The sequence below is a fragment of the Planctomycetia bacterium genome (assembly GCA_016795155.1).
Lineage (GTDB): Bacteria > Planctomycetota > Planctomycetia > Gemmatales > HRBIN36 > JAEUIE01.
Window position 1 is genome coordinate 1 of record JAEUIE010000052.1, and the last position, 44,642, is coordinate 44,642.

The 44,642-nt window shown below is 51.0% G+C and carries 36 protein-coding genes; 18 read left to right on the forward strand and 18 right to left on the reverse strand.

Annotated features, from left to right (window positions below; translation table 11 throughout):
- Nucleotides 1-95, forward strand: a 95-nt coding sequence (locus tag JNJ77_17575) for a transposase (protein ID MBL8824401.1), incomplete at its 5' end; no start/stop codon positions are given.
- A gap of 32 nt (nt 96-127) precedes the next feature.
- On the opposite strand, the gene JNJ77_17580 is transcribed toward JNJ77_17575, so the two are convergent.
- The 3 genes from JNJ77_17580 to JNJ77_17590 are packed head-to-tail and all read right to left on the reverse strand — an operon-like array spanning nt 128 to nt 2,564.
- Nucleotides 128-526 carry a hypothetical protein gene (locus JNJ77_17580; protein MBL8824402.1) on the reverse strand — a complete coding sequence of 133 codons (399 nt, stop codon included), beginning with the start codon at nt 524-526 and terminating at the stop codon, nt 128-130.
- A 51-nt stretch (nt 527-577) separates the two neighbouring features.
- Nucleotides 578-1,702, reverse strand: coding sequence for a dehypoxanthine futalosine cyclase (gene mqnC, locus JNJ77_17585; GenBank protein ID MBL8824403.1), 1,125 nt, complete (start codon nt 1,700-1,702; stop codon nt 578-580).
- A 40-nt stretch (nt 1,703-1,742) separates the two neighbouring features.
- Nucleotides 1,743-2,564, reverse strand: a complete 822-nt coding sequence (locus JNJ77_17590; protein MBL8824404.1) for a menaquinone biosynthesis protein — start codon at nt 2,562-2,564, stop codon at nt 1,743-1,745.
- A 200-nt stretch (nt 2,565-2,764) separates the two neighbouring features.
- Between JNJ77_17590 and JNJ77_17595 the strand changes: the two genes are divergently transcribed.
- Both JNJ77_17595 and JNJ77_17600 read left to right on the forward strand, forming a co-directional pair.
- Entirely contained in the window at nt 2,765-3,844 is a 1,080-nt protein-coding gene (locus JNJ77_17595) for an RNA methyltransferase (GenBank protein ID MBL8824405.1), read from the forward strand.
- A 132-nt stretch (nt 3,845-3,976) separates the two neighbouring features.
- On the forward strand, nt 3,977-4,513 hold the full coding sequence (locus JNJ77_17600) for a hypothetical protein (protein ID MBL8824406.1): 537 nt from the start codon (nt 3,977-3,979) through the stop codon (nt 4,511-4,513).
- Between the two features lie 69 nt (nt 4,514-4,582).
- Here the strand turns inward: JNJ77_17600 and rpsR are convergent, their stop codons facing one another.
- On the reverse strand, nt 4,583-4,822 hold the full coding sequence (rpsR, locus tag JNJ77_17605) for a 30S ribosomal protein S18 (GenBank protein MBL8824407.1): 240 nt from the start codon (nt 4,820-4,822) through the stop codon (nt 4,583-4,585).
- A 185-nt stretch (nt 4,823-5,007) separates the two neighbouring features.
- On the opposite strand from rpsR, the gene JNJ77_17610 reads away from it, so the two are divergent.
- Nucleotides 5,008-6,519 carry an MFS transporter gene (locus tag JNJ77_17610; protein MBL8824408.1) on the forward strand — a complete coding sequence of 504 codons (1,512 nt, stop codon included), beginning with the start codon at nt 5,008-5,010 and terminating at the stop codon, nt 6,517-6,519.
- Nucleotides 6,520-6,592: 73 nt separating this feature from the next.
- Here JNJ77_17610 and JNJ77_17615 read toward each other — a convergent pair whose 3' ends face one another.
- Entirely contained in the window at nt 6,593-8,239 is a 1,647-nt protein-coding gene (locus JNJ77_17615) for a serine/threonine protein kinase (protein MBL8824409.1), read from the reverse strand.
- Nucleotides 8,240-8,396: 157 nt separating this feature from the next.
- Between JNJ77_17615 and JNJ77_17620 the strand changes: the two genes are divergently transcribed.
- Entirely contained in the window at nt 8,397-9,611 is a 1,215-nt protein-coding gene (locus JNJ77_17620; protein ID MBL8824410.1) for a tetratricopeptide repeat protein, read from the forward strand.
- Between the two features lie 141 nt (nt 9,612-9,752).
- The gene (gene fabG, locus JNJ77_17625; protein ID MBL8824411.1) at nt 9,753-10,514 is read left to right on the forward strand and encodes a 3-oxoacyl-ACP reductase FabG; all 762 of its coding nucleotides are present in this window, start codon (nt 9,753-9,755) and stop codon (nt 10,512-10,514) included.
- 96 nt (nt 10,515-10,610) lie between these two features.
- Here the strand turns inward: fabG and JNJ77_17630 are convergent, their stop codons facing one another.
- Both JNJ77_17630 and JNJ77_17635 read right to left on the reverse strand, forming a co-directional pair.
- Complete coding sequence (locus JNJ77_17630) at nt 10,611-10,859, reverse strand: NifU family protein (protein MBL8824412.1); 249 nt, start codon at nt 10,857-10,859, stop codon at nt 10,611-10,613.
- The gene (locus JNJ77_17635) at nt 10,853-11,806 is read right to left on the reverse strand and encodes a bifunctional riboflavin kinase/FAD synthetase (GenBank protein ID MBL8824413.1); all 954 of its coding nucleotides are present in this window, start codon (nt 11,804-11,806) and stop codon (nt 10,853-10,855) included. Before JNJ77_17635 ends, JNJ77_17630 begins: the two co-directional genes overlap by 7 nt.
- A gap of 229 nt (nt 11,807-12,035) precedes the next feature.
- On the opposite strand from JNJ77_17635, the gene JNJ77_17640 reads away from it, so the two are divergent.
- Nucleotides 12,036-12,728, forward strand: a complete 693-nt coding sequence (locus JNJ77_17640) for a hypothetical protein (protein MBL8824414.1) — start codon at nt 12,036-12,038, stop codon at nt 12,726-12,728.
- Between the two features lie 69 nt (nt 12,729-12,797).
- Complete coding sequence (locus JNJ77_17645; protein ID MBL8824415.1) at nt 12,798-14,177, forward strand: polysaccharide biosynthesis/export family protein; 1,380 nt, start codon at nt 12,798-12,800, stop codon at nt 14,175-14,177.
- 52 nt (nt 14,178-14,229) lie between these two features.
- On the opposite strand, the gene JNJ77_17650 is transcribed toward JNJ77_17645, so the two are convergent.
- The 6 genes from JNJ77_17650 to JNJ77_17675 all read right to left on the reverse strand — a co-directional run bounded on the left by JNJ77_17650 (nt 14,230) and on the right by JNJ77_17675 (nt 26,954).
- Complete coding sequence (locus JNJ77_17650; GenBank protein ID MBL8824416.1) at nt 14,230-15,027, reverse strand: protein tyrosine phosphatase; 798 nt, start codon at nt 15,025-15,027, stop codon at nt 14,230-14,232.
- A gap of 88 nt (nt 15,028-15,115) precedes the next feature.
- On the reverse strand, nt 15,116-17,557 hold the full coding sequence (locus JNJ77_17655) for a polysaccharide biosynthesis tyrosine autokinase (GenBank protein ID MBL8824417.1): 2,442 nt from the start codon (nt 17,555-17,557) through the stop codon (nt 15,116-15,118).
- A 44-nt stretch (nt 17,558-17,601) separates the two neighbouring features.
- The gene (locus JNJ77_17660) at nt 17,602-19,128 is read right to left on the reverse strand and encodes an undecaprenyl/decaprenyl-phosphate alpha-N-acetylglucosaminyl 1-phosphate transferase (protein MBL8824418.1); all 1,527 of its coding nucleotides are present in this window, start codon (nt 19,126-19,128) and stop codon (nt 17,602-17,604) included.
- A gap of 173 nt (nt 19,129-19,301) precedes the next feature.
- Nucleotides 19,302-22,109 carry a UvrD-helicase domain-containing protein gene (locus JNJ77_17665; protein ID MBL8824419.1) on the reverse strand — a complete coding sequence of 936 codons (2,808 nt, stop codon included), beginning with the start codon at nt 22,107-22,109 and terminating at the stop codon, nt 19,302-19,304.
- Nucleotides 22,106-25,102 carry a PD-(D/E)XK nuclease family protein gene (locus JNJ77_17670; GenBank protein MBL8824420.1) on the reverse strand — a complete coding sequence of 999 codons (2,997 nt, stop codon included), beginning with the start codon at nt 25,100-25,102 and terminating at the stop codon, nt 22,106-22,108. Before JNJ77_17670 ends, JNJ77_17665 begins: the two co-directional genes overlap by 4 nt.
- 109 nt (nt 25,103-25,211) lie before the next feature.
- The gene (locus tag JNJ77_17675; GenBank protein ID MBL8824421.1) at nt 25,212-26,954 is read right to left on the reverse strand and encodes a serine/threonine protein kinase; all 1,743 of its coding nucleotides are present in this window, start codon (nt 26,952-26,954) and stop codon (nt 25,212-25,214) included.
- A gap of 175 nt (nt 26,955-27,129) precedes the next feature.
- Here JNJ77_17675 and JNJ77_17680 point away from each other — a divergent pair, with 175 nt between their 5' ends.
- Complete coding sequence (locus tag JNJ77_17680; GenBank protein MBL8824422.1) at nt 27,130-28,071, forward strand: ATP-binding protein; 942 nt, start codon at nt 27,130-27,132, stop codon at nt 28,069-28,071.
- Nucleotides 28,072-28,099: 28 nt separating this feature from the next.
- On the forward strand, nt 28,100-28,621 hold the full coding sequence (pyrR, locus tag JNJ77_17685; GenBank protein MBL8824423.1) for a bifunctional pyr operon transcriptional regulator/uracil phosphoribosyltransferase PyrR: 522 nt from the start codon (nt 28,100-28,102) through the stop codon (nt 28,619-28,621).
- Here the strand turns inward: pyrR and JNJ77_17690 are convergent.
- Nucleotides 28,618-29,493, reverse strand: a complete 876-nt coding sequence (locus JNJ77_17690; GenBank protein MBL8824424.1) for a DUF2520 domain-containing protein — start codon at nt 29,491-29,493, stop codon at nt 28,618-28,620. The two genes, pyrR and JNJ77_17690, sit on opposite strands and share 4 nt — an antisense overlap.
- Before the next feature lie 182 nt (nt 29,494-29,675).
- On the opposite strand from JNJ77_17690, the gene JNJ77_17695 reads away from it, so the two are divergent.
- The 4 genes from JNJ77_17695 (at nt 29,676) to JNJ77_17710 (ending at nt 31,992) form a co-directional block, all read left to right on the forward strand.
- On the forward strand, nt 29,676-30,326 hold the full coding sequence (locus tag JNJ77_17695) for a hypothetical protein (GenBank protein MBL8824425.1): 651 nt from the start codon (nt 29,676-29,678) through the stop codon (nt 30,324-30,326).
- A 91-nt stretch (nt 30,327-30,417) separates the two neighbouring features.
- Nucleotides 30,418-30,651, forward strand: coding sequence for a helix-turn-helix transcriptional regulator (locus JNJ77_17700; GenBank protein ID MBL8824426.1), 234 nt, complete (start codon nt 30,418-30,420; stop codon nt 30,649-30,651).
- Nucleotides 30,638-31,402 (forward strand): hypothetical protein, encoded by a 765-nt coding sequence (locus JNJ77_17705; GenBank protein MBL8824427.1) that lies wholly within the window; start codon nt 30,638-30,640, stop codon nt 31,400-31,402. The genes JNJ77_17700 and JNJ77_17705 overlap by 14 nt, the downstream gene beginning before the upstream one ends.
- A gap of 50 nt (nt 31,403-31,452) precedes the next feature.
- Nucleotides 31,453-31,992, forward strand: coding sequence for a hypothetical protein (locus JNJ77_17710; protein MBL8824428.1), 540 nt, complete (start codon nt 31,453-31,455; stop codon nt 31,990-31,992).
- A gap of 126 nt (nt 31,993-32,118) precedes the next feature.
- On the opposite strand, the gene JNJ77_17715 is transcribed toward JNJ77_17710, so the two are convergent.
- Nucleotides 32,119-33,567, reverse strand: coding sequence for an adenylosuccinate lyase (locus JNJ77_17715; protein ID MBL8824429.1), 1,449 nt, complete (start codon nt 33,565-33,567; stop codon nt 32,119-32,121).
- A 255-nt stretch (nt 33,568-33,822) separates the two neighbouring features.
- On the opposite strand from JNJ77_17715, the gene JNJ77_17720 reads away from it, so the two are divergent.
- A complete protein-coding gene (locus JNJ77_17720) occupies nt 33,823-34,119 on the forward strand; it encodes a hypothetical protein (protein MBL8824430.1) in 297 nt (98 codons plus the stop codon).
- Between the two features lie 146 nt (nt 34,120-34,265).
- Here the strand turns inward: JNJ77_17720 and JNJ77_17725 are convergent, their stop codons facing one another.
- On the reverse strand, nt 34,266-35,171 hold the full coding sequence (locus tag JNJ77_17725; protein ID MBL8824431.1) for a glycerophosphodiester phosphodiesterase: 906 nt from the start codon (nt 35,169-35,171) through the stop codon (nt 34,266-34,268).
- A gap of 61 nt (nt 35,172-35,232) precedes the next feature.
- Here JNJ77_17725 and JNJ77_17730 point away from each other — a divergent pair, with 61 nt between their 5' ends.
- The gene (locus JNJ77_17730; protein ID MBL8824432.1) at nt 35,233-36,132 is read left to right on the forward strand and encodes an alpha/beta hydrolase; all 900 of its coding nucleotides are present in this window, start codon (nt 35,233-35,235) and stop codon (nt 36,130-36,132) included.
- A gap of 63 nt (nt 36,133-36,195) precedes the next feature.
- Here JNJ77_17730 and gcvPB read toward each other — a convergent pair whose 3' ends face one another.
- Complete coding sequence (gene gcvPB / locus JNJ77_17735) at nt 36,196-37,656, reverse strand: aminomethyl-transferring glycine dehydrogenase subunit GcvPB (GenBank protein MBL8824433.1); 1,461 nt, start codon at nt 37,654-37,656, stop codon at nt 36,196-36,198.
- Between the two features lie 288 nt (nt 37,657-37,944).
- Here gcvPB and JNJ77_17740 point away from each other — a divergent pair, with 288 nt between their 5' ends.
- Entirely contained in the window at nt 37,945-38,430 is a 486-nt protein-coding gene (locus JNJ77_17740; GenBank protein MBL8824434.1) for a DinB family protein, read from the forward strand.
- Here the strand turns inward: JNJ77_17740 and JNJ77_17745 are convergent.
- A complete protein-coding gene (locus JNJ77_17745) occupies nt 38,427-43,370 on the reverse strand; it encodes a protein kinase (GenBank protein ID MBL8824435.1) in 4,944 nt (1,647 codons plus the stop codon). The genes JNJ77_17740 and JNJ77_17745 overlap by 4 nt on opposite strands.
- 145 nt (nt 43,371-43,515) lie before the next feature.
- On the opposite strand from JNJ77_17745, the gene JNJ77_17750 reads away from it, so the two are divergent.
- Nucleotides 43,516-44,250, forward strand: coding sequence for a glucosamine-6-phosphate deaminase (locus JNJ77_17750; protein MBL8824436.1), 735 nt, complete (start codon nt 43,516-43,518; stop codon nt 44,248-44,250).
- Nucleotides 44,251-44,642 lie beyond the last annotated feature (392 nt).

Genomic DNA, 44,642 nt, shown 5'->3' on the forward strand with positions numbered 1-44,642 from the left:
AACAATGCCGACGAGTGGCGACCCGATACGAAAAGACGGCTCGAAACTTTCTCGGCATGATTCTCTTCGCTGCCATCACCATCTGGCTCAAATGATTCCCCAAGTTGCCCGGATTCAACAGCATGAATCAACACTGCCTAACAACTATTACTTCTCTACCATCCTCAAGTTTTGCAGTTATGGTAATCAATCCAGCTTTGCCGTTGTCTTTTAATAATCGCGCGATTTTTAATCGGGTGCCGATTGGCATTTCTTCAATAATTCGTTCTATTCTGGTTTGCGAAGTATAAGTAGGATGAGTTTTGTCATAGAAAACTGGAGGCAAGAGGCATAATCGACTATTTCCTTTGTAGTCCTTCATTTCCGCAACTGCAGTTTTTACTTTAGTTTTCCAGGAAGTCCCAGAAAACTGCCTAAAGTTGTATTCACTAGCATTGGAAATATCTGTCTCAGACTCAGACGCACATCCTGACAAGTGTAAGGCGAGCATAAGTATGATCATTGGCTGCTTGATGAAATTAAACATCGATGTTTTCCATCGGATTTGGTGCCACTGGCTACCACGGATAATCCAACCTCAATCTATCAACTGATAAAAAACATTCCGTTGTCTAGGCGCATAACCAGCTTCCCGAATCGCCTGCTTGATTTGTTCCAGCGTAAGATGATGCACGGTGCCTGCTGCGGAAACCACATTTTCTTCCAGCATCAGGCTGCCCATATCGTTGGCGCCATAGTAGAGAGCCAATTGGCCAATCTGCAAACCCTGCGTCACCCACGATGACTGGATGTTCGGAATGTTGTCCAGATAAAGCCTGGCCACTGCCTGCGTTTTCAGGTATTCAAACGCACCTGCAGGTTGAATGTGTGCCATCTCAGTATTCTCAGGCTGGAATGTCCAGCAGATGAATGCAGTAAACCCACCGGTCTCGTCCTGTAGCTGACGCAATACATCAAGATGTTCAATGCGCTCTTCCAGAGTTTCAATGTGCCCGAACATCATCGTGCAGGTTGATTTGCCACCAAGCTGATGCCACGTTCGGTGAACTTCCAGATACTCCTGCGTGAGAACCTTGTTCTTGGTCATCGCAAGGCGAACACGATCCACCAGAATTTCGCCACCACCTCCGGGCAGGCTGCCAAGCCCTGCTGCCTTCAGCCGTTCCAAAACAGTTTTCACAGGCAACTTGTTGAGCTTATGGAAGTGCCAGATTTCCGATGCACTGAACGCATGTAAATTCACTTGGGGAAAGCGTGATTTCAGATCTCGAAACAGATCTTCATACCATTCCAGTTTCAAAGAGGGATGATTGCCACCCTGCAGCAGAATCTGATCGCCACCCACTGCGATGGTTTCTTCGATCTTCTTGTAGAGTTCTTCCCTGCTGAGGATGTAGGCATCAGTGTCAGAAGTTTTGCGGTAAAACGCACAGAAATCACACACTGCTGCACAGACATTGGTGTAATTGATGTTGCGATCAATGTTGTACGTGCGATGTGTTTCCGGATGCAGCTTCTCACTGATGGCGAGGGCTGCTTTTCCGATCGATTGCAAATCGCTTGAACGCAGCAGTTGCACGCCTTCATCGCGAGAAAGGCGCTTACCATCCAGCACTTTTGCCAGCAACGGCTTGATATCAGTAGCAGGCCACGTTTGCTTCACGGGTGGCAACAGTTCAGGCCGTGCTTTGCCACGGACCATCGGAATAAAGGTGGACGGTGTGCTGCTGCAACTGCCACTTTCAGCGAGAGGCAACGAGTGTGTTGTTTTCACGGTAGTCGCCAAAATTCACCTCCGCAGGAGCCAGCCCCAGTTCAGCAGCCAACGTATGAAAACGTTTAATGCCTTCCCATTCGGGCTGTCCCAGGTCAAATCGTATGATGTTTGTCAGATACCGTCGGCAATACGCAGGATCGAGTTGCAGCCGTTGTGCTTCCTTCCAGGCAACTTCTGCAACCTGAGCAATGCCTTGCCGTTTGGATTCCAGGAGTGCAGTAGCAACCGTGCCTAGTTCTACACCCGAACGAACCGCCCAGACGGCAAACACAAAGGGTAAGCCAGTCCATTCGGTCCATTCTTGCCCAAGATCATAACTGTAGGGATACCCCGGCAACGCTGCTTTCATGGCACGGTCGCCAATGAGCAGAACCGCATCTGCATCACTTTCCTCAGCAGGCTGATCCATCAGAAACGGTCTGGTAGAAACCTTTCGCTGGTATTTTTTGTCGAGTATGACCTGAACCAGTGCAGCGCTGGTGCGGGAACCTTCATCAAGTGCCAGTGTTGTTATCTGTTGCCAGGGTACTTTGCTGAATACCGTTACGCTCAAGACAGGACCTTGCGATGCGATAGCAATGTTGGGAATGATGCGATAGCCTGATCCACGAAAAACTTCAACAATGGGAATCAAGGCGACATCGAGTATGCCTTGAGCCAGTTGATCCGCCAGGCGGCTGGGTAAATCCAGAATGAGATCAGCTTCAGGAGCTATTTGCTCAAGCTGATGAATAAGCGGTTTGGTGTTCAGATACGTCACAGCACCGATCTGTATGCGTCGTGACATGTTAGATATTCGCCTCGTAGCCTGGTTACGTATATTTTAAGATTCATCTCTCAAGTTTCAATATTTTCTGAAAGCTGGATAGGGTATGAAAGACACAGACTGTCTGTAAAATGCACTGTGTGCTTTCTCCCCTCTCCCCAGAGTGGAGAGGGAACATTGCTCAATTTGTGTCAGGCAGTCTTAGAAAAACAGAGTTTTCCATGCCGCGTGCTGAAAAAACAGTTCCAGCCTGTTTTGCACTTACCGTTCCTGGTTTGGAAGCAGTCACTGCGCGAGAGATTGAAGAAGATTTTGGCGGTATTGTCAAGAAAAAGATGAACGGTGTGGTCGTATTTCGGGTAGATCATCTCGATAAGAACATCTTGAAGCTGCGAACCGCGGAAGATGTTTTTCTGCTGGCCTGGGGTTCTGATGCCCTAACGTTCAAGGCCAAAGACCTCGAGATGATCCAGAAATGGACCGCTAAAGAACCCGACTGGCCGAGGTTGCTGGAATTTCACAAAGCCATTCGTCCGAAGCCGAAAGGCAGACCCAGTTTCAGGCTCATCACTCAAATGCTGGGCGAACATGGCTACAAACGCAGCGATGCCTTTGAAGCCCTCGATAAAGGGCTGCGTGGAAAAATTCCTGGCCACCTGATTCCAACTGCCGAAGATGCTACTTTGGAAATCTGGCTACGCATCATGGGCAAGCGTGCTTTGTGCGGTGTTAGAATTTCTGACAGCAAGCTACGCCACCGTACTTACAAATCAGAACATATTCAGGCATCGCTGCGACCCGTGGTAGCTGCTTCTATGGTGCGATTGGGAACTCAGGAAGGCTTGACCATCGACCCTTGCTGCGGAGCGGGGACTCTTCTTGCCGAGTCGTTCAGTGCCAATTGGAAAACAGTGATGCTGGGCGGCGATATCGACAAGAATGCATTGGTGGCAGCAGGCACTAATCTGAAACAATGGCGGGAACGCCCGCCACTGGTGCGCTGGGATGCACGCGAATTGCCACTCAGGCAGGGGAGTGTTGCAAAAATTCTCTGCAACCCACCCTTTGGCAGACAATTAAACAAGCCTGAAGAAATCTCTGCACTCTACGCCGACATGGTAGCAGAGTGGCAGAGAGTGCTTCAACCGGGTGGGCAGGCAGTCATCCTCGCCAGCGACATAGAAGCCTTGCAGGCTGCTGCCTGGGAACAAGGCTGGCAACAGGAAGGGTTGTATAGCATTCGGCTGCTGGGCTGGCCCGCCACCATTTCAGTTTGGCGCAGTGCGTATTCCAGTTATTAAGCCGCATCGGCGATATTGACCAAATTCCCGTTCTGAGTTATAGCCATGTCCCGATTTCCTGATGCACTGCTGCACCATGTGCCGATACTATGAATTGGAGCATTGTGTTTTTGGGAATCAAGGGGGATAACCATGACGATGCGATACTCCTGGCTGCTGTTGATGGTTCCGGTGATGGGTTGTGCAACCCATGAAGGTACCGGAGCAGCGGTAGGTGGCTTGCTCGGAGCGGGAACTGGTGCGATCATTGGTAAAGCTGCAGGCAATACCGGGGCAGGTGCTTTGCTTGGCGCCGGCGTGGGTGCATTAACCGGTGCTGCGGTGGGAAATGCGGAAGATCGTAAGGAACATCGCGAAGCCATGCAGGCCGCTGCAACCTCACAAGGCCCCATGTCCATCCAGGATGTGGTATACCTGACACAATCCAACGTGCATGAATCAACCATCATCAAGCAGATTCAGACATCACGAACCGTATTCCAGCTTGGTTCCGGCGACGTCGTGCAACTGAAGAATCAGGGCGTGAGCGACAACGTCATCAATGCCATGCTTGACAGTGGAAGAAAACCAGTACGGCGTGTGGTTTATGAACAGCCCCCACCCGTGGTGATTTACGAACGGTATCCGCCACCCCCAGTTTCTATGGGGTTCCACTATCGAATTCGATAATACGAAAACACATCAAAACCGAAGCCCACGGTCTACAGGCCGTGGGCTTCTCTTATGAATGACCGAAATCTATTCGCCAACGTAGGGCAGCAAGGCCATCACTCGGGCACGCTTGATGGCCTGGCTTACTGCTCGCTGGAAAGTAGCGCAGATACCACTACGCTTGCGGCCAAACATGCGGCCTTGAGCGGTGCAAAGCTTCTTAAGACCTGAGATATCTTTGTAATCGACAAATGCAGGGCGGGGACAACCTTGTGGTGTACAAAATCGGCACTTCTGCTTCGGCAATGGCATTCGTTTCTTAGCCATGGGTTCCTTCATCTCCAGACTTTTTGGGAACAGGAAGTATAGGAACGCAGTATCAACTGGCAAGTCAGAGTAGACATCAAATTTCAGCAAAATACGGGCGGAACTGATGAAACTGCCATGACAATGGGTTTTAGATTCCAATCGGATTACTAACTTAGATGCATATCGTTTTCTGGAAGCCCGTAATGTCTAACGAACCCATGCCCCGTTTTTCCCGTACCCAATGGCTGATTGTCATCATTGCAGCCATCGGGTTTGCCTTTGATATCTACGAATTACTGGTTTGGCCCTTGGTGGGGCGTCCCGCACTGGAACAACTGCTCGGAGTTGATCAGTTTACCGCTTCAGGTAACGATGCAATTCTGAAGTGGTTCAGCTACACCATGTACGCCAGCGCCATTTGTGGCGGCATCTTTGGCCTGCTGGGCGGATATCTGACCGACTGGTTTGGCCGCCGCCGAGTCCTCACCTACAGCATTCTTCTCTACGCTTTCTCGGCATTGGCCTCCGGCTTTGCAACAACTCCCGAAATGCTGCTCGTCTTCCGTTGCCTGACTTTTATCGGTGTCTGTGTTGAATTTGTCGCTGCCACCGCCTGGCTGGCTGAACTGTTCACGCATCCCAAACAGCGTGAAGCAGTGCTGGGTTACACCCAGGCCTTTTCCTCGCTGGGTGGATTGATGGTGACCGGTGCTTATTGGTTCTGCAATCACTATGCCGAGAGCTTTCCAGCCATCTTTGACAAGCACGAGGCCTGGCGATATACTCTGATCTCGGGTGTTCTTCCAGCTATTCCCTTGATCCTCATTCGCCCTTTCCTGCCTGAATCGCCTGCCTGGGAAGCGAAACGGAAGGCTGGCACCCTGACTCGACCCAGTTTTGGTTCGCTGTTTTCTCCTGAGCTGCGTCAGGTCACACTTGTTTCGACAATCCTCATGATGTGTGTGTATGGTGTTGCATTTGGCGCGATTCAGTTGTTGCCACAGATTGTGCCTGGGCTGGTTCCTGGGGCAGGGCAGATCACACCACTGCGTGCAGCCTATGAGGCAGCCAGCAAACCTGATGCTGATGCGAGAGCAACGCAAGAATCTCTGAAAAAATTCAAGGTTGAGAGTGTTGAAGGGCTCAGAAAGAAAGCGATTGAAGTCAACAAAAACACTCAAGCCACCGTTTCCAAAGTGCAACTGTGGCAGGAACTGGGTGGCCTCGTAGGTCGTTTTGCATTGGCTTACCTGGCCATTGTCATCGTGAGTCGCCGCACGTTGCTGCGGATATTCCAGCTACCAGCGCTCATCATCACGCCGTTCGTGTTCTGGTACTGTGCTACAGGACGTGCCGGCGAGGACAGTCTGCTCTATCTCCAGATCGGTATATTCCTGGCAGCGTTCTTTATCGTGGGGCAATTCAGTTTCTGGGGTAATTACCTTCCGCTGGTCTACCCGGTGAAGTTGCGTGGCACAGGGGAAAGTTTTGCAGCCAACGTTGGCGGTCGAATGCTGGGTACCGGAGGCAACCCACTCGCTACGTTATTTATACTTCCTGTGATTTTGCCCATGGTGGGAATCGTCAAGGAAAACTTTACGCCACCACTTCTAACCGCTCACGCTGCTGCCATCACTGCGGGTTTCTTCTGCGTGCTGGCTGTAGTAGTGAGTTTCTTCCTGCCCGAACCAAAGCACGGTGCGGAGCATGAGTAAAAGATCTTCATCTTCTCCCCTCTCCCCTGGCGGGAGAGGGGTTGGGGGTGAGGGGGTTTTGTTTTAGACAGTATCAGTTTGATTTACCCAACTGCTCTTCAATTGCTTTCAGTGCCTGGTTTCGCCACGCGCTATCTGGCAAGGTCTGATAAAGCTTCTTGAGTTCCTGCAGCCGTGTTTTATAACCCGCTGCATCATTCTCTTTCAAGTTCGCCAGCAGCTTCTCGATGGAAGGCAACATACTTCCTTCACTCTGCTTGATAGCTTCTTCAGCCAATCGTACCCAGGCTGAGTCTGCAGAGGTATCCTTGAATGCGGTAATCAGCTGAGTCCAGGTAGAACGGGCTTCATCTACCTGGCCTGAGTAATAAGCCAGCACGCCACGTCGATAGAACCGTTCAGCTTCACTGCCCGGCGGCGCAAAGGTGTAGGGGCCTGATATGACCTTGGCCTGCACATACGTCTTCATGCTCGTGATGCGTCTTTGCAATTCGTCCCGTTGTTCTGGGGGAACATTGGCAGCATGATGCTTGTTCAGCAGATCCAGCCGTGCCTGGGCAGCGTTCCAGTCGTTTTGCTGCAGATATTGCTGAATCTGATTCGTCAGTGTTTCTGATGAGGCGGGCTGTCTGAGCCAGAACCATGCTGCAACGACACCAGCCAACGCCACGAGCAGGATGCCTGCCTGCAGTGCTGGAAACGCAGGCCGTTGCTGTCGCATTTTACTGCGAAGCTGCGACAACTCATCTTCCTCTGATTTCTCCAGTTCCATCACTTTGGTCGCAGCAGCACCGGGCTTGGGTGTGTATTGCTTCTTCCGGTCATATTTCTTCTGCAGCTTCTTCAGTGCATCTTCCACGGCTAATGCATTGGCAGGCCGCTTGTCCGGATCTTTATCCAGCATAGATTCAATCAGCTTGTCCAGATCATGCGGGATATCTTCTACCAGTCTCGAAGGTAATTCAAATTGGGCGTAACGATGTTTATGCAGCAACTCTGCAGCACTGTCTGCTTCAAATGGCAATCGACTCGTTAACAACTCGTAAAGAATGATGCCCAGCGAATAGATGTCGCTTTTGCGAGTAGCTGGTTTTCCTGCCGCCTGTTCAGGAGAAACATAACTCGCCGTTCCGACAACTGCATTCTCCTTGGTAATGCGATCATCGTGTAAAAGCCTGGCAATGCCGAAATCGGTGAGCTTCACATGCCGATCCCAGTTGGCCAGTAGATTGGCAGGCTTCAGGTCACGATGAATCACTTCCTGCCGATGAGCAAATCGCAAGGCACTGGCCACCATCTGACCGATGACAACTACTTCTTCCCAGTTCAGTTTGCCTCGTTGCTCGAGGACTCGATCCAGCGAAAGACCTTCTACATACTCCATGATGAGGTAAGGTCTGCCACGGAATTCACCGCTTTCATAAAGCTCAACAATGTTTTCATGTTTCAAAGCACGGAGGATATCTGCCTCGCGATGAAATCGATCAAGCACCCGGTCGCAATTCTCCAGATCATCCAGCCGCAGAAGCTTGATGGCTGCCTTGCCAGGGGCCCCTCGCATGGGGTCTTTCGCCTCAGCCAGATAAACATCAGCCATGCCGCCCTGGCTGATTTTGCGGGTAATGGTCCATGGGCCGATTTGTTCGCCAATCATGCATTCCTCAGTTGAGTCGCCGACATTACCAACATACTCTGCCTGCAAGTCTATCACAAGATTCATGTATCTTTCATGGGTGAATTAATTTCAAATTGGCTGACGATGATGGCGAGTTGAGGTTGGCATTTTCCACGTATTCAGCATACGATAAGTAAAGACAGGATGTATTTAACTCAATTGTCGGAGCTTGTCTCGACTTGAGTTTTGAACAGGAGTTACCATGATCAGGAAAAGTATCACACTCATTGCACTTCTGTCTTTGCTGGGCATCTGCCGGATGCCTCTCATTGCTCAGGATAAGTCAGCCGATGACATGCAGAAGGAATTGCAGGCGCTGAATACGCTACGCAGCGAAGAATCCATCAACAAGAAACTGAAAGAAATTGCAGATGACAAGAAGTATGCGAAAGCCCTGGTGAAAGCCGGTGCTGCCCTGTTGCCCAAGAAGGAAGATAACACCTTCACCTATAGCAGCGCTCATATTCTTGGCATGGCAGCACTGGAAGTGCGTGAAAATAAAACCGCCATCGAGTTTCTGCTGATTGCCATTGATAAAGCCAATAAGGTTAAAAGCGTTCGCAAGCTTTCCAACAATCGCGTCTATCTGATGGAGGCTTACCTGGCCGATAATCGCCCCGCGGAAGCCGAGAAAATTGCCCGAAAGATCATTGCTACTCAAATCAATGCAGACGATGAAGAAGATCTCAATGTTCTTGCGACTACCCGATTTTATGCGGAACTGGATCTGGTTCGCGCCGTCATGCAACAAGGCAAATTCGAAGATGCTCAGAAACTGATGGACAATCTCCAAAAGAAAGCTGATGCAGATGCCTTTACTGGCCCAGCGAAAAATCTGATCTATGGCACGAAGGCTCAATTCCTGACCTACAAAGGCGACCTGGGCGATGCTATCAAGGTCTACGAACGCATGATTGAAGACTCAGACAACGATGAACGCAAGGACCGGTATCGCGAAGTGATTGGCAACCTCTATGCTGATTCAGGCAATGTAGATAAAGCCTACGACATACTCAGCGAGATTCTCAAGAAAAAACCTGACCAGGCTGGCTTGAATAATGATCTGGGTTACATCCTCGCTTCACATGATCGCAAGTTGGATGAAGCGGAGAAAATGATCAAAAAGGCTGTCGAAGCTGAACCTGAAAATCCTTCCTTCCTCGACAGCATGGCCTGGGTGCTTTTCAAACAGAAGAAGTACAAGGAAGCCAAGGAGTACATGCTCAAAGCCATCACCCATGAACGTGGCCGCAATACCGAACTCATGGAACACCTCGGTGATATCCAGATGGCTTTGAACGAAAAGGACGAAGCGAAGAAGTCCTACGAAGCCGCCCTGGCTGCAGTGACCTTCAACTACAAGGACCAGGCCAGAAAACCTGAGGTTGAAAAGAAACTGAAAGAGCTGACGAAGTAATCTGGCCTGACTCAATACGAGTCGTCATGTCATCAGTGCACGAGTTGCCTGATGACATGCTTTTTTCCCGAAACCCGTGCCACACTCCGGCGGGGTGTGGTTGCTGAATGGAAACAATCAATGCAACCTGGGACAAGTGAAATGTCCAAGCTGTTTGATCTATCAGGAAAAATTGCGTTGGTAACCGGTGGAAGCAAAGGGCTGGGCAAAGCCATGGCTCGCGGCCTGGCTGAAGCTGGTGCTGACATTGCCATCAGCAGCAGAAATCAGTCAGAACTCGACGAAGCAATGAAAGAAATACTGGCAGGCACCAAGAGGAAAGGTAAGTCGTTCGTCGCCGATCTGAGCCAACGTGAAGAATCGAAACGATTGGCAGACGCTGTCATCAAAGAGTTTGGACGGATTGATATTCTCGTCAACAATGCCGGTTCCAACATCGTTTCGGCTATTGATGCCATCAAGGATCAGGATTGGGACTACATTCTGGAACTCAATCTATCTTCAGCGATGGCGCTGACTCGTGCCGTGGTGCCAGGCATGAAAGAACGCAAATGGGGTCGCATCATCCACATTTCATCCACCTTCGGATTTGTCTCCAAGGAAAAACGCAATGCTTATTCTGCAACCAAATCAGGTTTGCTGGGAATGACGCGAGCCAGTTCGATGGATGTTGGGCCTTATGGCATCACGGTAAACTGTATCGCCCCAGGGCCATTTCTGACCGATTTGCCTATGAGTTTGCTCAATGAAACAGAAAAGAAAGCATTCAGTGACCACACTTCACTGGGACGATGGGGGCAACCTGATGAACTCCAGGGCCCGATAGTGTTTCTCGCCAGCGATGCTGCAGCTTATGTCACAGGCACATGCCTGGTGGTTGATGGCGGATATCTGACTAAATAGCTTCTGATGTCGTGGGTCACGATTGTATCGTGACAGTGTTAAGCGACGTCTTAGCGTATAATCCCCCTGATGACACGTTTTAAACGTGTCCCACATTCATCGCTCTGGCGTTATCTCGATATAGTTCACTTCTGGCACCAGTTCCTGGAGTCGCCTCTCAATCCCCATGATCAGCGACATCGCGGTGCTGGGGCACGATTGGCAGGCGCCCTGCAGATGCACTTGCACCACACCATCGCTGTCCACGCCGGCCAGTTTCAATTCCAACCCGGATGCCTGCAGTGCAGGTACCAGTGAAGTGCGAAAAGCTTCTTCTACACGCTGTGATAACTCATTGGTCAGCATGATGATACCGTTCCTGTAGACCTTTTCACTATTTTATCCACCTGCTGAATGTCCCGTTGTAACTGCGATTGCAAAGCCTGAAGAGATGCAAAGGGCTGTGTATCGCGCAGACGGGCGATGAATTGTAACGTTATCGTTTTGCCGTACAGGTCGCCCTGAAAACCGAGCAGGTGGGCTTCTACTTTCCGGTGCATCACACCAAACGTAGGGTTAGGCCCGATATTGACTGCAGCCGGCCAGGCGTTGCCTTCACATTGTGCCAGGCAGGCATAGACGCCATCGCGAGGAATCAGCGTCTGGATGTTGGCAAGGTTACCGGTAGGAAAGCCAATCTTACTGCCTCGATGATCTCCGTGAACTACCGTGCCATACAGAGAATAGGTGCGTGCCAGTGCTTGATTAGCGACTGGTATATTTCCCTGCTTCAGCGCCTGCCGGATCACGGAACTCGATATTTTGGTTCCATCCTGATAGATGTCATCCACGATATCCAAAGGCACTTTTATATTGTTGCACCATTTTTCAAGGTGCTCAACGGCGCCCTGTCGATCTTTCCCGAAACAGAAATTCCGACCTTCCACCATGCCACGAATCTGCAGTTGCAAAACCAGTAACTCGTTCCAGAAACCCCAGGCGGAGAGTTCAAGCAGGTGCGGGGAGGTCTTAAGAACCAGAATCGACTCGATGTTAAATTGCCTTATTAACTGGATGCGTTCATCGAGTGTAGTTAGTTGTTCCAGTGAATAATCAGGCTTCAGTACTTTGATAGGCGGCGGATCAAACGTTATCACCATGCCAGGCAACTGCATCAACTTCTGCCGATCATTCAATCGACGCAAGAGTGCAGCATGCCCTTGATGTACTCCATCAAAATTCCCAATGGTAACTACGTGATTCTGGATAGTTTGTGGGGCAGGGCTTAAGCCATCCCAATGAATGACATTCATGCCATCATTCTAGGAAACCAGTCAGAGAATTGTTTTTCATTTTCGACTTGAATGCAAGTTGAAAGTAATTCCCGCTAATTTGCCTGTCTTGCCACGATAGGTCTATTTAAGCGTACTTTCGGTAGAATCGTTAATCTCGTTACGTCCAGCCATCCGATCAAATGACAGAGTGCCTCGCGCCGGCAGCGTTCCTGCCGTGGCAACGGTACGCGGTGCAAGGATGCCAACCATGCGGGTGAAGCCCTCACGATACCTACTTGGAGCCATCGTGCTTGCCAGCCTGCTTCAAAGTGGGTGTGGTCTGTACAAACAGCTAGGCAGCAACCTCATTGCCGATCCGCTGCATTGGGATCGCTTCTCCGACGCATGCGGCAGGCATCTGCGTGATAAACACCTGGCTGATGAAGCCTGGGATGAAATCTGCTCCCGTGATGGTGATGTCTACTCCCGTCATTACCGACGAGGCTTTTATGACGGCTTCCGCGACTACATGGACATGGGCGGAACAGGTGATCCACCAACGACTCCACCACGAACTTACTGGCGGTTGTATTACCAGAATCCCGAAGGACATGAAGCCATCCAGGACTGGTTTGCAGGGTTTAAACACGGTTCCAGTGTTGCCCAGGCCAGCGGTTTGCGCGATTATGTAACGGTACCGGTTTCGTCAGTGCCACCACGTGAAATTTTGACGGATATTGCACCACCGGGCGAACCAGAGGCGATTACCAAACCTGCGACACCACCGGCCAAGTCACAGGACAAAGTACCCGGCACCGACAAGGAAGGGCCTGTCAAGCCTCCGGTCACACCACCGAAAACTGCACAAGGAAAACCCATGCCACCACCTGCACCACCCATTATTCAGGTGGAACGCATGATTGCACCTCCTGTTCCCAACCGATCGAACCCACCGCGCTAGGGAAGTTCAGTCAGCAGGAACAGACGGTGGAGTCTGCAGATGGAGAGTACCAAAATGGCTGAGTCAATCATGAAATGGCGCCTTGGAAAGAAGACAGCTATGTTCAACGGAATGAAAATCCTGTCAGCCTGGGCTGTAGTCATGCTGATATCTGGCGGGCTGTCCGGCTGTGCATCGTTGTCCAATCCAACTGCTAATGCGATTCCCGTAAATCGTCTTCCCCGGGAAATGCTGGGTGAGTCACGGGAAATTGAACAGACCATCCCGGAAAAATTCCTGAAAGCACCCAAGCAGGATCCTTATATACTCCAGCCGAATGATGTGCTCGGTGTTTACATTAGAAACGTCACTGGTGATGAGAAATCCATACCACCGGTCGTGCAATTACCTGATACTCGATTGCCCCCGTCTATCGGGTTTCCATTCGTCATCCGGGATGATGGAACAGTATCATTGCCATTGTCGCCAGAACCCATTAAAGTGGCTGGCTTGAGCATTGTGGAAGCGGAAAAAGAGATCAAAAGACACTACATTGAAGTCTGGCAGATTCTGAAACCGGAAAACGCCAGCGTTTCCGTGACCATACAGAAACAACGCACCAATGCAGTATATGTGCTCAGGCAGGATTCCGGTTCGGTGACGTTTGGTCAAGGTGGATTAAACAACACCAAGCGTGGTACCGGCATCGTGCTTGATCTGCAATTCAATGAAAGCGACGTCGCAACTGCCTTGTCTCGAACCGGTGGATTGCCGGGCCTCGATGCCAAGAACGAAGTGCTGATCTTCCGCGGAGCTTATCGTCCCGGGAAGGATGGTCAACTGGTCATGCCCGATCTTAAGAAGATCAAGACAGGCAAAACCGTGCTGACCAAGGATGCTGAAGGCAACACCGGGCTGGAAGTAGTTCGCATTCCGCTGCGATTGAAGCCAGGTGCCGTTGTGCCATATTTGCCAGAAGATGTACGACTGGGTGATGGCGATGCGGTCTTCATCGAAACCCGTGAAACAGAACTCTACTACACTGGCGGGTTGTTGCCTCCTGGTGAATTTACTCTCCCGCGAGATTACGACCTTGATGTTCTGGAAGCGGTGGGACAGGCACACGGTCCGCTGTTCAACGGTGCTCAGTCCGCGACTAACTTTGGCGGTACGTTCGTCGGTGGCGGTCTGGGCAGCCCCAATCCCACCTGCTTGACCATTGTTCGACAGTGGCATGAAGGCAAGAGTGTAATCATTCGCGTCGATCTCGCCAAAGCGCTGGTTGACCCCCGTGAACGCATACTTGTCAAGCCAGGCGATTTTCTGATCCTGCAGGAATCCTTTGGCGAAAGCTTTGCACGTTACATTACCCAAACCTTCAACTTCAATTACTTCAGTAGCATCCTCAATACAACTAACAGTACAGGTGGCATCAATACTTCGATTAGCTTTTCTGGTCGATCACCATAATCATTTTGAACGATCAATCGCACAGCAGGTGGCCTAGAGCTTCCTGCTGTGTTTATTTGCGCAGCTTGCTCCACCACTGGGAAACAAACCAGAACAAGTTGCGTGGGGCCTGGGGGGGATCAATCCGCAGTGGCAATCCTTGCAGAATGGCCATGCCGTTCAGTCCGCATATGCGATTTGCCCGCAGTGAATCAGTCCACTTGTAGATGATCTGAGCAGCTTCCGCCATGAGCGGCGGTCGGCGGCCCGGACTGTGACCATCCGAACCGATCACATGTACAAACCCGCGCTGCACCCACGATTTGATCGCCTGCCCGTGTCGTTTCGTCATCGGCATGGTGACATTGCCCGTCGAAAGCTGAAACAGACAGCCCAGACGAATTAGTTCTTCCGCGGTGGAATCTGAAAAAAGCAGTTCCTGAACCTGTTCCGGGTGAGCCAGAATGGGTCGTATTCCACGCTGCATCAGCCCTGCAACAATGGGTCGTAAATCGATAAAGACCGCGTGGGGTAGTTCGATCAGCATGAATTGCCCACGGTCTGCAATCGATAGATATTGCTTCTCATCGACACTCTGCAAGGTGCGTGGATGCACCATCACTTCGGCGCCAGGCATGACAGCAAGGGGCAATTTATTCTCGCGTACGGTGTCTTGCAGGAGTTTGATATGCTGACGTATCAGGTCAGGAGTCACAGCAGGATATTGTTCATTCTGATGTGCCAGCGCATGCACCGCTCCCACGCCTTGTCGGGCGAGCATTCTGCACATCTCAATGGCATCTGCCACTTGCCTGGGTCCATCATCCAGTCCAGCCAGCAGATGACAGTGCATATCGACTATCGGAATCATCAAGGCTTTCCTGTCCCGGTCCCGTTTAAACTACAAAAAAACAGCCCGTGTTGTTGAACACGGGCTGCTGGTACTGCCATGTGAGATGCTATTTCGGCTGATCGGCAGGCGATTCCATCGGCAGTCGATTGGCTGGCGTGGAATCGGAGTGAGGCATCGGAGGTGTGATTTCCGTTGCATCGCGATCCTGATAATATCCTTCGTCGCCATAACCGGCATAGTAGCGGTCGGAGTAATCGTACTTGTACTGGTAAGCCTGGGCGTAATCGTATTGACCGTAGCCATAACCATAACCATAGCCGTAGCCATAGCCATAACCGGTTGGGCCTTGCATGGATACGCCATTGACGATGATGCCGAGCGGCTTGGCGCCGAGTGACATCAGGATGTCGCGGGCACGTTCTGCAATGGGTCGGCCATTCTTGGTGACACGCATCGTCATCAATACTCCATCTACACGAGGAGCCACGACGCATGGGTCGGTAACGACCAGCAGCGGAGGCGTATCGACGATCACGTAATCATACTGTTCACGGAGTTCATCCAGCAGTTCCTTGAATCGTGGAGAGGTCAACAGTTCAGCAGGATTAGGTGGAATCGGTCCGCAAGGCAGCAAGGAAAGGCCGGGAATGACAGTAGGCTGAATGGCATCGCGGAGATCGCATTGCCCCATGATGGCTGCTGCAAATCCCTTTTCAGAAGGTACTGCAAAAACCTTGTGCAATCGCGGCCTGCGGAAGTCAGCATCGATCAGAATGGTCGATTTGCCTGACTGTGCAATTGACACTGACAAATTGCTGGAGAGCGTCGTCTTGCCATCACCCATGTTCGGACTGGTGATCTGGATAACCTTGTGCCCTTCGCCACCCGTGCTGAAGTAGAGAGCGGTACGGATGCCACGGAATACTTCTGACTTGCGTGACTTGGGACGATAGTAGGTAACCAGTGTAGGGTCGGGGCCATTGATGGCGCCTTCCAGCTTGGCTGCTTCCTCTTCGGAGATAAGAATCGGAATATGACCAACCACGGGGATGTTGAGCCTGCGGCGGATTTCTTCTGGGCTGCGGAAGCTCTTGTCCGTGAGGTCTGCCAGATAGGCCAACCCGAATCCACCTAGCAGGCCGAAAATGGAGGAAAGCACCATGATGACAAAAAGTCGAGGCTCCACCTTGGTGGCCATCGAGGGATCAGCAATGGTTTCTGCAGCGTAGTTGACTTCATCCTTGGAAACCTTGATGCTGCTCATTTGCTCGGTCAGCGTGGTGATCAACTTCAGCGTTGCTTTCTTCTTCTCTTCATAATCGTTGCTGACCACCACCAGTTTGCCGAGATCTTTGACGGCGTCACGTTCCTTGGCAATTTCGGTATCCAGGATTTTCAGAATATTGTCGTAGCGGATCAGTTCGAGTTTGAATGCATTGACCATCGATTGAATAGGAGTCTCTCGATTCTTGGACATTTCATCCTTGATGACTTCATCTTTGATCTGGTTCAGTTCCTTGGTTTGTTCGGTCAGGTGCGATTGCAATGCAGCAATCTGCAGTCTGACGTCTTTCAACTCTGGATGATTCTTCCCATATTTCGATTCGTACATTTTTTCCAGCAGATCGAGTTGAACGAGTCGGTCACTGGTATTGGTGACTGGCACGGCATGGGTATTTTCCTGACCAGGTCGCACCAGTGAACTGCCCTGGAACTGTGATAAGAGTGAACGGTTATACCCTAATTCCAATCCCTTGCTGATCGCATCCAGTCGAGATTGGACTTCGAGTTTGCGTTCCATGGTTATGACACGGGTGTTTTCCAGCATATCCAATCGGGCGTACATCGGATTCTTACCGGAGGTGGTAGTTGGAATGGCCGGGTTCTGCTCCATGAATGCAATATGATCCTTGCGGAGCTTTTCGTAATCCTGTTGAATGGTGTTTTCAGCTTTTTTAATGACGGAGATCAAATCGCTGGTCTGGTTCTGGTTATTCTCTTTGAGGTATTCTTTATAGTGCTTAATGACTGCTAGAATAATAGTCTGACAATCGTTGGCGATTGGACCTTTGAAAGAAATCTGAAGGACCGGGCTGCGTCCATTGGGATCGCGGTTATCGCGAACGACCAGTAGCCCTGACATGAGAATGTTCAGCATGTCGGAAGGACTTTTCCCCAGAAACGTTTCCAACTTCTTGATGTCAGCATCCTGAATGACATTTTTCAAGATGATCGGGGTGCGTAACAATGTAGCGTGGTAAGTCAGATAATCATCGTTCATGGAATAAGCAGCACGAGGATCATTGGCCATCAGAGGTGGCAGCTTTCGCTGCACGGACAGCAAGGCCTGTGATTGAAATACCGGATCTTTCTGGGTGTAATACAAAGCGCCAATGACCAGCGAGAGAATCAAGCCAAGAATCAGCAGCGACTTGCGCTGCCAGGCTATGCGGTAGATATTGGACTGTGAGACAGCTTCCTGCTGTTGCAACATCATGTCATGCGTCGCTTGAACAGGCGTTCCTTCCAGCAATTCAGGACGAGTCATCGTTGTCTCCTTACAGACAGACTAATTCGCTCATTCCACAGCCATCATACATTTTCTAAATGCAAATCAGAAAGAACAGGTACTTTCTGCGGTTTGACGCCAGAATGAGTCGGGACTCGTTCTGCCATCTCGGTCAACACCTGTTCCACATCTAGAATCATGGCACTGATTTGAGCCAATACCTCAGCATAAGGCCTGTGAATGGAACCTTCCAGTTCCATTCTTCCCACTACAGTCGCTTTGATGCATAAAGGCAGAGAAAATTGCCAAACTTCGTTGGATTGAATGTCCAGATCGTGAAGTTGCCAATGGCCGTGATATCCTTCGTGCCAGGCCGGGGCATTCACGTCCAGGCGTAATCCGATCAGCTTATGTTCGTAGGCCCAGGCTGTCAAACGGTTCCACAAATCCTGCCAATTCGTTGAGCCTTGCAGTTGAATGCTCATTTCCCGCACCTGGCCAGGCGTTCTGCCATTTAGCATGTTGGAAAACGTATTAGCCAGGCGTTTGCGAATGAGTGTCAATTCAACACTGCCAAACATCTTGGTGGCAATCAGTATCGCTACCACCATGCCTGCTGAAATCAGGGCATACATGCCATTTCGCAGGTAAGAAGCCAGCAATGCACCTAGCGTCGTTATAAGGCACATGGCAGCGACCATGCCCAGAATGCTGATGTTGGAAAAGCCTGAACTTGACATACGGTGGTGCAGGTGCCCGCGATCAACATCGTAGATGCTTCGACCAGTCAGTTTGCGTCGGACAATCGCTGCCAGGGTGTCGAAAATCGGGAGAATCAGGAGTGCGAGCGGAGCTGCAAGGCTTACGGTGGCTAGCTCTTTCATGGAGCTTTGAATACCGAGAATTCCAATGGTCAGACCAATGAGCATACTACCTGAATCACCCAGGAATATCTTGGCAGGTGGGAAGTTGAATCGGAGAAAACCCAACAGAGTACCGCCTAAACCAGCAGCAACACAGGCTGTGGCCCACACTTCATTGAGATATGCCACTCCCATAAAGGCAAGACTGGTGACCAAGCCGATGGTGGAAAGCAACCCATCCATGCCATCGAGCAGGTTGAGTGAATTGATAGCGCCCAGTAGCCAGAATGCAGTGAAAATGACCCCGAAGTAACCCAGTTCGATGGTCATCCCATCATATAGCGTGATACGATCCACTTTGGTTCCACTGGCAATCACGAGTGCAACAATCATTATCTGGCCAAGAAGTTTGAATCGTCCACGCAACCGGCCAAAATCATCCAGGACACCTAGTGCGCAGATTAAGCCACCGGCAATGAGAATGCCCAAATGCATGGCAAATTGTTCAGGCAGAATCTCGCCCGTGGTGCCACCCAGGAACCAGCCAACCATGATGGCTGAAAAGGTACCAAAGAGAATAATCGGGCCGCCTGCTACCGGAGTTGGCTTGGCGTGAAGTTTCCGTGTGCCATCCGGATGGTCGAGCAACCCGATACGTGTTGCAAGGCGCATTACCACCGGCGTCATGCCGATTGCAAAGAGCAATCCCACGGTGAAAAGAATCAAAAGCTGCAAGGCGAAATGCATCTAACTCCTACCCTGACAAAGGCTTACTGCGGCAATGTGTAAGCCTTCCAGTGTGTGCCTCCTCATACAGGCCTCATTTTATCCTTAAACCGCATCCCAGCCAAAGGAAATGCACATCTTTTCCTGTTCTTCACTGCACGCAGCGAAGCAGGATGTTCAGCATCGTAGTGAGGTTACGACATACTAGATTGCCACATTCTGGCCCAGGATAAAGAATCTGGGCTGCAAAAGCATTCAGGTTTCTTACGGACAGATTGCTGTGGAGTCAAACAGGCAAGCCAGGCAGTATCAAACGATAGTGCCGGTTGCTTGGATTGGTCAAACTGTGCCTGACTGTGTGTCGTCTCAGGTGGCTGTCTCGACACGTCTGGCTCAATTCTGCTTGCACCACCGAGAAACGGTATGAGTTCCTGCCAGGGGTTTCGCTGGTTGGCTGAACCGTTATTGGCCGAGGTACGATAGCAAACGACGAGTAAATCTTTAGCCCGCGTAGCTGCTACATAGAGCAATCGTTGCTTCTCTGCTGCAATGCGCGTTTGTTCCTCGCTCGCAAACAGCTGCCAATCGGAAGGATAAGCAAGCGAGGTCTTGGAATAGAGGCCAACTGTCTTCATGACATGCAGATAACCTGCAGGCTCAGCCTGTTCACGGCTCACATGCAGTTCCGGCTCACGCTCTTTGGAGTACCCGCCTTGGCTATCAACCAGAATGACAACTCGAGCTTCCAGCCCCTTGGCTTTATGCAGGTTCATGATGCGAACACCGACACCAGCCTGGCTGGGAATGAACATGCCATCCCGTCGAGGCTTGCGTTCCATCAATCGTTCCAGAGAACGCAGTACCCCCTCTACAGTTTGGTCCTCCGAGTTTTCCTGTTGAATGCAAATCAGTGCTTTAGCCAGGCAGCCAGTACCAGCTTCCTGGCTGATTAATCTTGCCCAGAGCGGGAACCCTAACTTCTGCACAGCCCGCTCTAATGCAGCAGATACAGGCATGATGCTCAAGTGCTGAGACATTTCCTGGAGTAATTGAAAGACAGGCTGGATCAAACCTGCAAATGAATGTTGTGGTTCGGGAGTGATAGACCAGCGAAACTTACCTCCACTTTGCTGAAAAGCATACAGTTGTGCATCGCTGATGCCACACAGTTCGCTGCGCAAGAGGCCAACCAATGATGCTGAATCATCAGGATCGCTGACGCTCTTCAGCAGCAGATAGAGCAATCGCAAACCGGAGAAATGATTGAGTTGCGAACCTCCAGTCACCTGGTGAGGTATTTTCCACTGCCCGAGCATATCGCCATAAACCTGCAGGCGTTCTCGTGCCATGCTCAGGATCATGAAGTCATCAGGCACAGCCTGGCTGGTCAGTCCCCGCTTGAGTTCCGATTCTGAACGCTCCAGGTGCAGATTGCCTGCACAAGCTTCCTGAATGAATCGGCAGATGGCATCCGCTTCGGCTTGAGCTACACCTTCTGTCCTGGTGCCTGCAGATTCTTCCGAAATCTCCAGGTATCGCAGGCATTGACTGAGCGGATGTGGTGATTGAATGCCAGGCAGCATTGATGAGTAATTTGCCTGCGTTCCAGGCTGGGCCTGAGAAAAAACCGTTTCAAAGGTGGAGTTGAACCACTCGACAAGAGCAGGCTGCGAGCGAAAGTTGGAAGTAAGCTCTACCGCTTCACCACCAGCAGCAAGTAACCTGTTTTTCACCTGGTCATAGACTTGCAAATCAGCCCGGCGAAAACGGTAGATAGATTGCTTCGGATCACCGACCAGCAGTAAACTGCCCGGTCTTGGTTGAACCTTTAGCCAGTGACTGACATTGCGTTGCGCTGTCAGCCAGAAAATCAATTCTGCCTGAAGCGGATCGGTATCCTGAAATTCATCAACCAGCAGGCGTTTCCATTGCTGTGCAATCTGCTTGCGTACTTGCGGATATAGGCGAACCAGTTCCACGGTGCGCAACAGCAATTCATGGAAGTTGATCAAGCCAAGCCGGCGTCGCTCTTCGCGGAAATACAGTTCTGATTGTTGAAGAAATCGGATAACAATGGGATAGCGATACGTGCGCCATTGATTGAGTAACGGGGTAATCACCTGCTCGCAAAAGAGATTCCATCGATCCCATTCCTGATCACACTGCTTGACGCCGCCCGGCCATCGACGCTTGGTCAGGCTGGCACCAGAATTAATGGGTGTAAACTCTTCCAGGTGTTTTATCACCTGGGCGGCTTCATTCCAGTTGATATTCTCAACCAGCCTGGGCAGCCTGCGATACTTCTGCATCAGTTTATCAGCAGCGTCAGCAGGCAAATTAGGCGAAAGCGACGCCATGTGTTGGTAATAACTTTCCAACTGTGTGCGAATGTTACGGATATCTGGAGGCTGTGTCTCTGCTGCCGGCCAGATTGGAATGTCACTGTATTTTTCAAACAAGAACAAACATTCTTTCAAATCCAAAGGTGCAAGACCGGCAGCCTGCAGTTCCAGCAAAATGGGGTCATTGCCGTTCAGCAACTCGTTTTCCCAGGCGAGCCACAATTCTTCCTGAATATCGCTGTCAGCATCTTCATCCAGTTCGGTGAACCCTGCAGGCAATCCAGCTTCTGCACTATACTCGCGAAGCAGCCGGGCACAGAAGCCATGAATGGTGCCGATGTAACACTGATGGATTTGTTCTAGTGCCTGTGTCAGCCTTTTTTTGATGCGCGAGTCTTCGGCTGCCTGGCAGGAAGCTTCCAACCTGATGAAGAACCGTGAACGCATTTCGCCCGCAGCTTTGCGGGTAAACGTCAAAGCGGCAATTTCATTTACTTTCGCTACACCCTGAGCCAGCATCTGCACCAATCGCTCTACTAATACCGTTGTCTTGCCTGAACCTGCAGAGGCTTCCACCAGATAATTGCGATCAAAGCTGCTGATCAACCTGTCCCGTACAGGTTGGTCTTCGGGAACCATATGCTGTGCACGTTGACTCATGATGACTTTCGGAGCACCCGTAATGGAGTTAGTATCGGGTTCTGTTGGTGTCCCTGTTTTCGGTGTGCCTGGTCGTTCACTTCGCCAACCGCACATGTTGTCTTAAATTCGCAAAGCCTGCAGGTTTCCTGCTGATCGGTAGCAAGAAAAATACCCGCCTGCATCAGTTCCAGTTCTGCATCAATTAAGGATGTGTGTTTGCGAAGTTCCGTTGCAGGCCACTGGATGCGATCTCCTTGCCCACCGTGATGGCCGGGGAAAAAGTAGCCTGCTCCCGTCACCGTTGCTTCGTTGCCAATGATTTGCCGCAACCGTTTTTCCGCTATCTCCACATAGAGCAAAGGCTGAAGCATCTGCCCACCTTTACGCAATGCTGTTCCCTGAAACTCTGCAATACGGCCTGATTTGTAATCCCAGATGTAATACTCACTCGATGGCGATGCGTTCAACAAAACGGTATCAATGCGATCAATCCGCCCCTGTATTTGAATGGTCTTGCCGGAAGGCAGCCGAAGCGAAACAGGTTCATCAGTGTCCAGTTCCGATAAGCCTGGCGGATGTTTCATGCCAATGGTGGTTTCGAAATACCGCGGAGTATATTGATCAGCCAATTGTGCTTCACCCAGCAGGAAAAAGTGAAGCGATTCGTGAAGCTGGCTGATTTCCTGGTTGCGAATGTGAGCCGAAGTCTCCGGCAGTACTTCGGCTCGACGCTGCAATGTCTTCTGGAGCAGTTGCTGAAGTAAGATTGCATCCTTCAGTCGATCAGGCTTGCGGCGTTCCTGCAGCAATTGCACATGATACTGATGGAAAACATCGTGAAGAATTTCACCACGAAGCAGTGCCGTTAACCATTGTCCAGGCTGGATGTTCGTGTACTCTGGTGCTTGAAGACGAAGCACATCATGAAAGAAAAATTTCAGCGGACACTGGTGATAACGCTGAAGCGAATGTGCTGAGAAGCTGCGCTTACTCCGCATCGGATCAAACTCACCACCAGCTTCGGGTACATATCCATCGAATTCTGTGAATTGATAGGATTTACGTTTCTTCGCTGCATGTGCTCCACGCCAGAGCATGGGGAAATCACTACGAAAAAGTGCATTGGTAAAGGGCTGTTCCGGAAAATGATCAAGCCAGCTTTCCGTCGGCGTCAGATGGCAAAGCGATGTATCCGGCCCCAGGGGAGCAGGCAGCCAGCTTTCCAGTTCGTGCAGATCACCTTCTGGCAAACCAGTCTGCAATCGAAATATCCGCAGAAACAACTGGCTCGGAAACAGTTCGCGATCTTCCATTTGATTTGCACTGGGATAAGTGAACATCACCTGGCCGTCATACTCCTGCAAGGAGCGGATAAAACGGTTATCCTGCTGACGCAGCAATTCACGCGTCGTTTGTTGCTGCAATTCAGGCGAAAGCACCCGCCGCTCGCGATCCGTCAGCAGCGATTCGTGACGGGGTATGGACGGATAATGATCTTCTGACATTCCAATACAGAACAGCCACTTTTTTCGAGGCGATTCCTGCAGGCTGATGGGAGTCAACAGCAGGGAGCCGGGCTTCTCCATTTCATCTGGCAAAGTGGAGTTTTCCAGCCGGGCCGACAATCGTTGCCAGACATGCAGCGTACTTTGAAATGATTCCTGACAGAAGACGCTCAGCATCTCTTCTAAAAACTTTGTTGCCTGAAGATCCCATGAATCATCACAAACGGATTGATTGAGTAGTTTTTCTGCCGCTCTCCAGGCTTGCTCGATGTTCTCGTTACTTTCGGGAACTGGCTCCAGAATATCCTGAAACAGGTTTCTTAACGCATTAGCTTCAGGATGATCAATATGAAGTTGAAGCTGTCTGAGCCAACTTGATTTGCTGGTGCATGGAGGAATGGAACGGATCAGGTTGAGCAGTGTTTCCTCGTGATCCTTCGGCAGAATCAGCAATCTCTGGAGCAGCAGTTCGATCAGCGGCTCACGTCGGAAAGATGATTGAATCCAGCGTAGCCAGAATTGCAGAGCTCTGCCAGGTCTGGTCCAGATCAGTGGGATGCCACCACGAAAACAGAGTGGGACTTTCTTTTCGGATGTATGGCGAAGCCCGTTGACCAGAGAATAAAACAACCCAGGGTAGATGCTCTCGTCTGTGTAGAACACTTCCACTTCATCAAATGGAATCTGGTTTCTGATCAGCGTTCCCAGAACAGCGCGAACTTCATATTCCGGGCTGAGTGCCCGATGCATTATCAAGCTGCCATCATTGAGAGGCACGGGAGCCTGCTGCGGTTTATTCAACCAAGCCAAACGTTGCGAGTCCCGGTACGCACGGCGATTAGGGGCTGGTCTCTTGGTGGATAATGGAACCACATCATCCATGGGCAGATGATCCAATATCGATTGAAACAGGCCCTTGGCAGTTATTTCCTCTGCAAGAATTATTTTGCAGCTTGGTATTCCGCCCTCCGCTAACAGGCGATCACGAGCAAGAACCAGCACTCGTGCCGGATCAGCCAAGGCTCCGTTATTGAGTAGTTGCTCGTACTGTTGAAGCACCGCTTTCAGAAGCACTCCCTTATCAGGATTGGGAAATGCTTCGGTATCGATATCCGCAGATTCCATTCCCACCATACGCATCTCATGAATGGTGGAACGAAGGCTCGGAATAATCTGCGAGTGATTCTGGAAAGCCTCAACTACTTTCACCGGCAGTTCCGATTTGGCTTGATGCCAGGCCGTAGCGACGAGTGATTCCTGTTGTAGCGGCGTCAATAGTTTGAGCTTGAAAAACGAAACGGACGGCGAAGCCAACTCTGCAGCAAGCTCCCAAAGTGAGCAGGGATATATTCGAAGGGATTGTGGGTAAGCCTGATGAAAGAGTTCGGCCAGGTTTTGTGCAGAGGCCAGTGTTGAACTGAGTAGTAATATTTTTACTGGTGCTTCGGACAGATTCTTGGCTATCTCAGCCAGTTCATCAAGACGTGGATCGTTCCCTGATACCATACAACATCCTGCTGCATTTTCTCCTCTCTCCGCACTGGGGAGAGGGGTTTATTAATTACGCTTTCCTCTATCAGCATGTTAGCAGGTAGTGAAGAGGCTGCACAACGATTTATTTGTTGGTCTTTAGCTTGTCTGGTTGATTATTGCGTTCAAATCGTGCCATTTCTTCCTTCAGCGCGGCCAGTGATGCTGGCAGTGGCATAGCTGCTTCATTCATCTTGAGCGTCATCTGTATTAGTTCAGCGATGTCGCGATTTCTCAACATCTGGTTCTGGAGAATTCGTTTAGGGTTTGCACTATTACGTTGCGTCAGTGCCTGTTCCAGTGCATCGTTGGATGCTTTGGTCTTGCCTTCGGTAGCCAGTAGCACTGCCATACCTATGTACCCGATGGCTCGATACGGTTCAGGCGCCTGTACAGCACGAGCTTCTTTGTCTGCAAATTGACGGGCTCGATCGTGTGTATCATCAAGGTTCAGAACATAAAACTTCATCAGTTCTGCTCGAACACGCAGACCCTGCTGCATCTTTTCGAGCGGAAATTCCAGCGGATTATCTGGATTACGCTGATATTTTGTTTCCTCAACACGTTTCAACAGCTTCTGCTCAAGTTCCAGCAGTGATGCATTCAGAATTTTCTTGGGATCGCTCACTGCAGTCGAAGCAGCAGTGGAAGCCTTGGTTGCAACGGCATTATCTGATCGCAGCACAAAACCGATGATCGCACCGCCAATGATCGCCAGCATGACCGAGCCACCAACGACAGGCATAAGCCAGCGTAATTTGCCTCTGTTAACAGAGGCAAGTCTGCTGCTGGAAGACCCCGTGAAGGCGGATACTGCGGCAGGGTCAGGTAGTGTTTCTACTTCAGCCTGGTAAGTATCCGACTCCGCAGCAGTGTTGCCAGCCAGCTTGTCCTGAATGCGTCGTAACTCACGCAATACTTCACGTGCACTTTGCGGGCGATCTTCCGGTTGCTTGGCGAGCAGGCGATGCACCAGGCTGCACAATTCAGCAGGAAGATCAGGCCGAAGTTCCTGTATTGGTTGCGCGGCATCCGTCAGATGCCTGACACCCACTGCCATCGCAGATTCTGCAAGGAAAGGCGGTTGCCCGGTCAGCAGATGATAGCAGGTTGTCCCCAATGAATAGAGGTCGGTTCGCGTATCAACGGGTTTGCCAAGAATTTGTTCCGGGCTCATGTACAGCGGTGTACCCATGGTGGTGCCCGACTGGGTCAGATGTACCTCATCGCCCACCATGCGGGAAAGACCAAAATCCGCAACCTTCACTTCCACCTTGCGGGTAATCAGAATATTTTCCGGCTTGATGTCGCGATGGATAATCCCCAACTCCGCAGCTTTCACCAAAGCAGAGGTGATCTGCCTCATGATTGCCAGGGCAATGGTAATTTCCGGAGGCCCCTTTCGATTCAGGTAATCTTTAAGGTTGGTCCCTTCTACATATTCCAGGGCCATGTAGCGGGTGCCTTGTTCACTTCCTACCGAATAGACTTGCACAATGTTGGGATGAGTTAGCTGCGCGATAGCCTTCGCTTCTGCTTCAAAGCGTTTCAGAAAAGTCTCGTTCTCGGCATGATCACGACGAAGGAATTTGATTGCCACGCGACGCTGCAGGGAGAGTTGGTCTGCAAGGAAAACCTGCCCCATGCCTCCCTGGCCCAAACAGCGCACCAGGCGAAAGTCTCCAAACTGCTGGCCCGGCAGGTAAGTCTCGATGGAATGGCTCGAACCGGCAATATGGTTGGCATTGCCAGATGGTTGATTTACAGTAACAGCCGTGGGGGGCGGTGTTGTAGAGTCTTCGCTGGAAACCGGGACTGCAGGCTTCATAGAGTTCTCATCGTACGCATGGCAATATCCCCCACATCCCTAACATGCCATATACCCCGTCAGAGTACAAGGGTTTCGCAACAGGTAATTCTTCGTCCCATCACAATTGAGCCTCGCATTAAGCTGGGTTTGTATATAATTGCGTAGGTAACCCCTCTATTAGCCGGAGTTTCTAGTGGCGGTTTTCTCCGAAAACCAGACTATCCCAGAAATGGATCGCCATTCGGTTTTGGTCTTTGCCGTTGAACCTGATGAGCAACAGCAGGTGTGCGATGCACTTTGTTGCCATGATGACTGGGCCGTTCGTTTTGTCACTTCCGAAAAACAAGCTCTGGCAGAAATTTCCAAGAACCCGCCGGCGCTGATGCTGGTCGATATGCAGGATCTCGTCAAGCACGGCATTGACTTTGTAGATACCTTGCGTCGAAAGCATCCTCTGGTGCCAGTAGTTCTGCTGACCCGAAGAGACGATGAACCCGTCTTTCAGGCTTTGCGGCATGGTGCAGTAAACTATGTACCCTGGAAATTGATTGATACCGGTCTGGTTGAAGTAGCAGAAAGTGTTTTGCTCGCTTCTGAGGTGCGCAAGTGCCGCAATCGTCTTCTTTCCTACACCGTGAAACAGGAACATCACTTTTCACTGGGTAACGATACTTCGCTGGTACCTGCACTGATCGGGTTGTTCCAGGAATCTTTACTGGGCATGGGTATCTGTGATCAGGCAGAAAGCATTCGCGTCAACATGGCAATGGAAGAAGCACTGCTCAATGCCATTTACCATGGCAACCTGGAAGTCAGTTCCAAGCTTCGAAACGATCCGGAACGTGGCGATGAACCTTATCGTGAAGAGATTGAAAAACGCCGCAAGTTGTCTCCGTACAAAGATCGAAAGATTACAGTACACGCCAGGCTGACCACCACGGAGGCGCATTTTGTCATCAGCGATGAAGGGCCTGGATTTGATCCCGGCGCTCTGCCAGATCCAACCGATCCAGATAATATTGAACTGGCCAGCGGTCGTGGTCTGCTACTGATTCGCACCTTCATGGATGAAGTGCATCATAATGAGCAGGGAAATACCATCACGATGATCAAACGACGTCAAAACGGCAAGTAGTTGATATTCATTATCGCAGGATAGCCATATGCAACTGCTTCTCGATACGGAAAAATTGCAGCAGGCGTTGGTCAATCTTGCACAACAGCTTGCACACGAGATGACGCCAGAGGCACAAACCGTTCTGGTCGGTATTCGCTCACGGGGCGTACCCCTGGCTCATCGCCTGGCTGGGTTATTGCAAGCAACTTCCGCACAGAAAATACCCGTTGGTTCGCTCGATATCACCCTTTACCGGGATGATCTGCATCAACGCCGACGTTGGCCCGTGGTGAAGGGCACCGACATACCATTCTCACTCGAGGATACTCGCGTCATCCTTGTGGATGATGTGCTTTTCACTGGCCGAACCGTGATGGCTGCTTTAACCGCTTTGGCAGATCTGGGCAGGCCGGCATTAGTCAGACTGGTGACTCTTATTGATCGTGGTCACCGCGAGTTTCCCATTCAAGCCGATTATGCAGCGTTGACTCTCGACACTGCACCAGGTGATCGCATCAACGTCCGGCTACAGGAAACAGATGGTATTGATGAAGTGGTTCTGCTTTAGCGAAGCAATTCGTGAATCGTGTTGAGCGTATCCTGGTTGGCATTTTCCTGTTTGCGTGCCAGATCAACAATCAACTGTCCCAGCAGTCGGTAAGCGTGCACCACGACTGGCTTGTTTCCTTCCAGTGCAGCCAGGTGTCGTGCCACCGTTCCAACTTCACCGCGGCTGATCGGGCCGGTGAGTGCTTGCACCGTCCCCAGTTTGATGACGTTCTGAATGCTTCCAGTCATCAGAGGTCCGAGCAGTTGCATCGCTTGTTCACGTTGAAAGCCCGCCTGCTCAATACATTGCACTGCCACTTCGGTCAACGCTACCAGGCAGTTGCTGGCAAGTGTTGTTCCAGCATGATACACCGCCTTGTCGCGGTTGCTCATCTTGACCTCAATCGGTATGCCACCAATGGCACGACACGCTTCGGATAACAGCAAGCAGGCTTCCGTTCCGCCTTCGATGACGCAAGGTGTACCGGCAAAGGTCTCTGCTGCAAGTGCTGGATCAGCAAAACTCTTGGCTGCATGAAAGCTGGCAACTTCAGCACCAGCTTCCTGCAAGGGTTTCAGCACGCTCGAAGGAATGGCCCCGCTGGCATGCCAGCAAATGGCCCCTTCCATGATCATTCCGGTTTGTGCCAGTTCTCGTGCAACACCTGACAGTGCATCATCAGGTACTGCGAGAAAAAACGCATCGGCAGGCTCGATGGAACTGAATTCACAAATAGGAATGCCTGACCCTAAAAATGACACGGCTTCCTGGGCACTTTCAAGATGACGTGTCAATACCTGACCGATCGAGAAGACTTTGGCTTGTGCCCATCGTCGTCCCAACGCACGTCCAACTTTGCCGCATCCCAGGAATGTAAGAGTCTGCATCATTTTTAAGTTACAAAGCAAATGCTTCAGATGCCAGCATTCTTTAGAATCATTTTTCTAACCTGTTGTGCTGCATGATCTTCGTCTTACTTCTGTCCCCAGCACCCTCACCCCTCATCCCTCCCATTGCTACAATGGATTTCAACTTCAGCATGATTTACGCTGTGAAATGAGGGCCTGCGAGCATGGCAACACTCAAAGAAGCAATACTGGTTCACCCGGGTGGACGCTATTGCATACTGCTCCTGATAGGGTTGATTTACGGTTTGGTGCTTCCTGGAACTCTGGCAGTTCGACCCTGGTGGGCCTATTTCACTCTGGCTGTGATTGCCCTCGTGCCTCTGGGACTCTTTATCAACAACCGCAGAACGGTGCATCTCTTTGGTCTGCTCGTCATCGCTGCATTAATGGCTGGAGTCTACTTGGCCGACAACATGCAGGAATCTGCCAGCGAGCAGGTGATCCGCATATCGAATGAATTAACCCAGGCAGTTTCGAAGGCTGATTATGCTACAATCGAAAAGCACTTGGCCAGCGATTACAAATGGCACAACCTCAACAAAGCCGGCATGATGAACCGCGTGAAAACATCTCTGCTGCCAAGCGAATCACGATCCTGTTCCATTTCGTCTGCCAAGGTAAAGGAGCCGGAAGGATCACCGAAACTGACTGTGGAAGGCAACTTATCCGCCAATGGTCGATACGGCAGTGAAGAAGGATTCTTTACGGGCACCATTGAGCTTAAATATCAACAGCAATCAGATGGAACCTACAAACTAGTTGGTACTCGTGTAGCCTGGTTCAACGGCAATGAGGTCTCGATCCCAACACGTTAGTTCACGTATTCACGGAATGTGTGAGTAAATAATAACATACAAAATGTAAAATAAACTTGACATAATGTAATGTTAAGCGTACTATGATTTCATGAAACCACAGTATGAGATAGTCAGCCTGCTACGAAAGTATCGGCGGCTGGCTGACATCACCCAGGAAGAACTTGCTGAACGAATCGGAGTTACGCGTCAAACGATCCTTTCGATTGAGAAGGGAAATTACACTCCCTCGGTGGCGCTGGCTCTCCAACTTGCCCATGTGCTGGGGGTTCGCGTGGAAGATTTGTTCCTGCTCACGAAGGTGCAAAACCATGAACAAACTTAAGCCACTCGAGTTCTGGTGTGAAAAACGAATCACCATTATTGCTATTCTGTTCGTGATAGCCGGACTGCTCCTATCCAACCTTTCCTGGTGGTTCCTCTTGCTGAGTGCCGCCGGTGCAGTGGGGCCGGGCATCCTTCGAGAACTGGGCTGGTTGACTGATAAAGACGAATTTCAACTTCATGCCAACTACCGTGCAGGCTATCATGCCTACCTTACACTGGGGCTCCTGGCCTTTGTCCTCGTCGCCTATTTTCGATCAGCTGAAAGACACATTCAGCAGCCAGAGGAACTGGCAACACTCTTTCTTGTCACACTCTGGTTCACCTGGTTTCTCAGCTCTTTGATCAGTTTCTGGGGAGCGAGGAAAGCTGCTGTTCGTCTGCTCGTTATCTTTGGCTGTGCCTGGCTTGCATTTGTCATCGCTGCCAACACCGGCAATGAATGGACGGGCTGGACTTCACTGTTCATGCATACACTCCTGATAATCCCGTTCTTCGGCCTTGCCTGGATGGCACATCGCTGGCCACGCCTGGCTGGCCTGCTTCTTCTCATCGTAGCTGGTTTTCTAACCTATTTCCTTGGTTTCTTCCGGAGTGACCATTTAGCCATCATCAACCAGGCTGTGACCCTGGTACTCTTGATCGGCCCGATTCTTGCCAGTGGTATTGCCCTGTTGGCAATGCGAAAACACCATCAAACCTCGGTGGAAGAGGATGATTCTTCTTCCTCATCGACAGACCACGAATCCTGATACCCTGCTGGTTTCGATGAAATCAGTACTCTCTTGAAAGGAGGGAAGACATGTCCTCTGCTTCCGTTCTGCGAGCCTGTGCTTTTGCATTGCTGATATGCCTGTTCACTAGTTTCGGCACATCAGCCCATATGCCCCTCTTGACACCAGAAGATAAGAAAGTTCGTGTGGGAGTATTTGATTCACGAGCCATCGCGGTTGCCTACTATCGTTCTTCTGATTTCAACACGATCATGAAGCAGTTGCACGCTGAACACAAAAAAGCCAAGGCATCTGGTGATAATAAACTGGCCAAAGAGTACGAGAAACGTGGCAAAGCACTGAATGATCTGGCACATCAACAGGGTTTTGGAACTGGTTCAGTTGATACGATCCTGAAAAAGGTAAAAGAGCATCTGCCCGCCATCGCCAAAGCGACTAACGTTCAAGTGATTGTGTCGCGCTGGAATCTTACCTACCAGGAAAAGGACACGGAGTTTGTCGATGTAACTGATCAACTGGTCATGTTATTTAACCCGGACGAAACCACGTTGAAGATGATCAATGATCTTCGGAAGAAGGCACCCATCGAGAACAGTAAAGATCATTAAACACCATGTTAGCATCTATGGTTTGCTAATGCTCAGCAAACCATACGTAACGATCATCCTTAGGTGAGTGGTACATCCTCTCTCAGTTTGAAAGTCGCAACCCAGGCAAATGACGACTCACCCTGGTTAAACATGAATATCCGAGGACATTTCCGAATCTAAGGCGTGTCGATTAAGTACAGGATTTACCATTTCTTTCAGATATTCTTCTACCTGTTCCTTCGATCTGCCGGTGAATCGTTCAGCCTGTATCAACTCCTGAATGTTCAGTTGCGAGAAATGGCTGTCAGCTGCCAATCGCTCAAGCAGATCATTTCTCCCGCCGGATTTCACCGAGTCCATCGCGGCATGGCTGTGCTGGCGAATCGCTTCATGAATCACCTGTCGATCGCCTCCAGCCTGCGTTGCTTTCATCATGATTTCTTCCGTTGCCATGAAGGGCAGTTGTTGCATGACGTTCAGCTGTATCACGTCCGGATAAACCTGCAGGCCTCGCGAGATGTTAAGCAGCAACCGCAAAATCGCATCGACGCCGAGGAATGCCTGGGGTAACGTCAATCTGCGGTTTACACTGTCATCCAGGGTACGCTCAAGCCACTGCGTCGCCGTGGTTTGTGAAGTATTGTTAGTCAGGCTGATGACAAAGCGGGCCAGCCCACACATTCTTTCTGCCCGCATGGGGTTGCGCTTGTAAGCCATGGCAGACGACCCGATTTGATCCGTTTCAAAAGGCTCTTCCAGCTCATGGTGATGCTGCAGCAGTCGGAGATCGTTGCCGATTTTATGGGTCGATTCAGCAATGCCTGAAAGCGTTTGCACAATCTGGCTGTCAATTTTGCGAGTGTACGTTTGCCCGGTTACTTCATGAACGTGTTCAAAGCCCATCTTGCTGGCCACCAGGCGGTCCAGTTGACGGACTTTTTCATGATCGCCCTGGAACAATGTTAAGAAGCTGGCTTGTGTACCTGTCGTCCCCTTGGCGCCGCGGAATCGCAGTGTCGCCAGGCGATGTTCGATCTCTTCCAGATCGAGTATGAGGTCGTGCATCCACAATGTTGCCCGCTTGCCAACCGTGGTCAGTTGCGCTGGTTGAAAATGGGTGTAGCCCAGCGTTGGCAACGCTTTCCATTTGTCAGCAAAGGCGGACAACGCTCTCAGGGCTGCAACGATCTGCGACCTGATAAGTTGCAACCCTTCTTTCATTAGCAGCAAGTCGCCATTATCGGTGACGTAGCAACTGGTGGCACCGAGGTGAATGATGCCACGAGCCGTCGGGCAGCAGTCGCCATAGGTGTGCACATGAGCCATCACATCATGTCGAAACTGCTTTTCGTAGCGGGCAGCCTTTTCAAAATCGATGTCATCCAGATGGCTTTTCATTTCCAGAATTTGACTAGGGGCAATGCGAAGTGAACCATCGTCGGCAGGCAGCCCCAGTTCGGCCTGTGCTTCGGCGAGCGCCAACCACAACCGCCTCCACAAGCCGATGCGACGCTGGGAACTCCAGAGAGCGAGCATCTCTTCACTGCAATACCGGGTGAGAAACGGGTTTTCCCAGGAGGTTGTGGAAGGCATAGAGGCGATTCTTGAGTGAAAATGATGTTTCTATTGCTGATTTATGGGTTTGGCGGAAGTCTGTCCGGCACATTAACCAAAACAGTCTCGTTCGATAAGAGGCGAATAACCTGCAGGAAATCTGCAAAGAACTTGATCAAACTCGTTCGACTACTGCGTTTCGCAGGTTTATTTTTGCCGAATCAATGGTGGTAAGGCTGAGCGAGCCACGACAAGGTTGTGCGTGGATGCGCTGTACTTCATGGAGGATGAAACATGTTCGCTCGCGGCATGACGCTGCTTCTGGCCGGCATATTGGGCCTGGGGATGTTCTTCGGTGGGGCTGATACCGCCAAGGCTGATGATATCAACCGCATGTATCACTACCCCTACTACTACTACCCACACAGCTACTATCCGAATTATCAGCGCTGGCCTCAGCCACGCGGCCATTTCCAGCCAGCCCCCAACTGGATGGCCTATCCTCCTTACCTCGATCAGAACTTCCACTACCCACTGTTTGAACAAAAACGCTACTACCGAGGCAACCACTTCTTCCTCGATCAGTTCTAAGCGTATTGGAGTGTAGTCCTCACTCTCTGAGTGAGGACTGCAATGATTAGCGTTAGTTTTGCTTTCAAAATACGTTTGCCGAGGAGCAGAGAGCCCGGAACACAAGACGTGTTCCGTGTCCTCAGCACCTCGGCAATGATAGTTTATTAGCGTGGGAATTGATCTGGATTGTCAGTAAAGATGGCATCAACGCCCAGTTTCAGATAGTACTTCATTTCCGCTTTCACATCTGCAAATTTCCCAGTCTGTTTGGATCTGCAAGTATAAATGGTTACCGAAAGCCCAACTTCGTGACTGTCCTTGATCAGGTTTGGAAACTGATCAACCAGCAGCTTGGATGGCCCCACACCTTCCACCAGATTCTTCAATTCACGCAGATTTTCCGGCGAGAAGGTATCTCGAGTAGCTCGCTCGTACAGAAGCAGTAATGGCAGCTTGCAGCTATACTCGGCACGCAACTTCTTCAAGCTCGCCTGGCTGAAGGACTGAATGACCACTGGTGTTGCAGGATCTGCACCAGGTTGATCAAGCTTGTTGGTCTTGAGAAACTCCATAACCAGCTTCTCCATCGATATGCCTTGTGATTCATAACTCTCCGGCGACTTGGTTTCAGGAATGATGCCTGCTTTGCCCCGCACCAGGTCGAGCATTTCCTGAAAAGTCGGCACTTTTTCTCCTGCGAATTTCGCATTAAACCAACTGCCTGCATCCAGCGATTTGATTTCTGCAAGAGTAAAATCAGCAACCAGCCAACGCTCTTTGCCTTTCACATTTCTGCTGCGGTCCGGAAACACGGTCTTCACATTGGTTGTTCGGTCCAGCGTTTCATCATGCATGCAGATGAGCACGCCATCTTTGGTGATCTGCAGATCGGGTTCAACAAAGTCGGCTTTCATTTCGAGTGCCAGCCGATATGCCGCCAGAGTATGCTCCGGGGCATAGGCAGAAGCGCCACGATGGGCAATGTTGATGGGAGTCTTGGGGTACATCTTGAGTGAAGGTTCATGCATGTGATGAGCCATGATAACACTTGTCATGATGATGAAGTGCATGATGATTCCTCAAACAGGAAATGCAGTTGTATGTGTGAAATTGCCATGCTCTAATGTCTGCATGATCTGGTGGATTGTTTTTCTAATACTGGCTGTACTTCGCTGGTACATCTATCGTCAGGATATTAAACGATTAGGGGAGACGCAGGCCCGCCGCAGGGTAGTTCAAGGAATCTTCATCTTGCTCACTGTTTATCTGGGGATACTGGCATTGCTCCTGGGTTTCGAAAGCAAACTGGTCTATCATCCTTTGTCGCCCAGAGAATACTGGTTGCCGCCACCTGGTGTAAATCATCAGGAAGTAAAACTGAAAAGCTCCACAGGTGATGAGATTCATGCCTGGTGGTGTGAACAGGCGAATGCAAAGTTCACCATCCTCTTCAGTCACGGCAATGCAGGCAATCTGAGCAACCATGCCTGGATCATTCCTGAGCTGCGCAAGGCATTTCCCTGCAATGTGCTCATCTATGACTATCCCGGATTTGGATACAGCACCGGCAAACCCGGCGAAGCAGCCTGTTATGCCAGTGCCGAAGCAGCATACACGTGGCTATTGCAGGAAAAGAAAGTGCCTGCAACTCAACTGATATTGATGGGGCAATCTTTAGGTTGTGCCATGGCGTGTGAACTAGCTTCGCATCACGATCACCAAGCTCTGGTATTGTTAAGCCCATTTACCACGATTCGCGACCTGGGACAGGAACTGATGCCCATCTTCCCGGTCCGCTGGCTCATGGGTCATCGCTACGACAACCGCAGCAAACTGGAAAAGCTCAACAAGCCACTGCTCATTGGACATGGCACTGCGGATGAAGTCATTCCTTTTCATCACGGACAGAAACTGTTTGATGCATCCGCCAGTAAAAGCAAAAAGTTCCACACCATCAAGGGTGGAACGCATAATGAATTCTCACCAGATTATTTCGTGGCAGTGAAACAGTTTCTTGATGAGCTTCCATAACAGAAAAATTGTGGCAGGGGCAGGCATGAATACATGTTTGCCTCTGCCACGGCAATCTGGCTGCTACAGGCTGCCAACCCATTTGAGTATCGGTTCTCTCGCAGCCTTGGCTTCATCCGGCCGGCAGATCGTAAGTGTCTGCGGAGCCGATTGCAGCAGCGCTGGATCTTCGGATTTCATTTTGATCAGCGTGTCGGCGAATGCATCGAGCGTTTCCTTGCTTTCCGTTTCTGTAGGCTCAATCATGAGCGCTTCCGGGATGATGAGCGGGAAGTACACCGTCGGGGCATGGAAGCCATAATCGAGCAGCCGCTTGGCGATATCCATGGCGGAAACTCGTCGTTCGCGGCGATCCTTCCTGGCGCTCGCGACAAACTCGTGCATACACCGGTCGCCATGCGGAACTTCATAATGATCTTTCAGTCGAGCCAATAGGTAGTTGGCATTGAGCACAGCTTGCTCGCTGATTTCCCTAAGGCCCTCTGGCCCTAGCGTGCGGATATAGATGTACCCACGTACCAGGATGCCAATGTTGCCATTAAAGCTGCGCACTCTGCCGATAGATTTTGGTCGTTTATCATCGAGATAGAAACTGCCATCCGCTTTTTTGGCAACAATGGGTGTGGGCAGGAAAGGAGCGAGGAAATCACGCACCGCAATTGGGCCTGCACCCGGGCCACCAGCGCCATGCGGGCCAGTGAAGGTCTTGTGCACGTTGTAATGCATCATGTCGGCGCCAAAATCGCCTGGCCGGGTTCTACCCAGGATGGCATTCATGTTGGCGCCATCGAGATAGACCAGTCCGCCCACTGCATGAACAGCTTTGGTGATTTCCAGAATCTTGGTCTCGAATAATCCGCAGGTGTTCGGATTGGTAATCATGAACACAGCAACATCGTTGTTCAACTTGGCCTTGAGATCATCAAAGTTTACCAAGCCATGTTCGTCACTTTTGACTGTAACAACTTCGAAACCTGCAATGACTGCACTGGCAGGGTTAGTGCCATGTGCTGAATCAGGCACCAGGACCTTATGCCGCTTCTCATTCTTGTCTTTGAAGTAGGCTGCAGCTACCAGCAACGCAGCCAACTCGCCCTGGGCGCCAGCAGAGGGCTGCAGCGATACCGCGGGCAAGCCTGCAATTTCTCCCAGGCATTGCTGCATACCGTAAAGGAGTTCCAGCATGCCTTGCGAAGAGGCATCGCTCTGGAGTGGATGCAGATCAACGATTCCCGACATGCTTGCGAGCCGTTCGTGCCGCTTGGGGTTGTACTTCATGGTACATGACCCCAGCGGGTAGAAATTCGTATCGACCGACATGTTCTGCGTGGAAAGGTTGACGTAATGCCGAAGCACATCGCTCTCTGCAACTTCAGGCAAAGGCAGTGGCCGATCCGCCAGGTACTGCTTGGGAATAAGTTTTTCCACACTCAAAGCAGGCACATCGCATTCAGGCAGTCGATGACAGCGACGGCCAGCTTTGTGCAATTCAAAAAGTAACTGTGTTGACTGTCGCTTATCCATACTGGTTCGGGCCTTGTGCAAAGTGCTCTCGCATCAAAGTCATGCGGGTCGGGTGCCACGGTTTGCGTGTACTCACGCTAACCGTGCCAGTTCACCGCATGGTTCATCTTGCGGGCTGACTAAGGATGAAGGTTATGACTTCGGAATTCTATGAAACTCTGGTGAGTTAGGCTTGCACAACGCAGGCTACAGACAATTTCTACTTTGATCGCCAAGCAGCGCTGATAAGATGTGCCTTGCTGAGAATGCTCTTCGTAGCATAATCGAATCCTGAATCAGGAGAACAGCATGTTCGAACGTGAACTTACCATCTACCGTTTTCTTACCGGTTACGAAAAGATCGTTCTGGCTGATTTGCCGGATGAGCAGTTCAACCAGCCGCCGTTTCCTGGGGGAAATCCCCCATCATGGATTGTAGGACACCTGGCCCTTTCATCCGATTTCGTATTGATGGTGCTGGATAAACCCAGGCTTTGTCCCAAAAGCTGGAACGTACTCTTTGGTCCCGGTTCCGATCCCAGAAAGCATCTCGATAAGCATCCACGAAAAGAGGAACTGGTGGCGGCACTGGGGATAGGTAAAGAAGCTGTTTTCAGAGAAGTGCCTGGAGCCAGTCCCGACCTGTTGACCAAAGTGAATCCTTTTGAACCACTACGACAATATTTACCTACCGCGGGAGACTTGATCACGCACCTGCTGACTTCCCATGAGAGTTTTCATCTCAGCCAGTTGTCGGCATGCAGAAGATCAGCAGGGTTTACACCAGTCTTTTAACGCAGCCTGCTCTGAATGTCGTTGCGTAGCCTGCGAAGTGGATCGCGCTGGTCCTGCGGTGCCTGTACCAATGCGACATCGAGAGCTTCTATGGCTTCCTGACGCAGGGCTTTGGCTTGCTCTTCCCCTGCATCAATCGCATCCTGATCCAGGAAACGAGCCTGGTAACTGGCCAGTTCCCACGAGCCATTCGTCACTTGTTTGGTCTTGAGCAATGCTCGAATGTCATTCATCGTTGCTTTGCGATAATCGGCCTTGCCCTGGTCGGCGCCAGCACGGGCAAACAGCACGAGGTTGGCAGTGGCAGATGCTTCCAGTGCGTCAGCCTGCATCTTGACCTGCTGTGCTGGTAAAAGTCGTAGCGCGGTTTGCGCATCCAGGCGGCTGTTCTGCAGTTGCTTCTGCACTTCTTCCCACGGAGTTGCCTGCGAGATGCTGCGCCGGATCAGATTGCTGCGAACAATCAACGGCGATGCGTGAGACAAGTTACATTGTGCACGATCTGCAGGAATATAGCGATTGAGCAATGGCACCAGAACGAGCGGTTGATCCTGCAGCAACGAAATAGCCTGGCTAAGGAGGTTGCTTCCCAGGCTGGCATGTTGCGTTGCCTGATAAAACGCATCCACTGCGCGCCCCGCATCATTTTTGATCAGGTAGTATCTACCGAGCCAGAATTGTGCCTCTGCCAGATCAGGGTCAAGTTTGATTGCCTTTTGCAACGCCCTGAAGGATTGCTCCAGCCGGGCTGCATCGTTTTTATCGTTCAATGCCCAGCGTAACAGACAGCGACCCAGGTAGGCATGCCCGGTTGCCATCGAGGGGCGTGCTTCGAGTTGCTGACGATATGCACTGGTCGCGGATTCAAAAATAGTCTGTGCAGCAGCGCCACCCAATAGTATTGCGAGGCGTTCACGTGCCTGCCCCAGCGATTCCCATGCAGCTTCGTAATTCTTATCCAGTTGCGTAGCCTGCAGGGCGTCGTTGATGGCATCCTGGTACATCTGCTGCCGCTGATTTTCCGCAATGGGTGTGTAATCACCCAGCATCGATTTGGCCAGGCTGCGATTGCTGCGAAAGATGGCAAGTACACGATCGCGCGGGTTCACGGATTCAGCAATCTGAATGGCCTTGTCGTACGCAGCGATGGAGTCATTCAGGGTTTGCCGCAATTCGGTTTCGTTGTTCCCTTGTGCCAGTTGGTAATACCTGGCAATGCCCATGAGATTCCACCCGCCAGCAAAGGTGGGGTCTGCTTGTGTTGCTGCATTTGCATTCGTGGTAATGGCTGCAATATCCGCTGCCGAAAGGCTCCATAGTCTGTTCAGGCACTGCCCCTGACCAGTCAGATACTCAGCCCTGGTACGCCCAGAACCCGGATACAGTTTGAGGGCTTGTCCGTAGGCATCAGCAGCAACACGCAGCGCCGGCTTATTGCCTAGCTCAGGCCAGTTTTCATAGGGCGTATCAAAAATCAATTCGCCCTGGGCGGCATAGATCGTTGCGAGTTGGGCATGCTGCCCGGACTTCAGCTTGGTAGTTGCTGCCAACTGCTGTGCAGGCCTGAGAATGCGTTCATACAGTGTCAGCGGGCTGGTGGCTTCAAACATGGTTCGATGAGCTTTAATGAACTGCCATGTCTGTGCGTAGTAATCGATTGCCTGATCATTCAGCTTGGACCTTTGAGCAGATTCTGCCTGTTTCAGCTTGAGGCTGGTTAACAGCACCGGCCCCTGGGGCATCTTGAGTATTTCATCCTGCCAGGGCGACGTGAGCAGAGGTTGCAACTCATCTGGATGCTTGGGAATCGGGTTTTGGATTGCAGCCAACAGGCTTAACATCAGGTGTGATGTGTTTTTACCAATAAATCGTTCTGCGGTGGGCAGCCAGGCCGGTATTGGAGCCGCTACTTGCGCACTCAGTGCCTGCACATCGGTGACGTAATTCACCCGCTCAGCAGCTTTCTCGAAAATGGTCAAAGCCCGGTCACGACGAAAACCGGTGAGCGAGATGTCTCGTTTCAGTGATTCTTCCAATGCAGTAACCGCACGCTTGGGATCATTCATTTCCTGCCAGAAGCGTGCCTGCACGTAATGAGTGTATGCCGTCGGTGCATTCAAGGTGTTCATCTGCTTAAGCCAGTGATCGGCCTGCTGCAGATTTTTGTTTTCACCTTCCATCATGCATTCGGCACGAAATGCAAACAGCTTGCTTGAATAGGCACTGGCTGGCACCTGTTCGAGTTCGCGGTAATTCTTACTGAAGATAACCGGTTGATTGGCATTGGCTATCACACTGTCTAAGCGAGCCTGAAGGAAACTGGGGAACCCCGGCTCCTGGATATTCTTGCCCAGCACAAAAACAGGTGTTGGAACCGGAATGGGTTTCGTTGCGACCGGAGGCGGGGCAAGCAATTCCGGTGGCTTGGTTATGGGCGGTGCGGGCTGTTGATTGTTCGTTGCAATGATGTCAGGAGTCTTGTTCGTCGTAACATTGGTAGTGGGCTCAATTTTCTCTTCTACGTACAGTGGCCCGACAAACTCGCCCGTTCTGTTGCGGTCTATCACATTGGTTGCAAGTGCAGGCTGAGTAGCCTGAGCAATGGAACTTTCGGGAGATTTGTCCAGTAGCTGATTAACCAGCAATGCCATGCCGATGCCAACAGCAAAAACGCCAGCCAGTGGAATCAGGATTTTCCGCAGTGGACCCTTCTCATTGACTGTCTGTACGGTTTCCTTCTCCGTGGCACCCTGGATTACAGGACGTATTTCCGGCTGCGTATCGAGGTTGGCGTCCACTTCGGAAGGCGTCTTCAGAGGTGCAGGGTACACTTCATGCGGTTGCAGCATGACTGGCATCGTCGTATGCTCATCACGCGTTTTCACAGCAGGCCGTGCAGGTTCTTTCTGGACAGGTTCAGCCTTTCGCGCTGGTGGGGCAGGTGGCGGAGCATCATCGAGATCGAAACCATCCTCTTCTACTGAGTGCATTAATTCGCCATTGGCGGGCACTGCTTTCACCAGTGCATTGATAAACGCCTGGCATGATTCAAACCGTTCTTCAGGAAGTACGCTGGTGGCTCGTGCAATCACCATGCGCTCAGCTTTCAACAATCGTTCCAGATCGAGTTGGCCTTCCAGTTGCCTCATCATCTGATCGTACGCTGAGCAATCAGGCCCGTAAGGCAACTGACCGGTTCGCAACTGATAGTAAGTGATGGCCATCGAGTACTGATCAGACCATCGAGTGACTTTGCCTCGAAGCACTTCTGGCGCAGCATAGTGGAAGGTGAACCCGACAGAATCCTGCTTGATCTCGGCAACAATGTTTTCAGTTTCCAGCACTTTCGCCAGGCCGAAATCGGTCAGCTTGACAACATCATTGGCCAGCATGATGTTGTCAGGCTTCACATCACGATGTTGGATGGAAACCAGTCGATCACCCAGTTTATGTCGGGGCTGATTGAGGTAATCCAGCGCCTGGGCCACTTGCTTCATGTAACCCAGCAATTCCTGGGCAGGTATGCCAGGCTTGCCTTCTTCCTGGTACTTTTCCATCACCTGCGTCAGGTTGCGATCTGCCAATCTGGTTGCAATCACCAGCGTGGCTGGCGTCGGCGAACCCGCATGGCCTCGCAACTCGTCCGGTATCGGCTGGCCATGCCGATCCAGCAACCAGTAGGCTCGCAGTTCCATCAGACTGTTGTGATGGATGTGCTGAATAATCTCGAGTGCGCGATATTCCTGTTTGCCTCGGCCGCCAACACGATCAAGATCCTTGATGATCTTGAGTGCAATGGGAACACGGCCTGGCGCCTGTGCTTCCCAGACTTCGCCATACGCGCCACGACCCAGCAGCGATACCAGCTTGTGCCCTGGCACAATTTCGCGGTTGGGTTCGATCACCAGGTTATCCTGCTGAACCGATCCAGCCCGTTCGATCGCCCTGCGGAGTTCGCGTGCCAGATCCTGACAGTTGGCAAACCGGGCTTCAGGTCTTCGACTGGCTGCCCTGCGAATCACCTGTTGTTCTGCCGTGCTCAGTTGCGAGAGATCCAGCCTGCCTTCGAGTGCCTCAGTCAGAATGACATTGGTTTCATTCATCGAAAAGGGCAGGGTGCCTGTGCGCAGGAAATAATAGGTAATCGCCAATGAATATTGATCGCTGTAAGGACTGGGCACGCCGGTTTCCAGCATTTCCGGCGATGTGAACCCAATGGACACTCCCGGATGCGAAGAGTTTCGAAGTTCTCCCAGTACATGTGACAGCCCATAGTCACATACCTGTACCGCACCTCCGACGATAAGAATGTTCTGGGGCTTGATGTCGCAATGCGGAAGCGACCTGAGACCTTTGCCCAGATCATGTTTAGCAGCATTCAAATGATCAATCGCTCGCGAAGCATCTTCAAAGTAGCTGATCAACTCCACACTTGGTATGCCCGTTTCCCCCTGTGCTTGGCACTCCTTCAATTGGTCAAGCAGGCTACGCTCACCCAGGCCCATGGCAACATAAAGGGCTTCGGGTTGTTCCGATTTGATGTCCAGAGAGAAGTCACCCAGCGTGTGGGTACTATCACTGGGGCTAAATGGATTCTTTGAAGGTCTTTCCTTCTTGCGGGCATCGTTCGCCGAGACGTAGCCTTCATCATCCCGAATCCACATGGCGAGAATCGGGCACAGATTTGGATGGCGGATTTTCTTGATCAGTTCCACCGAACGCAGATCGGTGAAGCCGGGTTTGTCTTTGAGCTTGATGATTTTGAATGCGACTTCAGTGCCACCAGGCCCGCTGGCCTGCCAGACATCTCCGTACCCGCCTTTGCCAAGAAACTTGACCAGGCGGTACCCTCGAACAGGCTCGTCACCTTGTTGAAATGCTCGGGGCATAACATCCACACTATCAGGGCGATACGTAGCAAAGTATAGCTTGTGCATCATGCACATGCATCACTACGCGTTAATTTTCCTCTTGTACCCTAGTTTGCCCAGTTTGTGGAGAGGAATTGTCTGGAATGTCCCCATATAAAGTCATGCAGGTCGGGTGGTACGGTTTGCGTGCTCAGAACTCTTGAAGAATCCATCCATGAAAACCATCATCTGTGAATCAGCATTGGATCTAGGACAGCACGCTGCACACGAAGGTGCCGCCATCCTGCGAAAAGTTCTAACTGAACGTGACCATGCCCGCATCATTCTCGCCACCGGTGCTTCCCAGTTCACCATGCTTGATGCGCTCTTGAATGAACCCGATATCGCCTGGCATCGGATTACGATGTTTCATCTCGATGAATATCTGGGCCTGCCTCCAACCCATCCTGCATCATTCCGCAAATATCTCTGGGAACGCTTTGTCAGCAAGTTGCCTGTACCACTGCAAGCAGCGCACTGGATTGATGGCGAAGCCAATATTGAACTGGAATGCCATCGACTTGGTAAGTTGATTTCCCACTTTCCCATCGATCTCGCGTTCATTGGGATTGGCGAGAATGGCCACCTTGCCTTCAACGATCCACCTGCCGACTTCGAAACGGAAAAGCCTTTCATTCCAGTTCAGCTCGATGAAGCATGTCGACAACAACAATTGGGCGAAGGCTGGTTTGCTACCTTCAATGACGTTCCCGATCAGGCAATCTCAATGTCCATTCAGCAAATCATGAAGAGCAAGGCAATCATCTGCAGCGTTCCCGACAGCCGCAAGGCACGAGCAGTGGAAAATGCAGTGAAAGGCCCTGTCACCCCGGCAGTCCCCGCCTCGATCCTGCAAAATCATCGGAATTGCAGGCTCTTTCTCGATACCCACAGCGCAGCACTTCTGTGAAATTGCGTGCTTTACGCTGAATGGCAGTAACTGATCTGGATTTTCCATCTTCATGACCTGTCAATACTTACATCGAGCATCCGAATTTATTCAATGACACCAGCGTGGTTTTTCGATAATATACACCTTGCCTCCGTTTTTGCGGAGGTATTTTGTTCTTTGACAATTTGGTGAGAGAGGAGCCAAGGGGAGGCTGTGATCATCGGGCAACTGATGGTTACGAGCTGAACCTTAGTCTTGAGTATCTGAGCCACGACCGCAAGGGAGTGGTTTGGAGGGCTCAAGACCCTTAATAAGTTTCAACGAGTAATTCAGTTGAGTCGGTGATACATACAGATTGAACTATCCAGTTCAAATTGCTTCTTTTGAAATGAACGCTTTGGTGAGCCGGG

Excerpts from the sequence above, each read along its gene's own strand:
- JNJ77_17690 (MBL8824424.1), bottom strand. The coding sequence starts at position 29,493 with ATGATGCAGACTCTTACATTCCTGGGATGCGGCAAAGTTGGACGTGCG.
- gcvPB (MBL8824433.1), bottom strand. The coding sequence starts at position 37,656 with ATGGATAAGCGACAGTCAACACAGTTACTTTTTGAATTGCACAAAGCT.
- fabG (MBL8824411.1), top strand. The coding sequence starts at position 9,753 with ATGTCCAAGCTGTTTGATCTATCAGGAAAAATTGCGTTGGTAACCGGT.
- JNJ77_17615 (MBL8824409.1), bottom strand. The coding sequence starts at position 8,239 with ATGAATCTTGTGATAGACTTGCAGGCAGAGTATGTTGGTAATGTCGGC.
- JNJ77_17750 (MBL8824436.1), top strand. The coding sequence starts at position 43,516 with ATGAAAACCATCATCTGTGAATCAGCATTGGATCTAGGACAGCACGCT.
- JNJ77_17730 (MBL8824432.1), top strand. The coding sequence starts at position 35,233 with ATGATCTGGTGGATTGTTTTTCTAATACTGGCTGTACTTCGCTGGTAC.
- mqnC (MBL8824403.1), bottom strand. The coding sequence starts at position 1,702 with ATGGTCCGTGGCAAAGCACGGCCTGAACTGTTGCCACCCGTGAAGCAA.
- JNJ77_17700 (MBL8824426.1), top strand. The coding sequence starts at position 30,418 with ATGAAACCACAGTATGAGATAGTCAGCCTGCTACGAAAGTATCGGCGG.
- JNJ77_17640 (MBL8824414.1), top strand. The coding sequence starts at position 12,036 with ATGCGGGTGAAGCCCTCACGATACCTACTTGGAGCCATCGTGCTTGCC.
- JNJ77_17745 (MBL8824435.1), bottom strand. The coding sequence starts at position 43,370 with ATGATGCACAAGCTATACTTTGCTACGTATCGCCCTGATAGTGTGGAT.
- JNJ77_17710 (MBL8824428.1), top strand. The coding sequence starts at position 31,453 with ATGTCCTCTGCTTCCGTTCTGCGAGCCTGTGCTTTTGCATTGCTGATA.
- JNJ77_17610 (MBL8824408.1), top strand. The coding sequence starts at position 5,008 with ATGTCTAACGAACCCATGCCCCGTTTTTCCCGTACCCAATGGCTGATT.
- JNJ77_17725 (MBL8824431.1), bottom strand. The coding sequence starts at position 35,171 with ATGCACTTCATCATCATGACAAGTGTTATCATGGCTCATCACATGCAT.
- JNJ77_17695 (MBL8824425.1), top strand. The coding sequence starts at position 29,676 with ATGGCAACACTCAAAGAAGCAATACTGGTTCACCCGGGTGGACGCTAT.
- JNJ77_17715 (MBL8824429.1), bottom strand. The coding sequence starts at position 33,567 with ATGCCTTCCACAACCTCCTGGGAAAACCCGTTTCTCACCCGGTATTGC.
- JNJ77_17665 (MBL8824419.1), bottom strand. The coding sequence starts at position 22,109 with ATGAGTCAACGTGCACAGCATATGGTTCCCGAAGACCAACCTGTACGG.
- JNJ77_17595 (MBL8824405.1), top strand. The coding sequence starts at position 2,765 with ATGCCGCGTGCTGAAAAAACAGTTCCAGCCTGTTTTGCACTTACCGTT.
- JNJ77_17660 (MBL8824418.1), bottom strand. The coding sequence starts at position 19,128 with ATGCATTTCGCCTTGCAGCTTTTGATTCTTTTCACCGTGGGATTGCTC.
- pyrR (MBL8824423.1), top strand. The coding sequence starts at position 28,100 with ATGCAACTGCTTCTCGATACGGAAAAATTGCAGCAGGCGTTGGTCAAT.
- JNJ77_17580 (MBL8824402.1), bottom strand. The coding sequence starts at position 526 with ATGTTTAATTTCATCAAGCAGCCAATGATCATACTTATGCTCGCCTTA.
- JNJ77_17600 (MBL8824406.1), top strand. The coding sequence starts at position 3,977 with ATGACGATGCGATACTCCTGGCTGCTGTTGATGGTTCCGGTGATGGGT.
- rpsR (MBL8824407.1), bottom strand. The coding sequence starts at position 4,822 with ATGGCTAAGAAACGAATGCCATTGCCGAAGCAGAAGTGCCGATTTTGT.
- JNJ77_17620 (MBL8824410.1), top strand. The coding sequence starts at position 8,397 with ATGATCAGGAAAAGTATCACACTCATTGCACTTCTGTCTTTGCTGGGC.
- JNJ77_17645 (MBL8824415.1), top strand. The coding sequence starts at position 12,798 with ATGAAATGGCGCCTTGGAAAGAAGACAGCTATGTTCAACGGAATGAAA.
- JNJ77_17675 (MBL8824421.1), bottom strand. The coding sequence starts at position 26,954 with ATGAAGCCTGCAGTCCCGGTTTCCAGCGAAGACTCTACAACACCGCCC.
- JNJ77_17740 (MBL8824434.1), top strand. The coding sequence starts at position 37,945 with ATGTTCGAACGTGAACTTACCATCTACCGTTTTCTTACCGGTTACGAA.
- JNJ77_17630 (MBL8824412.1), bottom strand. The coding sequence starts at position 10,859 with ATGCTGACCAATGAGTTATCACAGCGTGTAGAAGAAGCTTTTCGCACT.
- JNJ77_17635 (MBL8824413.1), bottom strand. The coding sequence starts at position 11,806 with ATGAATGTCATTCATTGGGATGGCTTAAGCCCTGCCCCACAAACTATC.
- JNJ77_17655 (MBL8824417.1), bottom strand. The coding sequence starts at position 17,557 with ATGACTCGTCCTGAATTGCTGGAAGGAACGCCTGTTCAAGCGACGCAT.
- JNJ77_17590 (MBL8824404.1), bottom strand. The coding sequence starts at position 2,564 with ATGTCACGACGCATACAGATCGGTGCTGTGACGTATCTGAACACCAAA.
- JNJ77_17720 (MBL8824430.1), top strand. The coding sequence starts at position 33,823 with ATGTTCGCTCGCGGCATGACGCTGCTTCTGGCCGGCATATTGGGCCTG.
- JNJ77_17670 (MBL8824420.1), bottom strand. The coding sequence starts at position 25,102 with ATGGTATCAGGGAACGATCCACGTCTTGATGAACTGGCTGAGATAGCC.
- JNJ77_17705 (MBL8824427.1), top strand. The coding sequence starts at position 30,638 with ATGAACAAACTTAAGCCACTCGAGTTCTGGTGTGAAAAACGAATCACC.
- JNJ77_17650 (MBL8824416.1), bottom strand. The coding sequence starts at position 15,027 with ATGATTCCGATAGTCGATATGCACTGTCATCTGCTGGCTGGACTGGAT.